The following is a 46,257-nucleotide window of genomic DNA, read 5'->3' as shown; positions in this document are numbered from 1 at the left end:
ACATGCAGCCATTCAAGACCATTGGCCTGATCGGGCGATTGGGCAATCCCAACGCGGTAGAGACGCTCAAGCGGTTGCTCCGCTTTCTCGACGCTCGCCAACTCCATGTGATCGTCGAGGAACGCACCGCCACGGTCTTGCCCGATCATGGTTATCCCGAGGCGAGCCGTCGCCAACTGGGTGAGCACTGTGACTTGGCGATCGTGGTTGGCGGTGATGGCAGTCTGTTGGGCGCCGCGCGGACGTTGTGCGACACGGGGACGCCGGTAGTGGGCATCAATCGGGGAAGGCTGGGCTTTCTCACCGATATCTCGCCGGATGAAGTCGAAGAGCGAATCGGCGAAGTGCTCGATGGGCACTTCGAGAGCGAGCGCCGCTTCCTGTTGGAGGCGGAAGTGTTTCGCGCCGGCGAACGGGTCGGCATGGCCTCGGGACTCAACGATGTCGTCATCCATCCCGGCAAGGCCGCGCGGATGATCGAATTCGAGCTGTTCATCGACGGCCAGTTCGTCTACAGCCAACGTAGCGATGGGTTGATCATCGCCACGCCGACCGGCTCCACCGCTTATGCCTTGTCGGGAGGCGGTCCGATCGTGCATCCCCGGCTCGAGGCCATCACGCTGGTGCCGATGTTTCCGCATACGTTGTCGAGCCGGCCGATCGTCATCGATGCGGCCAGCGAGATCACGGTGCATATCGGAGAAACCAACCACGCGTATCCGCATGTCAGTTGTGACGGCCAGACCCAGGTGGTGTCTAAGCCCGGTGACCGCCTGGTCGTGCGCCGCAAGCGAGAACGGCTGACGCTCCTTCATCCGCATGGGCACAACTATTTCGAGGCCTGTCGCACCAAGCTCGGCTGGAGCAGCCGGATGGGGGAGTGACATGACACTGGCTCGAAACGACCTCGATGGCTACGATTTGATCGGCGATGTGCATGGGTGTGGCGCCTCGCTGGCGGTGTTGCTGGAGAAGCTTGGCTATCGCTACCGAGAAGGCGTGTATCGTCATCCGCGTCGTCGAGTCATCTTTCTGGGCGATTTGATCGATCGCGGCCCGCGCATTCGACTGGCGCTGAATATCGCGCGTGACATGGTCGAGGCGGGCGAGGCGGATATCGTGATGGGCAATCACGAATACAATGCCCTGGCGTATAGTCGCCGGGCGCCGCTGGAATGGGCGGGAGAGTGGCTACGCGAGCATTCGCCGCGACACAATCGCGTCATCAATGAGACGCTGGCCCAGTTTCGCGATCATCCTCAGGAGTGGCAGTCACATCTGGACTGGTTCATGACGATGCCGTTGTGCCTCGAACGTGATGGACTACGGGCCGTGCATGCCTGCTGGGACCGCGACCTCATCACGCCATTTCTGGCGCAGTGTCCCGATGGTCGCATGAGCGAGGATTTCTTTTACGATTCGGCGTGCCCGGGAACATTCGCCTTTCGCGTCATGGATCGGCTGACGCGAGGCCCCTCACTGCCGCTTCCGGCGGGCTTGCGAATCCATTCCGGCGATGGTTTCACGCGCACCACCTTCCGTGCTCATTTCTGGGCACGTGAGCCGTTGACCTATGGCGATGTGGTCTTCCAGCCCGATAACCTTCCCGACGATCTCGAGAACCAGCCCTTGAGCGCTGAGGAGCGACAGCGACTGCCGTATTACGGACCGGAGGAGTCGCCGCTATTCATTGGCCACTATTGGTGCGAGGGGGTTCCGGCGCTACCGGCGCCGAACATTGCCTGTCTCGATTACAGCGCCGTGAAATACGGGCGTCTGGTGGCCTATCGCTGGGAAGGTGAGCAGCGCCTGGATGCCAATCGCTTCGTGTGGGTCGATGTGGCGCGTGAGGGGTCGGCTCCTCCGGCGCCCGATGACATCGCGCTGGCATGAGGGGCAAAAAAAGTTGAAAAAAATTTCGTTGCACCGGGAACTCATCGCGGTGGGGCGTCGTCAGAGTAAGTGTTCCCTTGAATGATCCCTTGCTCTTGTCCGGCGGCCCCCTCCGCCGGACTTTTTCTTTTGTGCGCTCGTCTGCGGTACTGAAAGGGACCCCGCCCATGTACAAACTGCTGGAATTGCCTCGTCAACAGGATATCGTCGCACTGCGTCGAGCGTTGTGGGCGCATCGTATCGGCCATCAGGTGACCGAGGAGGAGACGATTCAGGTGCTGTGGCTGGCCGATCCGCGTCAGCGTGATGAGGCGGCACACTTGATCGAGCAATGGCATCGTGGCGAGTTGGTCGAGCGTCCCTCTCAGGCCACGAAAAGCCGATCGCCCGGCATGCTTGGCAGTGCCTTTACTCAGGCACCGCTGGCGGCTGTCTTGATGGCATTGTGTGTGGTGGTCTTCGCCTTGATGGCATTGTTCGGTGACCGTGTGGTCGCTGCACTGACCTTCGTGCCCGTCGATGCCGTGTCCGGAAGCCTGACGGTCAGCACCCTGGGCGATTCCCTGGCAAGCGGTCAGGTATGGCGCTTGCTGTCGCCGGCGTTGATGCATTTCGGCTGGATGCATCTGGTCTTCAACATGCTGTGGTTATGGTATTTCGGGCGCCAGGTCGAAGCCCTGCAAGGCCCCGTACGCCTTATCATGCTCGCCGTCGTGGCGGCACTCGTCTCCAACCTGGCGCAATACGCCACGGGGACCGTGCTGTTCGGCGGCATGTCCGGGGTCGATTATGCCTTGCTGGGATATGTCTGGCTGATGGCCCGTCGGGCCCCGGGAAGCGGATTTTTCGTGCCCCAAATGCTGGTGGTGTTCATGCTTGCCTGGATGGTCTTCACCATGACCGACATGGCGAGCTTGTTTGGATTCGGCAACGTCGCCAATGAGGCGCACCTGGGCGGTCTGTTGGTCGGGCTGGTCGGTGGATGGTGGGCCGGTGGACGTGCCGCAAGAGGAGAGCGTTAGTGAGTGACATGACCTTCGACAAGATGGTGGCGCAGATGACACCCGCCATGTACGACAGCTTCAAGCAGGCGGTCGCACTGCGTAAATGGCCGGATGGACAGCGCCTGAGCGAAGAGCAGACCGAGCTGTGTCTCGAGGCGGTGATGAAATACGAAGTCGCCCACGATATCCCCGAGAACGAGCGTGTGGGCTATATCGAGCGCGGCGGTGGCGGCACTGACGATGGAGCCGGCGAGTCCGATACCATCAAGTGGATGAGCCGATGAGCGATCTGTTCAGCGTGGCGGATGTCAGTGCCGCGCGCGGCCCCCTGCGCAAGATGGAGATTGCGCCCAGCGATGCGCAGACACCGGCGCAATACACCCTGCGGGCCGGCGAGCAGCGCGTTGGTCTCAATGCGCATCTGGGCGCCTCGTTGCGACTCGTGCATACCGGCGCCATCCACTGCGTGCATTGTGGACGCGCCACGCGCAAGAGTTTTGCCCAAGGCTATTGCTACCCTTGTTTCAAGTCGCTTGCCCAGTGTGACACCTGCATCGTCAAGCCGGAAACCTGCCACTATCATGCGGGTACGTGTCGCGAACCGGCATGGGGCGAGCAGCATTGTTTTCAGCCGCACGTGGTCTACCTGGCCAATTCGTCGGGGCTCAAGGTCGGCATCACGCGCAAGACGCAATTGCCTACACGCTGGCTCGATCAAGGGGCGATGCAGGCGCTGCCGATTCTCGAGGTCGACAACCGTTTGCAGTCGGGGTTGGTCGAAACCTTGTTCAAGCAGGTGGTGGGCGATCGCACCAATTGGCGTGCAATGCTGAAAGGTGACGTGGCGCCGCTAGACTTGCTCGCCGAACGAGACCGCCTCCTGGAAGTGCTCGATCAGGAGCTGGCGGCACTCAAACAACGCGTTGGCGAGCAGGCGATTGGCACGCTGGCGGCGACCCCGGTCGAGTTGTACTATCCCGTCCTGGAATTTCCCGGCAAGGTAGTGTCGCACAATTTCGATAAGTCCCCTGAGGTCAGCGGCCGTTTGATGGGACTCAAGGGGCAGTACCTGATCTTCGATACCGGTGTCATCAATCTGCGCAAGTTTGGTGGCTATGAGGTAGAGGTGGCGATCGAGTAGGGCACTTGGTGCGGCGACGTCTTGAAGTCCGCCTGGATGTCTCCACGTCATGGGTATCGACATGAACGTCGCTTACCCAAGGAGGTTCGCATGAAGATTCTGATGGTGCTGACGTCGCACGATCGCATGGGCGATACCGGCCATGCCACCGGCTTCTGGCTCGAAGAGTTCGTCGCGCCGTACTACGTGTTCAAGGATGCGGGTGTCGAGGTGACGCTGGCCTCGCCGCAGGGTGGTCAGCCGCCCATTGATCCCACCTCCACGCAGCCCGATGCGCTGACCGAGGAAACGCGCCGCTTCGAGGCGGATAGCGAGGCCAAGGCGCAGTTGGCTAATACGCGTAAGCTGGCCGAGGTGCGCGCCGATGACTACGATGCTGTTTTCTACCCCGGGGGCCATGGCCCGCTGTGGGATTTGACGCAAGATCGCCATTCCCAGCAGTTGATCCACGACTTCCTCGTGGCCCATAAGCCTGTCAGCGCAGTCTGCCATGCACCCGCCGTGTTGGTGCATGCACAAAGTCCCGATGGCCAGTCTGTGGTCAAGGGTCATCGTGTCACTGGGTTCTCGAACAGCGAAGAAGATGCCGTGGGGCTGACCGATGTCGTGCCGTTGCTAGTGGAAGACGCTTTGAAGGCAAAGGGTGGCCACTATGAGCGCGCCGACGCGGATTTCGACGCTTTCCAACTGCGCGATGGCCTGTTGATCACCGGTCAGAATCCGGCCTCCAGCGCGCCAACGGCTAAATTGCTGCTGGAGGCACTGACAGGCTGACACGACCCTCGAGCCTTGCACACTTCTCTTATAATGGCTCGCCTTGGCGAGCCATTATTTCTTTTTGGTTAATGATGCCTTTCCTCGATACGTCCTGGCGTGATGCGCGATAGCCATTATGCTGAAGGCATGATGGGTGGAGAGAAACGCATGTGGCGTAATTCGGTACACGGCTGGGGGGTGCCCAGCATTCTCCTGCATTGGCTGAGTGCCGTGCTGGTCGTGTCACTCTTCGTACTTGGCTGGTGGATGACCGGTCTTGGTTATTATGATCGCTGGTATCAATTGGGGCCATGGTGGCACAAGTCACTGGGCCTGACGCTACTGGGTTTGACGCTGCTGCGGTTGGCATGGCGCTTGATGCAGCCCACGCCCGAGGCACATGGCGTGTCTTGGGAGCGGGTGTTGGCGCATGCCGGCCATGGGCTCCTCTACGTCTTGCTGTTGACGGTGATGGTCAGTGGCTACTTGATCTCCACTGCCGAAGGCCAAGGTATCAGTGTGTTCGGTGCCTTCGAAGTGCCGGCACTGCTCAGCGATTTGCCCCGACAGGCGACCCTGGCGGGGGAGGTGCACTGGTACGCAGCTTGGGCACTGGTCGTGCTGGCCGTGGGCCACACGCTGGCTGCGCTCAAGCATCATATTCTCGATCGCCGGGACACGTTGCGTCGCATGTGGTGGCCCGGAGGCTCTCGACGCCAATGAGTTTTACATCCGTGGCGATTTGCCGCCACTTAAGTACTTAAATCCTTCATCCTAGGAGATGACGATGTTCTCGAAATCGCTACTCAAGACCGCTACCAGTGCTGCTCTCGGCGCTGCCGTACTGTTGCCCATGGCCCAGGCCAACGCTGCCGATTACAAGATCGATAGCGAAGGGCAGCATGCCTTCATTGAGTTCAAGATCAGCCATTTGGGCTATTCCTATGTGCTGGGCACCTTCGATGATTTCACGGGGACGTTCAGTTATGACCCCGACGCCCCAGAAGCTTCCAGCGCCAATGTCGAGGTAGACGTGAGCAGTCTCCATACGGCGCATGCCGAACGCGACAAGCACATCTTGAGCGACGACTTCCTCAACGCCTCGGAGTATCCCACCGCGACGTTCGAGTCCACGGGATTCGAATCGACCGGTGACGGTGAGGGCGAACTGTCCGGCAACCTGACGCTGCATGGCGAAACGCAGCCGATTACCATCGAGGTCGACCATATCGGCGGTGGTGACGATCCCTGGGGCGGATATCGCAATGGTTTCGAAGGGGAAACGACGTTGACGTTGTCTGACTTCGGTATCGATACCAGCAAGTTGGGTCCGACGGCTTCCACCGTTGACATGCACCTGGTGGTTGAAGGTATCCGCCAGTAATTCGTCACGCATGCTCGGACAGCCTGAATCGCCCCGCCTCGTGCGGGGCGATTCACGTTGAGTCGAGGTTGGTAATAAGGGGAGGCAATGGCCAATCTCAACGGCGATCTAGCGTGAGGAAGGTGTTGAAAGTCAATTTAACGGTCCCCAACTCATGCAGGAGTATGACAGATTGCCTGGCACCATGTTTCATCTTGTAACTAGGTCTTTGCTGTCTTTTGCCATCTGACAAGGAGTCACCATGCTGAACCAACGCACGTTGCCCCGCATTGGTCTGGGCACCTTTCGTCTCAAGGACCAAGACGTTATCGACTCGGTCATGTCAGCGCTGTCACTCGGTTACCGGCATATCGATACCGCTCAGTTCTACGATAACGAACGCGCCGTGGGCGAGGCGCTCAAGCAAAGCGATGTTCCCCGCGACGAGATCTTCCTGACCACCAAGGTGTGGTGGGATCGATTGCAGCCGCAGGCATTGCTGGAAAGCTTCGAAGAGAGTTGCCGGAAGCTCGGCGTTGAATACGTCGACCTGGCTTTGGTGCATTGGCCGTCGCCCGACGACGAGGTCCCGATGGCCGATTATATCGGCGCCTTGAACCAGGCGCGCGAGAAAGGCCTTACGCGTGAGATTGGCGTCTCCAACTTCACGGTGGCGCAGCTCGACCTGGCGCTCTCGGTGCCCGGAGGCGAGCACCTGATCACCAACCAGATCGAAGTGCATCCCTTCCTGGCCAACCGCACCGTGGTTGCGTATTGCCAGGCGCAGGGCTTGCAGGTTACCGGTTATATGCCGCTAGCGGTGGGTAAGGTGATGGACGAGCCCGTGCTCAAGGAAATTGCCGAGGCGCACGGGGTGAGTCCGGCGCAGATCGCGCTGGCGTGGGTGGTGGCGCGCGACATCGTGGTGATCCCGTCGTCCACGAAGCCCGGGCACCAGCAATCGAACCTCGACGCCATGCAGATCACACTGAGTGCCGACGAGATGGCGCGTATCGATGCGCTCGATCGCGGCGAACGTATCGCCAATCCGGATTTTGCTCCCCAGTGGGACGCCTGAAGCGTCATCACCCATGAAGGCGCTTTCTGCTAATCTAGTCGCCCTCGGTATCGACCGATGCCGGGGGCGCCCTATTTGATATCTTGATCGTTGATTCGCAATGAGGTTTCCGTGACGGAATCCATGTCCTCGCTACGTCGCCAACTGTGGCAGCAGACCTGGCCCATGGCTATCGGCGTGCTCTCGCTGCTGGGCTTCCAGCTCGTCGATAGTGCTTTCATCGCCCGTTTGGGCACTCAGCCGCTCGCGGCACAATCCTTCACCTTCCCACTGTCGTTTCTGATCATCGGCGTGCAGGTAGGTCTGGGGATTGCCATCGCGGCGCTGATTTCACGCACTCTAGGCGCTGGCGATACAGCGCGTGCCAGGCGTATGGGCAGCCTTGTGCTGGTCGGTGGAAGCGCATTGATGGCCCTGCTGATGCTGATCATGTGGGCCGCGCAGACGCCGATCTTCACGCTGCTGGGGGCTGATGCCCCCACGCGTGAGCTGATTCGCGCCTACTGGGGGCCGCAGTTGGTGGCCAACTGGCTGGGGGCGGTGCTGTATTTCGGCTATAGCCTGTTCCGGGCACATGGCGACACGCGCTTGCCCGGAAAACTCATGGTACTGACCAGCCTGATCAATCTGGTCCTCGATCCGCTGTTGATTTTTGGCATCGGCGACTGGTCGGGCTGGGGGCTGCCTGGTGCGGCCTGGGCGACAGCGTTGGCGTTTGCCATCGGCATCTGGTTCCTGGTGACACGTCTACGTGCCCACGACTGGCTGGCGCGGCATGGGTTGCGCGTCGAAATGCGTGCCTCGGCCGTGCCGTTCATGACGATCGCCGGGCCTGCGATGATCAGTCAGTTGATGCCGCCACTCTCGGCGATGCTGGCGACCTCGATCGTGGCCGATCTGGGGGAGACGGCTGTCGCGGCCTGGGGATTGGCGAGTCGCCTGGAAACGCTTTCGTTGATGGTGGTGCTGGCGCTGACTATGTCACTGCCGCCCTGGCTGGGGCGTTGTTACGGCGCCGGCGATTGGTTGCGCATCGATGCCTTGATGAAGCTGGCGGCGCGTACGGCGGTGGTCTGGCAACTGGGGCTGGGGTGTGTCATGGCACTGGCGGCACCCTGGGTTGCGGTCGCTCTGTCGGGCAATCCGGAAATACGCGATGAACTCGCGACCTTGATACGCTGGCTGCTACCCAGCTATAGCTTGCTGGGCCTTTGCATGCTGGTGGTATCCGCCTCCAATGCCCTTGGCTGGCCGGTACGCGCCATGCTGCTGTCCTTCATGCGCTTGTTCGTGTGTTACTTGCCATGCCTGGCGGTGGGGGCCTGGCTGTCGGGCATTTTTGGTGTCGCCTGGGGAGCCGCGTTGGGCAACGTGCTGGCAGGCGGTCTTGCCTGGGGCATTTTCCGGCGTTCCCTGACGCAGCGCATGGCGGTCAATGGCAATTGATGCGTGATATCTTGCCGGAAGGTGGCGGTATGGCCAAGGCTGAGTTCTGGGCTGGCTGTCGCCCGGAAAACGATACCCAGGGGTTGGGTGTGGCGCGTTACGCTGAGTGATCCCAAGTAGGTAGGGAATCCCCGCGTGCATCGCTTGTCCAATGCTCGCATCAGACCCGGTCCGCCGCGGGCGGCGGGTGCCCTGGAATGTAATGAGAGCCATTGAGGAGACAGCGATGACGATTCGCGCTGGCTGGCGTGTCGGGAGCGCCGGCATGTTGGCGTTGTTATTGAGCGGTTCTGTGCTAGTGAGTGGGTCGGTACTCGCCCAGGACGAGGCTGCGCCGCCCGAGGACCAGAAAGGCCAAGCGACCGAGGCGGGCGAGGTCAGTGAGAAGGCAACAGGCGTCAGCGATGAGGATGCCAGCTTTGGTCAGGGAGGTGCGCAAACGCCGCTCGATCAGCGCCGTAACGCGGTGACCTTCGATCAGTTGGATGTCGATGAGGATGGCATGCTCAGTGAAGAAGAGGCACGTCAGGCCGACCGACTCGAGCTCTTTCAACGACTCGAGAGCGATGAGGGCGAGGTGACGCGGGAGGCATTCCGCGATGAAGTCGGCTCGGACACGCTACCCGACGCTCAGGATTAGTGAGCGTAAAGAAGTAAGCGCAAAATAAAACGCCCGTCATGCGTGAGCATGGCGGGCGTTTATGCGTTGTGCGTGTCAGGGCTTTTTATCAGCCGACGACGGTGGCGATGGCCTTGGCCACGTAGGGCAGATTTTCCTGCGCCAGACCGGCAACGTTGGCCCGACCGGAGCGCACCATGTAGATGCCGAACTCGTCGCGCAGACGGTCAACCTGTGCCGGATTCAGTCCAGTATAGGAGAACATGCCACGCTGCTCGGCGATGAAGGCGAACCGCTCGTCCAGTCCATAAGGCTCGAGCGCCTCCACGAAATCTTGCCGTAGCCCGTTGATGCGGTCACGCATCTCGGTGAGTTCCTCACGCCACATGTTGGCAAGTGCCTCGTCGTTGAGAATCTCGGCGACCACTGCGCCGCCATGGGCCGGCGGGTTGGAGTAGTTTTCGCGGGCGACGATGGCCATCTGCGAGCGGACGTTTTCCATCTGCTCGCCATCGCGGGCGATCATGATCATGCAGCCGGTACGTTCGCGATAGACCCCGAAGTTCTTGGAGCAGGAACTGGTGATCATCACTTCATCGAGGTTTTCGGCCAGCAGGCGCGGGCCGTAGGCGTCGGCATCGAGGCCATCGCCGAAGCCTTGATAGGCAAAGTCGACCAGTGGCAGTAGACGCCGCTCGCGCACGACTTCCAGCACGCGTTGCCATTGCTCGCGTGATAGATCGAAGCCCGAGGGATTGTGACAGCAGGCATGCAGCAGTACCACATCGCCTTCGGGAATCTGCTGCAGGGCGCCCAGCATACCGTCGAAATCGAGACGGTTATCGGCGTCCACGTACGGATACTTCTTCAGCTCGACGCCTGCCGCGTGAAAGATGCCCAGGTGGTTGGGCCATGTCGGATCGGAGACCCAGATGCTCTTGCCGGGCAGTTGCGACTTGATGAAGTCCGCCGCCAGGCGCAATGCCCCCGTGCCGCCGGGAGACTGCGTGGCACTGGCGCGGTTAGCGGCCAGTACCGGTGAATCTGTCCCCAGGACCAGTTCGAGTACCGCCTGGCCGTAACGCGGATCGCCGTGCGAGCCGATATAGCTCTTGGTCGTCTCGTTGTTCAGCAGCCGCTCCTCGGCCTCCTTGACGGCCCGCATGACGGGCGTATTGCCGTGCGCGTCACGGTAAACGCCGACCCCCAGGTCGACTTTCTGGGGGTTGGGATCCTTCTTGAAGGCTTCAATAAGTCCGAGGATGGCATCCCCGGGTACGCGTTCAATCTGCTCGAACATTGGACTGCGCTACCTCGTCGGTTCTGGCGGCCATGATGAAATCGTTTTGGTGCAAGCCCTTGATCTTGTGCGACCACCAGGTAACGGTGACCTTGCCCCATTCGGTGGTCAGCGCCGGGTGATGACCTTCTGCCTCGGCGATATCGCCCACCTGATTGGTGAACGCCAGGGCCTGCTTGAAGTTGCGGAACGTGAACTCACGTTCCAATTGCATGATGCCATCGCGCTCCACGATCCGCCACTCGGGAATCTCGGCGCCGAGACTATGCATTTCCCCTTCGCTGACGGTGGGGGCGTCGGCACTGCAGGCTTCGCATTTCAGTTCGGCAAGCTCGCTCATGGTGTTCTTCGCCTCCTTCGAGTGATTTCTATCAGTGTAGAAGCCAGCGCCGGGGCAGGCCTACCGCAACGGCGCGTGATTTACGCTTCGCTCGAAGATATAGCCTTCACGGCCGCGTGGATCTCCGGGTAGGGCCAGTCTTCCAGCGCTGCGAACCCTTCGAGCTGGCGTGCCTTGAGTCGCGTCAGCACGGGATTGGTGAGCCCCGCGAGAAAGCGTGTGAATAGCGCGTCGCTGGGCGGCGGTGCATCGGATAAGGCGGTCAGTCGTTCATGCAAAGGCGCACATAGCGCGGCCACCTGGTGCGGCTCGAGCGGTGCACGTGGCGTCTCCGTGGGCCACTGCGCGATATGGCCGCGACACACCGAGCAATGACCGCAGTGCTCGGGCGCATTGGCGTCACCGAAATAGTCGGCCAGGCGCCGGCTGAGACAGGTCGTCGACTCGAATAGCGCCAGCATGGCCTGCAGGCGCTCGATCTCGGCGCGCTCCTTGCGTTGGAAGTACGTCGTAAGCCGCTCGGCCAGCGCGGCAATATCGATCTCGGGGACGAGCACGGCGTAGACCTCGGTCATCTGCTTGCTTTCGAGCTGAATGAACCCTTGGTCGTTGAAATACTCCAGCGCACTGATGACGCGGCTTCGCGAGGTATCGAGTCCGCGCTCGGCGCCGAGAGTCGCCAGTGCATTTTGATCCAGCTCGCACCAGGTCCGCGCGCGCGGTGAGGCGTCAATCAACGCGGCGACGAAGTCGCGACGCTCGCCGCTGAAACGCTCGATCAGCGCCGACGGATCGAGCAGATACTTGAAACGGTACTCGGCGAAATAGGCATAGCGCGGCGCGATGATGCCTTCGAGTTCGAGCTGCACCAATAGCGTCTTGAGTGGTAGTGGCCGAATGTTGCTGTGCTGCGAGAGTGCGTTTAAACGGACTTCCCACTGACCGTGGGGCGCGGCGTCATTGATGTCGCGCAGCACTCGTTCGATACCGTCGCGTTCCGGCGTATCGCCGTAGACGAAATTTTCCAGCGCCCCGAGGGCGTCGCGTCCGCCGAGCATCAGGCACTGGGACGGTTGGTTATCGCGCCCGGCGCGGCCGATCTCCTGGCTGTAGTTCTCGATCGACTTGGGCAAGTCGAAATGCACTACGTTGCGGATATCGGCCTTGTCGATGCCCATGCCGAAGGCGATGGTGGCGACGATGCAATTTATCTCGCCGCGCATGAAGGCCTGTTGCAGCGTATCGCGGGTCTCGCTGTCGAGGCCGGCGTGATACGCCCGCGCGTCGATGCCCGCCTTGCCGAGATAAGCGGCCAGTCGCTCGGCGGTCTTCTGCAAAGTGACATACACGATGCTTGGTTGTGCCGGTGTCTGCGCCAGGCGCGGGCCGAGCCACTCGGCCAGGGTGCGAGAACGTTGATCGGCGGCGGTGGGCTGCACCTGCAAGTCGAGATTAGGACGATAGAATCCGGTGGCGGCGACGTCATCAGTGGCGATGGCGAAGTTCTCACGCATATCTTCGATGACGCGGGGCGTTGCCGTAGCAGTGAGCAGCAGCGCCTGAGGAATGGCGAATTCGCGCTGATAGGCGGGCAGCTTGAGGTAATCGGAGCGAAAGTTGTGGCCCCATTCGGAGAGACAGTGCGCCTCGTCGACGACCAGCAGCGACACCGGCACCTGGCGCAGGAAGTGACGAAAACGTTCGTTCTTGAGTCGCTCCACCGAGACCATGAGGATGCGGATCTCGCCCTGCTTGACGCCACGCATCACGGCGGAGGCTTCCTCACGGCTCTGGCGTGAATCAAGACTTGCGGCGGCGATGCCATGACGCGCCAGGAAGTCGAGCTGATCCTGCATCAGCGCGAGCAGCGGTGAGACCACCAGCGTCAGGTGAGGCAGATGCAGGGCTGGCAATTGATAGCACAGCGATTTGCCGGACCCGGTGGGAAAGATTGCCGCCGCCGAGCGTCCCTGGGTCACGGCCTCGACCACCTGGCGTTGGCCGGGGCGAAAGTCGGCGTAGCCGAAGACGCGTTGCAGGGTGTCGTCGATGTCGGCCATGCGGTGCTCCTTGCCACGATCTGAGGGCGATATCTTACACCCTGTGGCCATCGAGGTGCTGGATTAGCTTCACTGCATGGTGTGTTCTTTGCAATGGATGGCATGGATGAGGTGCCAACTTGGTTGTGCATGCCGGCGGTGGGTAGAATGGTTTTTTGAAAAAAAGCGCAAACTACCAAGGACGCGGCATGGCCCATTTGTTACGTATCGTGATGATTCACGGTCATCTGGAAGGCGTCGTCGAACTGGATGTCGATGGCCATACCAATATTTGCGGCACCAACGCCTCGGGCAAGACCACGCTGCAGCGACTGGTGCCGGTCTTCTATGGCGAACTGCCCAACAAGGTCGTCCCCAAGACACGGATGAAGTTCGATGCTTTCTACCTGCCGCATCGCAACAGCTATCTGATCTACGAATACCGTCGTGAAGCCGGTAATGTCTGCCAGGCCGTGCTGACACGCAAGAAAGAGGGCGGACTGGAATATCGTTTCGTCGCTGCGCCGTACCAACCCGAGGATTATCTGGTGGAAAGCCAGGAAGGTGTCGTGGCGCTGGAGTACGGCGACTGGCTGGCTGGGTTGCGCCGTGCTGGCATCGACTTCTCGGCCAAGTATGGGGCGACCTCCGAATACCGCGCGGTGATCCAGAATGATTTCACCCAGCAGCAGGGTAATCGGCGCGAAGCGTTGAAGCTGCGCCAGACCGCCGCGAAGTTCAGTCTGGTCAAGCCCGAGCGACGCATTCGTCACATGGAAAAACTGATTTCGGCGGTGCATGCCAAAGAGGGCAAGATGGATACCCTCAAGACCATGCTGGCGGCGATCTTCGAAGAAGACGGCGTCGAACTGCCGGTCACCCGTATCCGCAACACCAAAGCGCGTGACTGGATCGCGCAGATGCGCCAGTCGATGCGTCTGGAACCGCTGCAAAAGTCGCTGGCGGAACTGGCCGACGTCGATCGCGATATCGTCGATCTTGAATCGACACTCTGGCAGCTCAAGCCACAGTTGGATGCCGACCGCCATCGGGCAGAGCGTGTGCTGGCCGATACCGAGGCCGAGCTGAACACACAGCAGGAAGCCTTTCAGGCGCGCGAGCAGGAATACGAGCAGGCCCGCGACACGTTCAACGACCGCATCAGTGAGCTTGCCAGTGAACTGGACCGTACCCAGCGCAGCCTGAACGATCTGCAGCAGCAATACGAGCAGTATGCCGAGGCCGATATGCCCGCCCTGGAGCGGGATCTGGCCGAACTGCCGCAATGGCGTGAACAGGCCCAGCAGTTGCAGGAGCATCTGGCGGTGATGCAGGAGGCCTCTGCGGCCAACCGCTCACGCCTTGACGGGCGCCTGCGCGAGCTGGCCGATAACCTCTCGCGGCGCACCGATGAGATTCAGGCGCTCATCAATGAACTGGGCGACGAGAAGTCGGCGCGCCAGGAGCAGCAGTGGGCCTCCGAGCGTGAACTGGAAGCCCAGTACCACACGCAGCGTAGCGAACTGGATGGCGCCTACCAGACACGGCTTGAGCAAGGCATCGAACGCTTGGCCGATCTCAAGGCGCAACTCGCCTCGACCGGCCAGGTGCCCGAAGAGGTTCAGGAAGCGGAGCTCGCCCAGTCCAGGGTCGATCAGGCCCAGAGCGATCGCAACGCTGCCGCCAGTCGTCTCGAAGGTTTGCGCCGTGAGCACGAAACCCTGCGCCGTGAGCGCGACACGGCAGAGCAGCAGCGAGAAAGTGCCAAGCAACAACTCAATCGGGCGAACCAGCGCTCTCAGGAACTCCAGCATCAGCGCGATCCCGCCGAGGGCAGTCTGCGCTATTTCATGCGTTATCACCGTCCTGGCTGGGAGCATCACCTGGGCAAGGTCATTGCGCCCGAACTGCTCGAGCGTCGCGACCTTTCACCACAGCTTGGTGACAACGAGCACGACGACCTGTTCGGCGTGGCGCTCGACCTTGCCGCCATCGAGCTGCCCGATCATGCCCGCGACGAGGCGAGTCTCAATGCCGCTATCGACGCCGCCGAAGCCGAACAAGCGCGCGCCGACACCGATCTTCAGGCCGCAGAGAAGCAACTCAAAGCTTGCCATGACAGAGTGCAGGGTGCCGAGGAACCTCTCAGCCAGGCGCGGCTCGCCCTCAAGCATGCCGATGACGAAGTCGAATATGCCCTGGATGCTCGACATCAACTTCAGGAGCGCCACGCTCGGCAGCAGAAAGAGCGCCGCCAGGCCGCCGAAGAAGCGCTGGCCAGCCAGCAGGCTGCCGACAAGGCGCTACGCGATGAAAAGCGCGAGGCTCTGAGCACGCTCGATGAGACCCATCAAGCGCAACTCCTGGAACTCAAGGCCGATGGCCAGAGCCAGTTGGCCAGCTTCGACACGCGTATCGATCAGTACAAGCAACAACTCGAAGACCTCAAAACCGAGCACCAGCGTCAACGCCAGGAATTGGAAGCTGCTTTCGATCAGGAGCTTCAGGACCAGGGCGGTGATCCCGAAACCCTGCGCTCGACGCGCCAGCGTATCAGTGATCTGCAGGAGCGCATTCGCGTCACCGAAAGTCGCCGCGAAGAACTCGATGCTTACACGCGCTTCATGCGTGTTGAATGGGGCGAGCGCAAGCCGCAACTGGTTGACCGCGAAGCGACGCTGACACGTGACAAGCAGGCCGCCGAGCACCAACGCGATCAATGCCGTAATGATTTTCAGGCCGCCAAGGTTGCGCACCAGCAAGCTGACAAGACGCTCAAGGCAAGCTGCAATGGCGAACGCGAGGTCATCGACGCCCTCAAGCCATTGCTCGGTCAGGTCGACGGACTAGGGCTTGCGTCAACGTCGAGTGCCGCCGGCGAGTCGCCTCGAGAAGCGCCAGGCGATGTGCATGAGCGCATCGAGCGCACGCGCCAGGCGCTGAGTAACCGGAGCAGGGAAGTGGAAACCCTGCGCAAGGGCTGCGAGCAGGTCGAGAGTGAGCTGATCAAGGGCGCCAGTCAGGGCTTCGTCGAGACCTTGGAAGCCGAGCGCGCCAAGCTGTTCAGTGGCTCGGGCAGCGGGACAGGCGAGCAGGGTATCGATCCGCGTCGTCAGCTACCGCTTCTGCGGGGCATGCTGCAATTGCTCGAAGATCAGCAGCAGCAATTGATCCAGCAGGGGCGCAACCTGGGCGCCGATCTGGACAAGTTCTTCACCGTCTTCCGTGACCTCAATCGACGCATCAGCGCCCAGAGCCGCCGCTTGTCCGAAGAGGTGGCCGATGACCTGCGCCTCGAGGGTATCAACAAGGCGGAGGTACGCATTCAGTCGACCATCGACGAGCTGGGCTTCTGGGAGCCACTCAAGCGCTTCGCTCAGCTTTATCGTGACTGGGAGAGCTCCAGCCAGACGCTCCCCAGTGATGATTATCTGGATGCGCTGGCCGATGTCGTCGACTTGCTGCGCCACGACCAGCAATACAGTTTCGAAAGCTTGCTGCGCCTCGAGTTGCACTTGAACGAGGGCGGCACCGACCTGGTGATCAAAAGCGATCGCCAGTTGCTCGAGTCCTCGAGCCACGGCATGGCTTACTTGATCCTGTGCAAGTTCCTGCTCGCCTTCACGCGACTGTTGCGCGGCTCTTCGGAGATCGCCATTCACTGGCCCATCGATGAGATCGGCACGCTGGCCTATCACAACGTCGAGACGTTGTTCGATGCCTGCGATAGCAATCGTATTCATATCGTCGGGGCGTTTCCCAATCCCGAGTCCGACGTCTTGCTGTTATTCCGTAATCGCTATCTGATCGACCGTGATGCCGAACAATCGAGTCGCCGCCGCCTGAAGCGCATCGAACCGCGTCTGAGCCGCTTGGCCGAGCGCCTGCAGGAACGCACCACCGAGGAGGTCTCGTCATGATCGAACATGGTCCGTTGCTGGAGCGTTTGCTGGCCGGCGAGTTCGTCTGCGCCGTGAGCGATGACAGGGCCTTCCGCCGCCTCGAGGATGAGGAGGTGCGCGAGCAGATCGACACCTACCTGCGACCGCTCAATCGCCGTCTGGCCACCAACGCCGAGGGCAGTGTCTATTTCCTGGCCTGGCGACAGCTCAACGACGAGGCCCGGGAGCAGTTATCGCGGCAGCTCGGCGAGGTGCTGCATAGCCTGATGCCGATGCTCGAATGGCTGCAACTGATGCAGGAAGCGATGGGCCATGACGCCCTGGTGGCACCGGGCGATGTGCTCAAGCCCGCCGAGCTCAGCGCCCGCTGCGAGGACAATCAGAGCCTGCGTGAGCAGCTCGAACGCCTCGCCGGTGACAGCTTCTTCGGCTCCCAGAGCGAGCAGCTCGACGCCCAGATGAAGCAGGTCTTCAAGCGCCTCAAGGAGCACGGTTATCTGCTACAGCCGCATGCCGACCGCCAGGTCTATCTGGTGACCGGCAAGATCGATTACCTCGTCGATCTGGTACGGCTCATCCGTGACGAAGAAAACCTGCCCGTCGACGATGAGAGCCCGCAGGCGCAGGAAAGCTTGTTATGAAGGAGCTTGCTGTGAGCGACGAACATGAGCTGGAAAGTCGCCTGATCGGCACCGGCGTGGAGCGTCTGGCGCTGCTCGGCAAGCACGCCGACGCCCTGATGCAGGGCTACAGTCGCGATGAAGTGCCGCTGGAGGCCTTGAGCGATAGCGCATTGCGGCGGCTGTTGGCCGCGCGTATCGTCTGGCGGCCCGACGATCAGGGGGGCGTCAAGCTGGCGCCCCGGGTGCGCGAGTTGATCGCCGAGATGCTGGCCGACGAAACCCGCCGCCAGGTCAATGCCGATGTGGGCGAAACCCTGGAACTGGTGCGCACGTTGGTGCAGAGCTACCGCGAGGCTCAGAACCAGAGTGAATACTGGCACCAGGAGCAGCAGTTGCTGCGCCTGCGCCAGGCCGTCGATGATCTCAATGGGCGTTTTGCCGACGCCATCGATAGTCTCTGGCAGCGCCTCAACAGCGACTTCGGTTTCGTGAGCCGCCTGAACGACAAGATCCGCGAAAACGATCGTGCCCAGAAGCAGATCGTGCGCCTGCTGGATGGCCTGCAACTGATCGACTTCGATGAGCTGATCGAACTGGTGGGTAGCGACGGCACCCTGCGCAAGCTGCTGATCAGTCAATTGCAGCGCCAGGTCAGTCAGCATTACACCAGCCTGCGTGAAGTTCAGAGCCGTCTGACCGAACTGATGGCCCGGTTTCGCCAGCAGCAATCGCGTAGCCGGCTGATTAGCGGCATGGCGGCGTTTCTACGCGAGCACCCCAACTTCGTTCCTGGTAACTATGCGCGGCGCAGCGAAGTGCCTGACCTGATCAACCAAGCCAGTCCTTTGATCGCCGCAGCCGCGCCGGCCCTGGATCATGAGCCGGACATTCGCGTGCTGACCGACCTCGTGTTCCAGCTACCGACGCCGGTGCACAAGCCGCAGGCCGTTGCCGCCGCACGGCCTGCCGAGGCCGAGGAGCAGAGCCTGGTGGCGGCGAGCCAACAGGCGCTCAAGCAGGACGTGGAAAATTTCTACCTGACGGTGATCGACCATCCCGATCCCATGGGCATCAGTGCACTGGCCTACCTGCAGGACAGTGACATGGAATGGGGCGACGAGATCTGGCTCTTCCAGGTGATCGCCGAATACCAGGGCCTACCGCGTAGTGAGCAGCGCGCTTTTCACCTGCACCAAGCGGAGAGCCGTGCCAGCGACTTCAACGACCTTCGCCTGATTCACGACGTCACCCTGCAACTGGCGCATTTGGCATGAACGACAGGAACGGGTCCACTCAATTGTTTTTTTGTCACCGCCGCTGAGAGCGGCGGTGCGTTTCATGATGTCCCATCGGCTTGGGCGTCGAGTTCGGCGCGCCAGGCCTGCATCTGCTTGAAGCGTTTCTCCTGCCCGTATTCGGTGGGGGCGAAGAAGGCGGTTGCGGGGAGCTCCGCGGGCCAGCAGTCATGCGCGCGGCCGGCAGGGTAACCGTTGGGTTCGTTGTGCGCGTATCGGTAGCCTTCGCCATGCCCGAGGGATTCCATCAGCTTGGTGGGGGCGTTGCGCAAGTAGGTGGGCACCTCGAAGTCGGGATTCGCGGCGACGAATTGCTTGGCGGCGTTCCAGGCCTGATCGATGGCGTTGCTTTTGGGGGCGATGGCGAGATGCAGCGCGGCATGAGCGATGGCGCGTTGGCCTTCGTAGTCGCCCAGACGCAGGTAGGCGTCCCAGGCGGCCATCACCAGTGGCAGGGCACGGGGCTCGGCATTGCCGACGTCCTCCGAGGCGATGGCGGCGAGGCGGCGCACTACATCGAGCGGGTCACCGCCGCCTTGTACGAATTGTGCGATGTACAAAAGCGCGGCATCGCTGCGTGACGAGCGTATCGATTTATGGATCGCCGAGAGCAGGTCGTAATAATGATCGCCCTGCTTGTCGAAGGCGCTGGCCTGGTGCCCCAGGACTTCATGCAGCGCCTGCAGGGTCAGGCGCTCGCCGTTCTCGGTGGGCTCGGCGAAGTCGCAGGCCGTTTCCAGCAGGCCCAGTGCGCGTCGCGCATCACCCGAGGCCGAGCGTGCGAGCGTTTCCAGCACGTCCTCGTCGGCCTCGATATGGCGCTCTCCCAGGCCGCGCTGGGTATCCGTCAGGGCCTGATGCAGCACACGCAGCAGATCGTCCACCTCCAGCTTGCGCAGCACATAGACGCGCGCCCGCGAGAGCAGCGCCGAATTGACCTCGAATGACGGATTCTCGGTGGTGGCGCCGATCAGCGTCAGCAGTCCGGATTCGACGTGCGGCAGCAAGGCATCCTGTTGGCTCTTGTTGAGACGATGAATCTCATCGAGGAACAAGAGCGTCGGCTGTCCGCGCACCTGCCCTTCGCGGGCGCGTTCCACGGCGGCACGGATGTCCTTGACGCCGGCCATCACCGCCGATAGGCGTTCGAGCATGGCGCCTGAAGCATCGGCGAGAATATCGGCCAAGGTGGTCTTGCCCACGCCCGGTGGCCCCCACAGGATCATCGAGCGTATCGCGCCACTTTCCGCCATGCGACTCAGTGGTTTGCCGGGGCCGACCAATGCCTCCTGGCCGACGTAGTCGTCCAGGCGGCGAGGCCGCATGCGATAGGCCAGCGGTGTGTTATCGGATTGGGATGAAGCGAACAGGTCCATGTGTATGCCACCGTGGGTGAGAGGGTGTTTACAAAAGGGCTGCACTCGACAATCCAGCGTTAAAATCGGCCTCAAACTACTCATTTACCCCATGTAAACTCCGCGTTTTCGGCCAATTTTGCCTTGTCTTGCCTTCGTTCGCCTGTTTTGTAAAGACCCTCTGAGTCGAGTCGCCGAAAACCGTTTCTAGACTTTCGGCCAACAGGCGTAATCCTGTCATACACGCTAGGGTAAAACATTCGAGTCCCGGTAGGGTGTTTCCCTCGGGAGAGTGGGAGTCAATGAAGACTCTCGCCTAAACTGGAAAATAAGGCTGCCGGATACCCCGCGCTGCCACGCGCCGACTGCAAAGGAGGCTTTTACATGCCCATGCTGACCCAATTGCGCCAAGACCATGCCAACATGGCGCGTCTGCTGCACGTGCTGCAGCTCAAGCAGAAAACTCTGGCGGAAGGCGAGCGCCCCGACTTCCAGCTGATGCGCGAGGTCGTGGATTACATTCTCGATTATATGAGTGGCTTCACCGCTCCGCTCGAACGGATGTGCACCGAACAGTTGAACACACGGGCGCCGGAGGCCAACGCGCTGTGCCAGCGTTTGTCTGAGGATTATCGGGCACTCAATGCCCGTCTGGCCCGGCTTTCCCAGAATCTCGACATGATCCTGATGGACGCGGTGGTGCCGATGGATCAGTTCAGCGAGGACCTCAAGGCCTATCTGGAGTCGCATCGTGCCTATCTGCGCGGCGAGCGCGAGGAGTTGTTTCCGCTGATTCGCGAACATTTCGACGAGGACGACCTGGATCAGCTGGCAAAGGCCCTGCCCGAAGGCGCGGAAGCTGAGCTGGCTCGTCTGCAGGAAGCTTACCCGGTGCTTTACGCCGAGTTCCGTGAGGCACCTTCGCCGTTGAGTTGAGTTATATCGGCACGTGCACGTCATAATGATTACCGGGCGCGGGCGCGCGGCAGTTCATCCCAGCGCGTGGTGTAGCACGCCGAGCGATAGGCGCTATTCATTTGCCAGGGCGCATCGGCGGGCTGCGGGCCCAGGGTCAGTGCCTGGCGCCCGTAGCGGGCACGGATCGCGTCCCAGGCCTCCATCAATGCCTCTCGCCGGGCGGGTTCGGCGCCCTCGAAGAGCGTCGTCTGGCTTTGCTGGCGGGGCGTCAGTTCGGCGAGCATTATCCCGAGCTTCTGATAAGCCGCAGGTTGCCAGATCTGGTCGAGCAGACGCTGTGCCGCGCGGGTGAGTTGCTGCGTGTCGGCACTGGGAAATGGCAATGCGGTCCACTCGCAGGCATGGCGAAACGTGCCGGCGTGGTACGGGTTGGTACGCAGATATACACCGATCGCCGAGGCCTGCATGGCGTCGCGTCGCAGCTTTTCGCCGGCGCGTTGGCAGTGATGACGTAAAGCGCCGGCGAGGGCGGCATGGTCGCGTAGGGGACGCCCGAAAGAGCGCGAACAGAGAATGCTACGGCGCGGGGTTTCCAGGTCGTTCATCGACAGGCAGGGATGGCCGTTGAGTTCGCTGGCGGTGCGCGCCAGTACCACGCTGAAACGACGTCGTAACTCGCTGTCGGGTGTCTCGCGCAGTGCGGCGGCGGTGAGCACGCCCATGCCGGCCAGGCGTGCGTGGAGTCGTTCGCCCACACCCCACACATCGCGCGGCGATAGCCGATTCAGATGAGTACTCAATTCGGGCGCGTCGGCATGCGCCCAGACACACACCTGAGGGCGCGTCGACTGCGCCTTGGCCTGGCGGTTGGCGAGCTTGGCCAGGGTGCGCGTCGGGGCGATGCCGATGGATACCGGCAACCCTACTTCTCGCACCACGCTATGCACCAGGCGAGCGCCCAGGGCGTGCCAGTCTTCCTGCAAGCCGCGTAGATCGAGGAAACACTCGTCGATGGAATAGGGCTCCAGCGTCGGTACTTGGCGCGCCAGAACCTGTTGCACGCGTGCCGAGAGGTCTCCATAAAGCGTGTAATTGGACGACTTCAGCACCACACGACGCCGCAGTGCCGGGTCGATCTTGTGGGTGGGGATGCCCATGGGAATGTCGAGTGCCTTGAATTCCTCGGAACGCGCGATGACACAGCCGTCGTTGTTGGACAGCACGCCCACCGGAACGCCCTCCAGACGCGGTTCGAAAAGACGCTCGCAGGCGGCATAGAAGTTGTTGCAGTCGATCAGCGCGAACATGACGGTATGGCCGGTTCCTCGCCCGTGGCGGGCAAGGCATGAATGGCGTAGCAGATGACGCCCCACAGGCGGTCATCGTTGTCCTCGAAGGGCAGCGTCGCCAGGCCGGGGCGTGACGGCGCGAGGTATAGCTGTGGCCCGCGGCGTTCGAGGCGCAACACGCTCAGCTCTCCGTCGATGACTGCGACCAGCCAATGCCCGGGGCGCGGTGAAATGGCGCGGTCGATCACCAGCAAGTCGCCGTGATACAGGCCGGCGTGGTGGTGGTCATCGCCCTCCAGGCGCATGAAGAACGTCGAGGCCGGGCGACGCACCAGATGGTGATGTAGATCCAGCGGGGCTTCTCGGTAATCGTCGGCCGGGGAGGGGAAGCCGCTGGCGCCGCGTGGCAGAGTGTCGCTCGATGCGGGCGCCGAGGTCGACGCGGCGAGAGCGATAGGCGTCATGGACATAGCGGAACCTCGAAAACGAAATGACGAATACTGTAAAAATAAACAGTATTTTGCCTCGAGGCAAGTCGAACCATCTCATCCCTTGGGCGGGTAAGGTAGAATGAGCGCACGTGTTTTCGAGGAAGTCGTTGCGAGGGAGTCGTATGGACCGCCTGCAGGCGATGCACATCTTTCGCGCCGTGGTCGAGGCCGGCAGTTTCGCTGGCGGTGCGCGCAAGCTGGAACTCTCCAATGCCATGGTCAGCAAGCAGATCGCCAAGCTGGAGACCAGTCTGGGGGTACGGTTGTTGACGCGCACCACGCGGCGCTTGCAGCTGACCGCCGAAGGCGAACGCTATCTCAATGGGGCGAGTCGCTTGCTCGATGAGTTGCAGGAGCTGGAGACCGGGCTCGGCGAACAACGTGGCGAGGTGCGCGGTCGTCTACGGCTTTCCGCGCCGCTGGATTTCGGCGTACGTGCACTGATACCCGCCTTGCAGGCGTTTGAGCAGCGACATCCGGCGGTGATGCTCGATGTCGTGCTCGAGGATCGCCGTGTCGACCTGGTGGCTGAGGACTTCGATCTAGTGGTGCGTATCGGCGAGCTGGAAGACTCCAGTTTGATCGCGCGACCGTTGATGGACATGCCGCGCCACGTTTATGCCGCGCCGGAGTATCTGGCGCGACACGGAACGCCCACGCATCCCGCCGAGCTGCGTAGGCATCGTTGTCTGCACTATAGCCTGGCGCGCGAAGGTCACTATTGGCACTTCCAGGTCGATGGAGCGCCTCACCGGGTGCGCATCCGTCCGGTCATGGCCTGCAACAATGGACGCGCCCTAACCGAGGCGGCGATACGCGGCATGGGACTGGTCTACAAGCCGGCGTTCCTGGGTGAACCGGAAGTCGAGGCCGGGCGGCTGGTCCGCGTGCTGGACGAGTTCAGCGTGGCGCCGATCAGTGTTCACCTGTTGTATGCCGAGCGTGAATTCATTCCCGCGCGCCTGCGGGCCTTAGTGGATACGCTGCTGGCACACTTCGCGGAGACCCGCGCATGACGGCGCCGATTCTGATCTTCGATTCCGGTGTGGGCGGGCTCTCGGTGGTGGGCGCCTTGCGCACGCGCCTGCCCGGCGCACCGCTGGCGTATGTGTGTGACAACGCCGCGTTGCCGTACGGCACCAAGCCCGATGACTGGCTGGTCGCGCGAATCGTCGCGGTGTGTCGCGCGGCGGTGGCGGCGAGTGGCGCGCGGGCCTTGGTGGTGGCCTGCAATACGGCCAGCACGTTGGCGCTAAAGGCCTTACGCGAGAACCTGAGTATTCCGGTGATCGGTACCGTGCCGGCGATCAAGCCGGCGGCCCATGCCTCACGCAGCGGCGTGTTCGGGCTGCTGGCGACCTCGGCGACGGTGTCGCGCCCTTATACGCAGCGTTTGATCGCTGAGTTCGCGCCGGATTGCACGGTGGTGAGACTGGCCGCCGATCGTTTGGTCGCGCAGGCCGAACGCGTCCTGACCGGGATGCCTTGGGACGATGCGGTCATCACTGCGAGCCTGGCGCCGTTATGGGAAGCGTCGCGTCTCGATACCGTGGTGCTGGGATGCACGCACTTTCCGCTGCTGCGCGAGGCGCTCGTGCGACATGCACCGCGCGACATCGTGTGGGTCGATTCCGGTGACGCCATTGCGCGGCGCGTGGCGCAGGTTGTTTTCCCGGCCTGGCATGATACGTCGGAGAGTGATGCGAGCTGGGCCAGCGCGGCGCAACAAGCGGGCCTGGCACGCACTCTGGCAGGCTATGGCTTCAGTGCACCGTACTCTTTGGCATTGCCTGCCACTGTTTCAACCTTCTGATTTCCATGAGACGGTGTCGTTACGACGGCATCGTGAGTTTTTGCTGAAAGGAGTTTTCGTGGCCGTACCCGTCGTCGACCCCGAGCGTTACGAGTCTCAGCTCGATGCCAAGCGCGAGCGTATCAACGCGCAATTCGCGCGCTTCTCTCCGCCGCCGCTGGAGGTGTTTCCCTCGCCGCCGAGCCATTACCGGCAGCGCTGCGAGTTTCGTATCTGGCATGACGGTGACGATCTGTTCTACGCCATGTTCGAGGTCGATCCTGCCGACCCCAAACGTAAGGAGGTCGTGCGTCTAGATGAATACCCGGTGGCAGGAGAGCGCATCAACGCGCTAATGCCCGCCTTGCGTGACGCGTTGTTGGCAAGCGATACCCTGCGTCGCAAGTTGTTCCAGGTCGAGTTCTTGACCACGCTGAGTGGCGAGGCGTTAGTGACCTTGATCTATCATCGCCAACTCGACGAAGCTTGGGAGCAGGAAGCACGGGCGTTACAGGAAGCCCTGAACGTATCGATCATCGGCCGGGCGCGTAAGCAGCGTCTCGTCCTCGAGCGCGATCATGTCTGGGAGCGACTGAATGTCGAAGGCCGTGAACTCGTCTATCAGCAGGTGGAGAACAGCTTTACCCAGCCCAATGCGGCGATTTGTCAGTCGATGCTGGGGTGGGCGCGGGACGTAACTCGCGAGAGCTGCGACGGCGACCTGGTGGAGTTCTATTGCGGCAATGGCAACTTCACGATTGCGCTGGCCGAGAACTTTCGCCGTGTCGTGGCCACTGAGATCTCGCGGACCTCGGTAGCTTCGGCCAACGTCAATCTAGAGGCCAATGGCGTGACCAACGTCGTGGTGGCGCGGATGTCCGCCGAGGAATTCAGCGAAGCCCTGTCCGGCGAGAAAAGCGGGCGGCGCGTGGCGGCGCTGGCGCTCGATGAGCATGCCTTTACCACGGCGCTGGTCGATCCGCCGCGGGCTGGGCTCGATACGCATAGCTGCGAGCAACTCAAGGCCTATTCGCGAATTGTCTATATTTCCTGTAACCCGGACACGCTCGAGGCGAATCTCGAGACATTGAGCGAAACCCATGTCGTAACCCGTTTCGCATTGTTCGATCAGTTTCCGTATACCGACCACTGCGAATGTGGCGTGCTGCTGGAACGCCGGGAGGCGCCAGCGAGCGCATGACAAGGCCCATGCACAACCGGCATACGCCATGAGGGTGCGTCACATTGGTGGGGCTTGACGCACGATAGGCGTAAGCTCGTGCCATCATGGTGGTGCATGCGACACGCGTGCGTGCCGCCGAAGAATCATTCATCGGTCGCCATGAAGGGTGGCCGGTCGTAGCCGAGGTGCTTGATGCAACACGTCGCGATCGAGGGCAAGGAAGATTTTCTTGCCCAGCTCAAGGAACAACTGGCCAAGCGGCTTCCCCAGGAAAAAGTGGAGCGGATCGCTGCCTTCGCCGAGGATTTGTATGCCTCGGCACCGTTCGAAGAAGCCGCCGAGCGCGGCCTGGATGATATCTACGGCGCCACGTTGTCGGCGTGGCACTTCATGCAGACGCATGACCCCAGCGAGGCCAAGGTGCGTGTCTTCAACGCCGACTTCGAGGAACATGGCTGGCAGTCGCCGCATACCGTCGTGGCCGTGCTGCACGAAGACATGCCGTTTCTCGTCGACTCGGTGCGTATCGAGCTCAATCGCCGCGGGCTGACCGTGCATGCGATCCATAACGCCGTTCTGGCGGTAGAGCGCGATGCCAAGCATCATCTCAAGCGTGCGACCTCGACCGAGGCCAAGAACGCGCCGACATCGCGCGAGTCGATCATTCTGGTCGAGGTCGACCGCCATTCCGACACGGCGACCCTGGACGACCTTCACGACAGTCTCGAGGAAATACTGCGCGACGTACGTGCGGCGGTGGAAGATTTCGACCCCATGCGTGAGCAGGTGCGCCAGTCGATCAAGGAACTCAAGGCGCAGCGCCCGAAGCAGATCAAGGCCGACGATCATAAAGAAGCCATCTCCTTCCTCGAGTGGCTGCTCGACGATCATTTCACTTTCCTGGGCTATGACGAGTACGAGGTCTTGCAGGAAGACAACCAGGACCGCCTGCGTCAGATACCCAAGAGCGAGTTGGGCGTTTTCAAGCTCGACGAGCCGCGTTACCGCGAGCGCATCAGTACCGACGAGGGCGTCGAAGACGATCAGTATGTGCTGGTGCCGGAACTTCTGTCCTTTGCCAAGAGCGCCTATCACGCGCGCGTGCATCGCCCCGCCTACCCGGATTATATCTCCATCGATCGTTATGACGAAGACGGTCGCGTCATCGGCGAGCGGCGCTTCCTGGGGCTCTATACCTCGACGGTCTACAACGAATCGCCGCGCAATGTGCCGGTGCTGCGCAAGAAGATCGAAGCCGTCATCAAGGCCGCGGGCGTCAATCCCAAGGGGCATAACGGCAAACAGCTGACACAGATCCTCGAGGTCTATCCGCGTGACGATCTGTTCCAGATCGATACCGACGAGTTGGCGCAAACCGCCTTCGGTATTCTCAATATTCGCGAACGGCGCAAGGTGCGGCTGTTCATTCGCGAGGACCGTTTCGGCCAGTTCTATTCGTGCCTGGCGTTCGTGCCGCGCGATGTGTTCTCCACCGAATTGCGCGTGCGCATCCAGAACCTGCTCTGCGAAGAGCTCGATGCTACCTTCGGCGATTTCAATACCTATCTGTCCGAGTCGGTGCTGGCGCGGATCCAGTTCATTTTGCGTTTCAATGGCGAGCGCCCGGCCGAATACGATATACGACGCCTGGAGAAGAAGATTACGGCGCTCTCGCGTAGCTGGCGGGACGATCTGCAGGCAGCCATGGTCGAGGGCTACGGTGAGGAACAGGCCAACCGCCTGATGCAAGACTATCGCGAGGCGTTTCCCAGCAGCTATCGCGAAGACTTTTCGGCCCGTACTGCCGTCTACGATATTCACCATCTCGGGGAGTTGGGCGGGAATGCGCCGATCAGCTTGAGTCTTTATCGGTTGGTCGAGGAAAACATCGACGGGGTCAACCTCAAGCTTTTCCATGCCGATCAACCGATCCCGCTCTCCGATGTGCTACCGGTGCTCGAGAACCTGGGACTCCGCGTGATCAGCGAACGTCCCTACGAAGTTGAGTGCCCTGATCAGACCTACTGGATTCATGACTTTACTCTCGAGCATCGTGGCGACGGGGTCGTCAATCTTCAGGAAATGCGCGATGTCTTCATCGAGGCGTTCACGCGCATCTGGACCGGCGATGCCGAAAGCGATGCCTTCAATCGACTCGTCATTGGCGCTAATCTGGCATGGCGCGAAGTGGCGGTTCTGCGTGCCTATGCACGTTATCTCAAGCAGTTGCGCTTCGGGCTCTCGCAGGACTATATCGCCAATACGCTTGCCAGCCATCCGGAGATCACGCGTGAGCTGGTGACGCTGTTCGAACTGCGCTTCGATCCCGATGACACCGCCGGCGACAGTGAGATCGAGGAATGCGTGGCGCGTATCGAAGGTCTGCTCGATGAGGTCGCCAGCCTCAATGACGATCTATTGCTGCGTCGCTACATGGCGCTGATTCAGGCGACATTGCGGACCAACTATTATCAACGGCGTGAAGATGGCGAGACTAAGGATTATATCGCCCTCAAGCTCGAGCCGACGCAAGTGCCGGACATGCCCAAGCCGCGGCCGATGTTCGAGATATTCGTCTACTCGCCGCGTGTCGAGGGTGTTCATCTGCGCAGCGGCAAGGTCGCGCGCGGCGGGCTGCGCTGGTCCGATCGTCACGAGGACTTCCGCACCGAGATCCTGGGGCTGGCCAAGGCGCAGCAGGTCAAGAACGCCGTCATCGTTCCGGTAGGCGCCAAGGGCGGCTTCATCTGCAAGCGCATGCCCGGCGGTGCCGACCGCGACACGGTGCAGAAGGAAGGCATTGCCTGCTATCAGATATTCATCCGCGCACTGCTCGACGTGACGGACAACCTGGAAGGTGGCGAGGCCGTACCGCCCGAGCGCGTGGTGCGTCACGACGAGGCCGACCCCTACCTGGTGGTGGCCGCCGACAAGGGCACCGCGACTTTCTCGGACATCGCCAACGCCATTTCGCTGGAATACGGCCATTGGCTGGGCGATGCCTTCGCTTCCGGTGGCGAGCACGGCTATGACCACAAGAAGATGGGCATTACCGCCAAGGGTGCCTGGGAATCGGTCAAGCGTCACTTCCGCGAAATGGGTCTCAATACCCAGGAGACGCCGTTCAGCGTGGTAGGGATCGGCGACATGGCGGGCGACGTGTTCGGCAACGGCATGCTGTTGTCCGACAAGATTCGTCTCGTCGCGGCCTTCAACCACCGGTATATCTTCGTCGATCCCGACCCAGATACTTCGGCTTCGTTCAAGGAACGCAAGCGCATGTTCGAGTTGGTGCGCTCGAGCTGGGAGGATTACGACACCGCCTTGATCTCCGAGGGTGGGGGCGTGTTCTCGCGCGATGCCAAGTCCATCAACATCACGCCGCAGATGAAAAAGGCCTTCGACATCAAGGCGGGCAAATTGTCGCCTAACGAGTTGATTCGCGCGATTCTCGTGGCGCGTTATGACCTGCTCTGGAACGGTGGCATCGGTACCTACGTCAAGGCCGCCGATGAAACCCATGCCGATGTGGGCGACAAGACCAACGATGCCTTGCGTGTCGATGGTGGCGAGCTGCGCTGCCGCGTGGTCGGCGAGGGTGGCAACCTGGGCCTGACACAACTGGGTCGCATGGAAGCCGCAGAGCAAGGCGTGCGGGTCAATACCGACTTCATCGACAACGCCGGTGGGGTCAATTGCTCCGACCATGAAGTCAATATCAAGATCTTGCTCGACGATATCGTCAAAGCCGGCGACATGACCGACAAGCAGCGCAATGAGTTGCTGGCGAGCATGACCGAGGAAGTGGGTGAACTGGTACTGCGCGATAACTATCGTCAGACTCAGGCACTTTCCTTGTCGGAGATTCTCAGTCAGCAGGGTATAGGGCCGTATCGGCGCTTCGTCAATGAACTGGAAGCCGCTGGAGGACTGGATCGCGAACTGGAATTCCTGCCCTCCGACGAAACGTTGGCCGAACGCGCCAATATGGAAAAAGGTCTGACGCTGCCCGAGTTGTCGGTGCTGATCTCGTACGCCAAGAGTGCGCTGAAAACCGACATGATCGCTTCTGATTTGCCGGACAATCCGCATGTCCAGCGGCACATGGTGCGGGCCTTCCCGCAGACGCTGGTCGAGCGCTTCCCGGACGAGATGTATCAGCATCGCTTGAAGCGCGAGATTACCGCGACGCAGATCGCCAACGACTTGGTCGATCACATGGGGGTCACCTTCGTGCGGCGTCTGCGTGACTCCACCGGTGCCACGCGAGCGGAAGTGACGCGCGCTTACCTCATCGCGCGCGATTGCTTCAACCTCGAAGGCCTCTGGGAACAGATCGAGGCACTCGATCATCAAGTCGACAGCCGCGTGCAGTACAGCATGATGCTCGACCTGATGCGGTTGCTGCGCCGGGCCACACGCTGGTTCCTGCGTCATCGCACCCATCAGAGCATTCAGGAAGCAGTGGAGTATTTCGCACCGCGTATCACCCAATTGCAGGAGAGTGTCGGCAAGCGCCTGCGCGGAGAGGATCACGAAACGTGGGACGCGCGTCGTGACGAGTTGGAGAAGGCTGGCGTGCCGACCTCCCTGGCGAGTATCGTTGCGGCAGCCAATAGCCTGTATGCGGGGCTCGGCATCATCGAGGCGGCGCGTGTCACCGACGAGAAGATCCAACGTGTCGCCGAGGTCTACTACGATATCGGCCATCGTCTGGAGCTGCCGTGGATGAACAGCCAGATCAACGCGCTGAAAGTGCGCGATAGCTGGCAGGCGCAGGCGCGCGAGACGTTCCGCGACGACCTCGATCGCCAGCAACTGGCACTGACCGTCAGCGTGCTCAAGATGGAGGGGGCGCCACGTGGCGTGGAGCCTCGTGTCGAGCAGTGGCTGGATCGCCACGCTGGCTTGGTCGAACGTTGGAGTGGCCTGCTCAATGAAGTGCGCTTGGGCACTCAGGGCGGCTTCCCGCTATTCGCGGTGGCCATTCGCGAACTGGTCGATCTCGCCGAGAGCAATGGCGAGGGATAAGTTCGCACGTAATGCTCCGAGCCTCGTGCTCGGGGCATTGTCGATTTTCCTTCCTCTTCGAACTTTCAGGTGAAGCATTGGCGCTTATGTCTCTGATATGCTGTGTCCGACTCAGGTTCGAAGCCAAGTAGAGAAGCCCCATGAATCATCGCGTGATTACCACAATGCTCGTGGCCCTGGGACTGGCCGGCTCGTCATCGCTGGCCATGGCTCAGAGTGCTGCACAGCAGAAGGCGCACGAAGCGGCGGCTAAAGTCGATCTTACCGATTTCTTGCAGTCGAGCTCCGATGCACGTAGCCAGAGTTTTTTCTTCGGCGGGACGCAGACGCATCCCTTTACCGTCGAAAAAGCAGGACGCTATCAATTCCAGAGCTCGACCTTGCCGGGCGATTCCGACGATTACCGAATCGAAGCGACCTTGCTCGACGCTCAAGGCAATAAAATCGCCTCGGCGTCGGGGTTGGGCCAGAACGATGGCTTGACCATGGAACAGCGCCTGGAGTCCGGCGATTACGTGTTGCGTGTCTCCGGTCAGAAGTTCGGTACCACCAAGACGGGCGGCAATAGCTTCGTTGTCTCCGTCAATGAGTTGGATGCCCAGGGCAATCGCCTTTCGAGTGAGGAGAGCGGTGTCGACGCCGGTGGGGGCATCATGTTCGGTGGGCCGGGTAAAGACGGTCGTACCACAGCTTTTGTCGATGATGACGATTCGGTAGCGGCCATCGCTGCGCCGCGCCCCGACGCCACCGAGTCGGCGTCTGCAGTGGCTTCGGGTACCGCCGCAACGTCGTCGGTAGCGAGCGATGCGTCGTCGGACTCCACGTCAAGCAGCGGCGCTTCTTCAGCCACGCAGGATGATGAAGACGCCTTGCCGGATGCGTTCGACGAAATCGTGACCGACCTGGCCATTCGCGAGCAGGGCAAGGTATTGAGTTTCGATGTGGTGGAAGCGGGTACCGTGTCGGTGACCAGCTCGACCTTCCCCGGCAATGAGGGCACCTATAGCCTCGAAGCGCGGATCCTCGACGAGAGCGGTGATGTCGTGGCCAGTGACAAAGGTGAAGGTTTCGAGAGTGATTTCGACATCGAAACGACGCTGCAACCGGGGCGTTACACCGTCTGGGTGAAGGGCCGGAAGTTTGGCAGTGCGATGAGCGGCGTCAATAATTACACGCTACGCGTGCAGCAGCTCGACACCCAGCCGTAAGGCCTGGTGCATTGTCGGGGCTGACGGCCCTGATGCGAGCCCCGCTTCGCCATGCGCGAATGCGGGGCTCTGCGCTTTTGGGCGTGGCTGCGCTATACTGCGCGCCCACTTCATGTTTTGCCGCTCATTATATTGTCCGAGGATCCATGTACGCCCTGGCCCGTTCGCTGCTTTTTCGACTCGACCCTGAAACCGCCCACGGCGTTGCATTGACGTCACTCGAGGCCGGCCATCGCCTGGGGCTGGGCAGATGGATGGGCACGCATGTCGAGGCGCCCGTCACGTTGATGGGACTGACGTTCCCCAATCGCGTGGGGTTGGCGGCGGGGCTCGACAAGAATGCCGAGCACCTCGATGCACTCGGGGCGCTTGGCTTCGGCTTCGTCGAAGTGGGAACGGTGACGCCCAAGCCTCAGCCGGGTAACTCCAGGCCGCGGCTGTTCAGGCTGCCGGCGAAAGGGGCGATCATCAATCGCATGGGGTTCAACAATGCCGGTGTCGACGCGCTGGTCGCCAATGTACGCAAGAGTCGCTACCACGGCGTGATTGGCATCAACATCGGCAAGAATCTGAGTACGCCAGTCGAGCACGCGGTGGATGATTACCTGACGTGTCTGCGTAAGGTGCATGCGCATGCGCATTACGTCACGGTGAATCTGTCGTCTCCAAACACACCGGGACTTCGCAACTTACAGTTCGGCGAGCATCTGGAGGCGTTACTGGGCACGCTAGTCGAGGAAAAGCATCGCCTCGACAACGCCAGTGGCCGGAACGTGCCTCTGGCGGTAAAGATCGCCCCTGACATGAGTGACGACGAAGTCGCGCTCGTTGCACAGGCGTTGGCGACCAACGGTATCGATGCGGTGATTGCTACCAATACCACGGTGTCACGCGAGGCGGTGGCGGGGCTCGTGCATGCCGAGGAGCAGGGCGGGCTTTCCGGACGCCCGGTGTTCGAGTCTTCCAATCGAGTGATTCACGAGTTGCGCCACCATCTACCGACGCTGCCGATCGTCGGCGTTGGCGGTATCGATAGCGGGCATGCGGCGCGTGCCAAGGGCGATGCGGGGGCCGACCTCGTGCAGCTGTATACTGGCTTCATCTATCGGGGGCCGGCGCTGGTCGGCGAATGCGCTGGGGCTCTGGCGTAGTGTACGTTTACATAAGCAGCGTGCTTTGACATAAGTAGGTTGCTTTGACGTAAAAAGGCCCGCGATGCGGGCCTTGTCATGGACCTGTCAATGGGGTGTCGATCCAGGTGCCATTAAGGGGTCTATCATCACAGTACCATGGGGTTTCGATGGATGCCGGAAATCCCCGTCATGCCGGCCCATTGGTCCCCACGACCTTCACGCCAACCGCTCATCCAGTACTCACGGAGGTTGATGTCCTGGCTGGGGCAATCATCGCGAGAGCGCCCCGTCATGCCGGCTTTGTATCCGTGGACATATGCACGCTGAAAGCGATCACGTTTCTGTCGTTTCATCGGATGGCCTCTTATCAAGAACCGATTGTTGAGATCTGACAGTACATGCCGACAATGGGGCAACCACCGTCGCCATGAACCGGAACGTCCGGACACGAAACGCATGCGTTTTCAGTAGCTACTACTTTTAATGTTTAGTGCTTTGAAGCGGATTTGTCGACCAGCGATTTGGCATAAGCCAAACGTTCCATGTAAACCACAGGAATATGACCGGTGCGTGGCGCCGGGATGACGACTTTATGACCGATGTGCAATCCTCATCTTTGACGCTCTTCGTCACCTGCCCCAAGGGCCTCGAGGGCTTGCTGGCCGACGAACTCGCGGGCTTCGGCACAGAGGTGACCGGGACGACCGTGGCGGGTGTCCACGTTCAGGCCGATATCACGATGGCCTACCGCATCTGCCTGTGGTCGCGCCTGGCGAATCGCGTGGTGCTCTGCCTTCTGCGCGAGCAGGATATCGAACGACCCGAGTCGCTGGTCGAGGCCGCCCGCCGGGTCGACTGGCATGCACATCTGCGTACCGGAAGCAGTCTGGCCGTGGATTTCCATGGCCAATCCGAGCATATTCGCCATACGCGCTTCGGGGCCCAGAGCGTCAAGGATGGCATCGTCGACTCGATGCGGGCGGCCGGCCACGAACGTCCGGTGATCGAGCTCAAAAGCCCCGATACTCGCATTTATGCACACCTGCATCGCGGGCGCTTGCTGTTAGGGCTCGACCTGGTCGGCGGTAGCCTGCATCAGCGTGGCTATCGCCGCGATGCCGGCCACGCGCCGCTCAAGGAGAATCTCGCCGCCGCCTTGCTGATGCGTGCCGATTGGCCGGCGCGGGCACGGCGTGGGGAACCCTTGCTCGACCCTATGTGCGGGGCAGGTACGCTGCTCATCGAGGCGGCCTTGATGGCGGCGGACATCGCCCCCCAGTTGGCCCGGCACTATTTCACCTTCGAGGCCTGGGCGGAGCATGACCCCGGCGTATGGCAGGAGCTCAAGCGTGAGGCGGAAGCTCGTGCCAGCGTGGGGCGTCGCCGTGTGAAGTCAAAGCTGTTCGGTCGCGACCAGAGCCCGCCGGCCATCGCCGCCGCCAAGGCCAACGCCATGCGTGCGGGGATTCCCGCCTTGATCGAGCTGGAAGGTGCCGAGGTGGCACAACTGACGCGCCCTGAAGGCATCGACGGGCCGGGGCTGGTCATCACCAATCCGCCATATGGCGAACGCCTGGGCGAATTGCCCGAGGTGGTGCCCATCTATACCGCTCTCGGTGAGCGTCTACGCGCCGAGTTCGAGGGCTGGCAACTGGCGCTGTTCACCGGCAACCCCGACTTGGGCCACCGCACCGGGCTGCGGGCCACCAAGCAGTATGCGTTCAAGAATGGGCCGCTGGATTGCAAGTTGCTGCTGATTCCGGTCGTGGTAGAGAGTACCTCGCGCAGGGCTTCTGGCAAGGACTCGGACGAGAGCGACTCAGCAGGCGGGCAGGGCGCTCAGGAGGCGCCGGGTGCGCCTCGCAATGAGAGCGCGCAGATGTTCGCCAACCGGCTGCAGAAGAACCGCAAGCGGCTGAAGAAGTGGCTCAAGCAAACCGGCGAGCGTTGCTATCGGCTTTACGATGCGGATATGCCGGAATACGCCCTGGCGGTGGATGTCTACGGTGACCATGTACACGTGCAGGAATACGCGCCGCCGCGCTCGGTAGACCTGCGTCAGGCGCAGCGGCGTTTGTTCGATGCTCTGGAGGTCATCCCCCAGGTGCTCGGCGTACGCCCAGAGGATGTGCACTACAAGCAGCGCACGCGACAATCGGGTAAGGCGCAATACACCAGGCAAGAGGCCAGCGGCGAACGTTTCGAGGTCAGCGAAGGGCCGGCGCGGTTGTGGGTCAACCTGCGCGACTACCTGGATACCGGCTTGTTTCTGGATCATCGCCCCGTACGCCGAATGTTGCGCGACATGGCCGACGGCAAGCGCTTTCTCAATCTTTTCTGCTATACGGGAACGGCGACGGTTCAGGCGGCACTGGGGGGCGCGCGCGACAGCGTCAGCGTCGATCTTTCCAATACCTACCTGACCTGGGCACGCGATAACTTCGCGCTCAACCGCCTCGACCCCAGCCGGCATCGGGTGATCCGTGATGACTGCCTGCGTTGGCTGGAAACCGCAGGTAGCGAGTTCGACTTGATTTTCATGGACCCGCCGACGTTCTCCAATTCCAAGAAGATGGATGACGTACTCGACGTGCAGCGCGATCATGCGCGGCTCATCGAATTGGCGATGGCACGCCTTTCAGCGGACGGTACTTTGGTGTTCTCCAACAATCAGCGGCGCTTCACGCTCGACGCCGCCATTGGCGAGCGTTTCGCGGTGGAAGACATTTCGGCGCGGACGTTCGATCCGGACTTCGCGCGGCGCCCGGATCTGCATCATTGCTTCCTGATCCGTCATCGCTGAGGTCGGCAGGCGCGGGTGGGATTAGACGCCATCGAGCAGCGATAGCTGGCGCATCGCCTTCTGAGCCTCGGGGCTGGTGTCATCGCTGGCCTCGAAGACCTTGGCGAAGCCGCGCGAGGATTGGATATGCGCGACATCCTCGAGCCATGTCATGGCCTGCGCATAGCTGTCGGCCAGTTGATGCTTGAGGCCGCCGAACTGGGTGCCGATCTGGCCCCAGGCGCGGCTGAATATCCAGTCACCGAACATATCTTGGTGGACATGCACGAGAACGTAGTCGTGTTCACTTTCCCAGCGGACGATCACGAGAACTCCTGGTGGCGCCGTTTGGTTGGCAATGGGCTTGTGACGTGTCTTTCGCGGGCCTACTATCGACATTCCCGGCGGGTATCGAATCCCGGCGAACGCCGTCTCCGGCGAGGTCGTGGATAGACAAGTGCGCCCCATGCGTATTGTAACCGGCCGCCGGACGTGAACAAGGGAGAAAAGAGAAGGTCATGCGCATCCTGGTCGATGAAAACATTCCTCTGGCCGACGAGTTCTTCGGCGAGCTGGGCGATATCACCCGCTTGCCCGGGCGCGACATCGATGCGGCGGCGGTCCGCGATCAGGATCTGCTGGTCGTGCGTTCGATCACGCCGGTGAACGCGGCGCTGCTCGATGGCTCCCGCGTGCGCTTCGTGGGCACCTGTACCATTGGTACCGACCATGTCGACCTCGAGTACCTGCGAGAAGCAGGCATCGGGTTCGCCAACGCCCCAGGCTGCAATGCTGATTCGGTGGTCGACTACGTGCTCTCGAGCCTGCTATTGCTGGCCGAGGAGGATGGCTTTCATCTCGCCGGCAAGACCATCGGCATCGTCGGGGCCGGCAACGTGGGTAGCCGTCTGGTGGAGCGTCTGGACGATCTCGACGTGACGTGTCTGATCTGCGATCCGCCACGTGCCGAGGCGGAAGGCCGCGAAGATTTCCTGGCGCTGGATAGCCTGCTCGAGCGTGCCGATATCGTCTGCTTGCATACGCCACTGGTGTCGGACGGGGAACACGCGACCCGGCATCTGCTGGATGCCGCGCGTATGGAGGCCCTGGCGCCGGGCACCGTGCTCATCAACGCCGGACGTGGCGCCTGTCTCGACAATCAGGCCCTGCGCGAGCGCCTCGAACGCGTCAATGACCTACGCGTGGTGCTCGACGTGTGGGAAAACGAGCCGGGCATCGATCATGGCCTCTACAATCTCGTCGATATCGCCACGCCACATATCGCCGGGCACAGCATCGACGGAAAGATGCGCGGTACCGAGCTGGTCTATCAGGCGGCGATGCGCCATTTTGGCTTGCCGGCGCGCAAGAAGCTCGGTCAGCTAAAGCCGGACCCCTGGCTACGCAAGATCGTCTTGACGCCGTGGTCGCCGCCCCTGGAGGCGCTGTCGCTATGTACGCGGGCCTGCTACGACGTGCGCCGCGACATGCTGGCGTTCGATCGCTACCGTCGGCGCATGGGGATGGCGGCGGGCTTCGATGCCTTCCGCGCCGAATATCCGTTGCGCCGTGAGTTCTCCACCCTGCGTGTCGAGCTCAAACAGAACAAGGGCGGCTTGCGCGATGCGCTCGAAGGCTTCGGTTTCAAGGTCAAGCTTTCCAACAAGTAGTTTGGTTTCCAATAAAGTAGCTTGGCGCTTTGGCCCGTGCCGAGACGAAAACACCCACCGACCTGTTGATGGATCCAGAGCCGGTGGGTGTTTTGCGTTGCACCGTCGGGTGCCGCGATCATTCGCGGTAAGCGCTTTCCTTGAGGGCGCGGATGCGATCGTCCAGCGGCGGGTGGCTGGAAAACAGGCGTTCCATGAGTTTGCGTGTCTGGCCGGAGGTGATGGCGAAGGCCGTCAGCGTATCCGGCATCTGATCCTGCATCTGCGTTTCGGCCTTGAGACGCCCCAGGGCATTGATCATCGCACCGTTGCCGGCGAGCTTGGCACCGGCGGCGTCGGCGCGATATTCACGGAAGCGCGAGAACCAGGCGACGACGACCGAGGCCACCAGGCCGAAGACGATCTCGGCGACGACGACCACCGCCATGTAACCGAAGAAGCCCAGGCCACCGCCGTCATCGTCGCGGCGCAGGAAGCTATCCACCAGTTGCGCGACGATGCGCGCGAAGAACATCACGAAGGTGTTGAGCACGCCCTGGATGAGCGTCAACGTCACCATGTCGCCATTGGCAACATGGCCGATCTCGTGCGCCAGCACTGCGCGCGTTTCCTCGGGGCGCATGCGCTCGAGCAGACCGGCGGATACCGCGACCAAGGCATCGTTCCGGTTCCAGCCCGTAGCGAACGCGTTGGACTGCTGCGCGGGAAAGATCGCCACCTCGGGCATCTTGATGCCCGCATCACGGGCCAGCTCGCCGACGGTGTCGAGTAGCCATTGCTCGGTCGCGTTGCTGGGCTGCTCGATCACCTTGGCCTGGGTACTCCTCTTCGCCATCCACTTGGAGATGAACAGCGATACCAACGACCCGGCCATGCCGATCACGAAACAGAAGATCAACAGGCTGTTCATGTTGAGCCCGTTGGCGTTGAGGTAGGGCTCCACCCCGAGTATTCGCAGAGTGATGCTGGCCACGATCACCACGGCCAGGTTGGTCGCCAGAAACAGCAGGATTCGCATCATCGATGAGTTCCCTCAGTCAGTGAGACAGCAATAAACATGTCGATTCTTGTTAGGCATTAGATACGACGTCTTGTCTTGGGTTTCAAGACAAATGTCGAGAATCGTTGAAAGTGCGATGATTCCCGCCCGAGCCGGGCACGGCTCGGGCGAGGAGTGGGTCATTGGCGGTAGCGTGTCATTGCCGGTAGCGTGACAAGAAGTTGGCGAAGCGGTCGAGGGCATCGTCGAGCTGATCGGCCCAGGGCAGGGTGACGATGCGCACATGATCGGGGGTCGGCCAGTTGAAGGCCGTGCCCTGGACCAGCAGGATTTTTTCCTGCAAGAGCAAATCGAGCACTAGCTTCTGGTCGTCCTGAATGTTGAAGACCTCGGGGTCGAGGCGCGGGAAAGCGTACAGCGCCCCCTTGGGCTTGACGCAACTGACGCCGGGAATGGCGTTGAGCTTGTCATAGGTGATGTCGCGCTGGGCGAGCAGACGCCCACCGGGCAGAACCAGATCGTTGATTGACTGATAGCCGCCGAGCGCCGTCTGGATGGCGTGCTGGGCGGGCACGTTTGCGCACAGGCGCATCGAGGCCAGCATGTTGAGCCCCTGAATGAAGTCATCGGCGCGCTGCTTGCCGCGATTCCCGGAGAGAATCATCCAGCCGCTGCGAAATCCGGCGCAGCGATAGCTCTTGGACAGTCCATTGAGCGTCACCACGAGCTGGTCGTCGTCGGCCAGTGCGCCGGTGGAAACATGCTCGACGTCGTCGTAGAGGATCTTGTCGTAGATTTCGTCGGAGAATACTACCAGGCCGTTACGCCGTGCGATGGCCAGCAACTCCTTGACCACTTCCGGCGGATAGACGGCGCCGGTGGGGTTGTTGGGGTTGATAATGACGATCGCTTTGGTGCGCGCGGTGATCTTGTCGCGTACATCGTTCAAGTCCGGCGCCCAGTCGGCCTGCTCGTCACATAAGTAGTGAACCGGTTTCCCGCCGGATAGGTTGGCCGATGCCGTCCACAGTGGATAGTCGGGCGCGGGAATCAACACCTCGTCACCGTCATCGAGCAGCGCTTGCATGGCCATGGCGATCAATTCGGAGACGCCGTTACCGACGAACACATCTTCGACGCTGACGTCGGGAATGCTCTTGCGCTGACATTCCTGCATGATCGCCTTGCGCGCCGAATAAAGCCCCTTGGAATCGCAGTAGCCTTGGGCCGTCGGCAGGTTGCGCATTACATCCTGAAGAATCTCTTCGGGGGCTTCGAAACCGAAGGATGCGGGGTTGCCGATGTTGAGCTTGAGGATGCGCTGACCTTCGTCTTCGAGCCGCTTGGCGTGGTCGAGTACCGGGCCGCGAATGTCGTAACAGACGTTGTCGAGCTTGTGCGATTTCCGAATGGGCGTGTCGGTATCCATGGGGCTTCCGTTTGCTGCGCAGCCGGTGGGGTGGAGGCGGTGTTTCCGTACCGGTCGGGGCGGGCTGCCGCGCCGCTGCCTAGCATACCGTGGCGCGCGAGCCACGCAAATGGCCCGCATCGGAATAGGCGATTGAAGTAGAAGAGTAAAAGCCTGGTTGTTTAGGCCGTGGAGGGTGACTCGTCCAGTGAGGGATCGCTTTCCTCGTGCGCAGGGATGTCGTCCGGCGTCTCCAGCGTCAGGCGCCCGAGCTTGCCATCGCGTAGCTCGTGCAGCAGCACTTCGGCGCCGCGGTGCATGTCGACGACGCCGCCGGCGCGTAAGCCGCCCCGCTTGCCGGCGATGGCCTCAACGATGGCTTGACCATCGAAACCGGTGAGAGCGAGCAGGTCGCGGTGCGGTGGTCCATCGGCCTCAACGCTATCAGCTTCCGGGTTGGGCGTGTAAGCGGGCAACGTTTTGAGCTTGTAGCGTGCCTTGAGCGCCTCCGGATAGCGTTTGGCCAGTTCGGCGGCGGCAACGATGGCGACATCGCTGTACTCCATCGCGGTATCGCGGATCGCGCCGCTGGCTGCCAGGCGATAGGCACTGGCCTGATCCTCGATCTTCGGCCATAGAACACCAGGCGTATCGATCAGCGCGACGCCCCCCTCCAGGCGAATTTTTTGCTGGCGCTTGGTGACCGCCGGTTCGTTACCGGTCTTGGCGAGCTTCTTGCCGGCCAGGCCGTTGATCAGCGTTGACTTGCCGACATTGGGAATGCCCATCACCATCACCCGCACGTCGCGGTCGGTGCGCACATGGCCGGCGAGCTCGTGGCACAGCGCGGAGATGCGCTTCAATTCACGCGATTGGGTCGTGGTCACCGCCAGCGCGCGGATATCGGGCTGGGCGTTGAAGTGTTCCACCCAGCGCTCGGTCTGCTCGGGGTCGGCGAGATCGGCACGCGAGAGCACCTTGAGCACCGGTTTGTGCTCGGTCAACTCGGCCAGCATGGGATTGGCGCTGGAGTAGGGCAGGCGGGCATCGAGGACTTCGAGTACCACGTCTATTTCCGGTAGCGCCTCCGTGATCTGACGGCGGGCTTTGTGCATGTGTCCGGGATACCAACCCAGCATCGTCTTTACTCCAGCTCGAACAAACGGCCGCTTATGGTAGCAGAGCGAAGACCCTTAGCAGAGCGGCGGCCGTGACGAATCTCTTTTCAGATGAAGGGTGACCTGGATAAAAGGCTCTCCAGATGAATTACTCGCCGGGGTGAAAGTCGAGCGATACCGAATTGATGCAATAACGCTGCCCGGTGGTCTCCTGCGGGCCGTCGGGGAACACATGCCCCAGGTGTGCGTCGCAGCGTCGGCACGTGACCTCGACGCGACGCATGCCGTGGGATGTGTCCAAGTGTTCTTCTACGCCGGCATCCGCGAGCGGACGGTCGAAGCTCGGCCAGCCGCATCCGGAATCGAACTTGTGCTCATTCTCGAAGAGTGGAGCGCCGCAACAGATGCAGTGATAAATGCCTTGTACGGATGAGACCTGATGATCGCCGGTGAAAGGACGCTCGGTGCCTTTCTCGCGCGTCACGCGATACTGCTCGGACGTTAACTGCTGCCGCCACTCTTGCTCGCTTTTGTGCGTTTTCTCGCTCATTGTCGCCTCCTGCGTTGCGGGTGCTGTGATACGCCATGCCAAGGCCCTTGAATGATGCGAAAGACGGTGTGAGCCATGTCGGCAGCGGGCGCTACTTAGTCAATAATATGGGGGTAAAGTGACCATGAGAAAAGGGCGTCATGACAGAGGGTTGACACCTTTGGGGGTGCCCAGTAATATACGCCGCACCTCGACGAGGCGAGTGATGACACGTCCCATTCGTCTAGTGGCCTAGGACACTGCCCTTTCACGGCAGTAACAGGGGTTCGAACCCCCTATGGGACGCCAACTCACCTCGTGTGGCTGGAAATGCGGAAATAGCTCAGCGGTAGAGCATCGCCTTGCCAAGGCGAGGGTCGGGAGTTCGAATCTCCTTTTCCGCTCCAAATTTTGGTAGTAGCTAAATGGTAAGCGAGGGTCGGGAGCTGGTGTGCCAGCCCAGTCGAATCTCCTTCCGCTCCAAAATGCGTCCCATTCGTCTAGTGGTCCAGGACACTGCCCTTTCACGGCAGTAACAGGGGTTCAAACCCCCTATGGGACGCCACTTCCAGCTTGTGGTTGTAGCATCAGTAGTGTTTGTGATGCGGGAATAGCTCAGCGGTAGAGCATCGCCTTGCCAAGGCGAGGGTCGGGAGTTCGAATCTCCTTTCCCGCTCCAAATTTTGGTAGCCAAGCATCACTCCTCCTATCTCGATACGTCCCATTCGTCTAGTGGTCCAGGACACTGCCCTTTCACGGCAGTAACAGGGGTTCAAACCCCCTATGGGACACCACTTCGTGTTTTTATAATCTGCCTTGCCACTCAGTGCATCGTTCGAGACATTGATTTTTCTCGATGTGCCCGCATTGTCTGCTGTCTTTGCAAGGTTTTTTCGAATATCAAGAATTTGGGTGCGCCAGATGGCAGAACCAGCACTGTCCATCCGCGGGCTGACCAAGGTCTACGGTAATGGCTTCCATGCCCTCAAGGGCATCGATCTCGATGTCGCCGAAGGCGACTTTTTTGCCTTGCTTGGCCCTAACGGGGCGGGCAAGTCCTCCACGCTAGGGGTCGTGTCGTCCCTGGTGCAGAAGACCGGTGGTAGCGTGCGCGTGTTCGGTATCGATATCGACCGCGACTTCGCCAAGGCCAAGTATCACCTCGGCGTAGTGCCGCAGGAATTCAACTTCAATCAGTTCGAGAAGGTCGAGGACATCGTCCTGACCCAGGCGGGTTATTACGGCATGCCGATGCGCGAGGCCAAGCCCCGTGCCGAGCAGTTGCTGCGTGATCTTGGCCTGTGGGACAAGCGCAAGGGCAGCGCGCGCATGCTTTCTGGCGGCATGAAGCGCCGTCTGATGATCGCGCGCGCGTTGATTCATCGCCCTCGGCTGCTAATTCTCGATGAGCCGACCGCCGGAGTGGATATCGAGCTGCGTCGCAGCATGTGGGAATTCATGAAGCGCATCAATCGTGAAGGCACCACCATCATCCTCACCACGCACTATCTGGAAGAGGCCGAGAGCCTGTGCCGTAACATCGCCATCATCAATCATGGCGATATCGTCCAGAACACCAGCGTGCGTGACCTGCTGGCCCAGCTCAATACCGAGACCTTCCTGCTCGATCTGGCGCATCCGGTCGAGACTGCGCCGACGCTTGAAGGCTTCAGCGTGGAGCGTGTCGATGCCACGCAACTGGCGCTTTCCGTCGCGCGTGGGCAGCGGCTCAACGACGCCTTCGCGCAACTCTCCGCGCAGGGCTTCGAAATCGTCTCGATGCGCAACCGTGCCAACCGTCTGGAGGAGATGTTCGTGTCGATGGTCGAACATGCCAATGCCGAAAGCGGCCGATCCACCGACAAGGTGGAGGTGCGCTCATGAATGCCTGGCAGACATGGATCGCCTTGTGGACGCTGGTGACCAAGGAAGTGCGCCGCTACATGCGTATCTGGCCGCAGACGCTGCTGCCGCCGTCGATCACCATGACCATGTACTTCATCATCTTCGGCAACCTGATCGGCTCGCGCATCGGGCCCATGGACGATATCGACTACATCGATTACATCGTCCCCGGGCTGATCATGATGGCGGTGATCACCAACAGCTATTCCAACGTGGCCTCGAGCTTCTTCTCCAACAAGTTCCAGCGCAGTGTCGAGGAGATGATGGTCTCGCCGATGCCCAACTGGGTGATCCTCTCCGGTTTCGTGGTCGGCGGGGCTTCGCGCGGTCTAGCGGTGGGCTTGATCGTCACCGTGGTGTCAATGTTCTTCACCGACCTCTCGATCCACCATCCCCTAGTGACGATCGCCGTGGTGATCATGACGGCGTTGCTGTTCTCCATCGGCGGCTTCATCAATGCGCTGGTGGCAAACAAGTTCGACGACATATCGATCGTGCCGATCTTCGTGCTGACGCCGCTGACGTATCTGGGCGGGGTGTTCTATTCGATCCACATGCTGCCGAATTTCTGGCAAGGCGTGTCGATGATCAACCCCATCCTGTACATGGTGAACGCCTTCCGTTACGGCATTCTCGGTGTCTCGGACATTCCGGTTGGCGGGGCGCTGGTGGCCATCGCCGTGTTCATCGTCGTGTTTTTCATGGCGGGTCTATGGATGCTCGATCGCGGCAAGGGGATTCGTAGCTGACATGAGCGAATGCGCCGATACTCTCGAGCATGCACCGCTGGGGCGTGAGTCCGCGTATCCCGAGCACTACGATGCCGGCTTTCTGTTTCCGATTCCCCGGCAGGCTAATCGTACGCCGCTGGGGCTCGATGATGCCGCGCTGCCGTTCGAGGGCGCGGATGAATGGCACGCCTTCGAGCTGTCCTGGTTGGATGCAAAGGGCAAGCCGCATGTCGCCGTGGCCCGGTTTCGACTGCCCGCCGATTCGCCCTCGCTGATCGAATCGAAGTCCTGGAAGCTGTATCTCAACAGCTTCAACCAGACACGTTTTGACAGTCGCGCGGCGGTGGCCGACACGCTCGAGCGTGACCTGGCGCAGGCGGCGGGCGCGCCGGTCTCGGTGGCCTTGTTCGGCGTCGAAGACGAGGCGCTGATCCCGCGTGCGCTGCCCGGCGAGTGCCTGGACGATCTCGACGTGAGCATCGAGCACTACACGCCGACGCCTGATCTGATCGAAGCGGGCGAAGAGATCGTCGAAGAAACGCTGCACTCGCATTTGCTCAAGTCCAACTGCCCGGTGACGGGCCAGCCCGACTGGGGAAGCGTGCTGATTCGGTATCGTGGCCCCAGGCTGGAGCGCCAGGCCTTGCTCAAGTATTTGATCTCCTATCGACAGCATCAGGACTTTCACGAGCACTGCGTCGAGCACCTGTTCGTCGATCTGATGGCGCGGGCCAACCCGGAACGACTGCTGGTCATGGCGCGCTACGTGAGGCGCGGTGGGCTGGATATCAGCCCCTGGCGGGGTACGCCCGGCGAGCGGCCGCCCTTGCCACTCCGACTGGCTCGTCAGTGAGCATGCAACCCGACGCCATGCATTGAACACAGGCGGCTTCGACCGCACATTATTACCCTATTCAGACGGCCAAGGAGATGCTCATGGATGCCATGACCTTACTGCACGAGCGCAGCTCGATGGGAAAACTGGCCGCGCCTGCCCCTGATCGCGATCAACTGGACGCACTGTATCGCGCCGCCTTGCGAGCGCCCGACCATGACACCTTGACGCCTTGGCGGTTCATCGAATTCTCCGGTGAAGGACTCGACCGGCTGGGCGAGCTTTACGCCAAGGCCGAGCAGCGTCTCAATCCGCACATCGACGACGGACATCTCGACGCCGCGCGCAAGAAGCCCAAACGTGCGCCGTTGTTGATCGCGGTGATCGCCAAGGTCATGCCCGATCACCCCAAGGTGCCGCGTATCGAACAGGTGCTTTCCGCAGGCTGTGCGGCGTATGGCATCCTGCTTGCCGCGCAGGCGCAAGGCCTGGGCGCCATGTGGCGCACCGGCCACTACGCCTTCGATCCCACCGTACGTGAAGGCCTCGGTCTCGCCGATGACGACGAACTGGTCGGCTTTCTGTACCTCGGCCAGATGGGTGGACGCCACAAGCCACTGCCCGAGCGCGATCCCGAAGAGTTCGTCGAGCGTTGGTCGTGAGCGAGACAGTGCGTCAGCCGGGGGTAATGCATCCCCGCTTGCCGTTGCCTGAGGCAAGCGACGGGGAAGACCTCGAAACTTTTTTCGCCTGGTTGCGCGAGGCGATTCCCCAAGTCGCGCATTACGGCATCCAACAGCCCGCCTGGAATGATTCAACACTCAGTTGGCGGGTAGCGCTGGCTGACAACCTCAACGATAAAGGCACCGGCTTCGGCGGCGCGCTTGCCGGCGAAACCACCTTGCTTGGCTGGTGCTGGACCACACTATGGCTACGTACCCGGGGCAGGGTGCAAGACGTGGTGATCGCCGAAGGCCAGCAACGATTTCTCGCCCCCGTGACGACTGACTACTATATGCAGTGCTTTCCCCTCGAAGCCGACGGCATTGCCAGGCTTGATACCGCGCTCACCGAGAAGGG

General features: G+C 61.3%; 40 protein-coding genes and 5 tRNA genes (1 of these 45 cut by a window edge). 33 read left to right on the top strand and 12 right to left on the bottom strand.

What is annotated here, in order from left to right; genetic code table 11:
* Window positions 1-2 precede the first annotated feature (2 nt).
* From OP495_RS05495 to OP495_RS05445, 11 genes are all read left to right on the top strand, one after another.
* The gene (locus OP495_RS05495) at window positions 3-884 is read left to right on the top strand and encodes an NAD(+) kinase (protein WP_280567734.1); all 882 of its coding nucleotides are present in this window, start codon (window positions 3-5) and stop codon (window positions 882-884) included.
* A 1-nt stretch (window position 885) separates the two neighbouring features.
* Window positions 886-1,893, top strand: coding sequence for a metallophosphoesterase (locus tag OP495_RS05490; RefSeq protein ID WP_280567731.1), 1,008 nt, complete (start codon window positions 886-888; stop codon window positions 1,891-1,893).
* A gap of 167 nt (window positions 1,894-2,060) precedes the next feature.
* Window positions 2,061-2,915, top strand: a complete 855-nt coding sequence (locus tag OP495_RS05485) for a rhomboid family intramembrane serine protease (protein ID WP_280567729.1) — start codon at window positions 2,061-2,063, stop codon at window positions 2,913-2,915.
* Window positions 2,915-3,181, top strand: coding sequence for a DUF1315 family protein (locus tag OP495_RS05480; protein ID WP_280567727.1), 267 nt, complete (start codon window positions 2,915-2,917; stop codon window positions 3,179-3,181). The genes OP495_RS05485 and OP495_RS05480 overlap by 1 nt, the downstream gene beginning before the upstream one ends.
* Window positions 3,178-4,038: a DUF2797 domain-containing protein gene (locus OP495_RS05475; protein ID WP_280567725.1), complete on the top strand. Its 861-nt coding sequence runs from the start codon at window positions 3,178-3,180 to the stop codon at window positions 4,036-4,038. Before OP495_RS05480 ends, OP495_RS05475 begins: the two co-directional genes overlap by 4 nt.
* A 90-nt stretch (window positions 4,039-4,128) precedes the next feature.
* The gene (locus OP495_RS05470; RefSeq protein WP_280567723.1) at window positions 4,129-4,812 is read left to right on the top strand and encodes a type 1 glutamine amidotransferase domain-containing protein; all 684 of its coding nucleotides are present in this window, start codon (window positions 4,129-4,131) and stop codon (window positions 4,810-4,812) included.
* A gap of 150 nt (window positions 4,813-4,962) precedes the next feature.
* Complete coding sequence (locus OP495_RS05465; protein WP_280567721.1) at window positions 4,963-5,517, top strand: cytochrome b; 555 nt, start codon at window positions 4,963-4,965, stop codon at window positions 5,515-5,517.
* 64 nt (window positions 5,518-5,581) lie between these two features.
* Complete coding sequence (locus OP495_RS05460) at window positions 5,582-6,178, top strand: YceI family protein (protein ID WP_280561516.1); 597 nt, start codon at window positions 5,582-5,584, stop codon at window positions 6,176-6,178.
* 241 nt (window positions 6,179-6,419) lie between these two features.
* Window positions 6,420-7,235 (top strand): 2,5-didehydrogluconate reductase DkgB, encoded by an 816-nt coding sequence (dkgB, locus tag OP495_RS05455; protein ID WP_280567719.1) that lies wholly within the window; start codon window positions 6,420-6,422, stop codon window positions 7,233-7,235.
* 123 nt (window positions 7,236-7,358) lie between these two features.
* Window positions 7,359-8,681 (top strand): MATE family efflux transporter, encoded by a 1,323-nt coding sequence (locus OP495_RS05450; protein WP_280567736.1) that lies wholly within the window; start codon window positions 7,359-7,361, stop codon window positions 8,679-8,681.
* A 226-nt stretch (window positions 8,682-8,907) separates the two neighbouring features.
* Window positions 8,908-9,321: a hypothetical protein gene (locus tag OP495_RS05445; RefSeq protein WP_280561513.1), complete on the top strand. Its 414-nt coding sequence runs from the start codon at window positions 8,908-8,910 to the stop codon at window positions 9,319-9,321.
* Window positions 9,322-9,409: 88 nt separating this feature from the next.
* Here OP495_RS05445 and OP495_RS05440 read toward each other — a convergent pair whose 3' ends face one another.
* The 3 genes from OP495_RS05440 to OP495_RS05430 all read right to left on the bottom strand — a co-directional run bounded on the left by OP495_RS05440 (window position 9,410) and on the right by OP495_RS05430 (window position 13,000).
* Window positions 9,410-10,600, bottom strand: a complete 1,191-nt coding sequence (locus OP495_RS05440) for an amino acid aminotransferase (protein ID WP_280567717.1) — start codon at window positions 10,598-10,600, stop codon at window positions 9,410-9,412.
* Window positions 10,584-10,940 (bottom strand): 4a-hydroxytetrahydrobiopterin dehydratase, encoded by a 357-nt coding sequence (locus OP495_RS05435; RefSeq protein ID WP_280567714.1) that lies wholly within the window; start codon window positions 10,938-10,940, stop codon window positions 10,584-10,586. The genes OP495_RS05440 and OP495_RS05435 overlap by 17 nt, the downstream gene beginning before the upstream one ends.
* Before the next feature lie 80 nt (window positions 10,941-11,020).
* Window positions 11,021-13,000 (bottom strand): RecQ family ATP-dependent DNA helicase, encoded by a 1,980-nt coding sequence (locus tag OP495_RS05430; protein ID WP_280567711.1) that lies wholly within the window; start codon window positions 12,998-13,000, stop codon window positions 11,021-11,023.
* 188 nt (window positions 13,001-13,188) lie between these two features.
* Between OP495_RS05430 and OP495_RS05425 the strand changes: the two genes are divergently transcribed.
* From OP495_RS05425 to OP495_RS05415, 3 genes are read left to right on the top strand one after another with little or no spacing between them, the layout of a single operon-like run.
* Entirely contained in the window at window positions 13,189-16,899 is a 3,711-nt protein-coding gene (locus tag OP495_RS05425; RefSeq protein ID WP_280567708.1) for an ATP-binding protein, read from the top strand.
* Window positions 16,896-17,522 (top strand): hypothetical protein, encoded by a 627-nt coding sequence (locus tag OP495_RS05420; RefSeq protein ID WP_280561508.1) that lies wholly within the window; start codon window positions 16,896-16,898, stop codon window positions 17,520-17,522. Before OP495_RS05425 ends, OP495_RS05420 begins: the two co-directional genes overlap by 4 nt.
* A complete protein-coding gene (locus OP495_RS05415) occupies window positions 17,519-18,778 on the top strand; it encodes a hypothetical protein (RefSeq protein ID WP_280567706.1) in 1,260 nt (419 codons plus the stop codon). Before OP495_RS05420 ends, OP495_RS05415 begins: the two co-directional genes overlap by 4 nt.
* Window positions 18,779-18,840: 62 nt before the next feature.
* Here OP495_RS05415 and OP495_RS05410 read toward each other — a convergent pair whose 3' ends face one another.
* On the bottom strand, window positions 18,841-20,175 hold the full coding sequence (locus OP495_RS05410) for a replication-associated recombination protein A (protein WP_280567704.1): 1,335 nt from the start codon (window positions 20,173-20,175) through the stop codon (window positions 18,841-18,843).
* Window positions 20,176-20,544: 369 nt separating this feature from the next.
* On the opposite strand from OP495_RS05410, the gene OP495_RS05405 reads away from it, so the two are divergent.
* Entirely contained in the window at window positions 20,545-21,090 is a 546-nt protein-coding gene (locus OP495_RS05405; protein ID WP_280561885.1) for a hemerythrin domain-containing protein, read from the top strand.
* Between the two features lie 29 nt (window positions 21,091-21,119).
* On the opposite strand, the gene OP495_RS05400 is transcribed toward OP495_RS05405, so the two are convergent.
* Together OP495_RS05400 and OP495_RS05395 are read right to left on the bottom strand one after the other, a co-directional pair.
* Window positions 21,120-22,379, bottom strand: a complete 1,260-nt coding sequence (locus tag OP495_RS05400; protein WP_280567702.1) for a Y-family DNA polymerase — start codon at window positions 22,377-22,379, stop codon at window positions 21,120-21,122.
* Window positions 22,367-22,831: a S24 family peptidase gene (locus OP495_RS05395; RefSeq protein WP_280567699.1), complete on the bottom strand. Its 465-nt coding sequence runs from the start codon at window positions 22,829-22,831 to the stop codon at window positions 22,367-22,369. Before OP495_RS05395 ends, OP495_RS05400 begins: the two co-directional genes overlap by 13 nt.
* 143 nt (window positions 22,832-22,974) lie before the next feature.
* Here OP495_RS05395 and OP495_RS05390 point away from each other — a divergent pair, with 143 nt between their 5' ends.
* The 6 genes from OP495_RS05390 (at window position 22,975) to OP495_RS05365 (ending at window position 33,217) form a co-directional block, all read left to right on the top strand.
* Window positions 22,975-23,868: a LysR family transcriptional regulator gene (locus tag OP495_RS05390; protein WP_280561502.1), complete on the top strand. Its 894-nt coding sequence runs from the start codon at window positions 22,975-22,977 to the stop codon at window positions 23,866-23,868.
* On the top strand, window positions 23,865-24,665 hold the full coding sequence (gene murI, locus OP495_RS05385; RefSeq protein ID WP_280561501.1) for a glutamate racemase: 801 nt from the start codon (window positions 23,865-23,867) through the stop codon (window positions 24,663-24,665). The genes OP495_RS05390 and murI overlap by 4 nt, the downstream gene beginning before the upstream one ends.
* 58 nt (window positions 24,666-24,723) lie before the next feature.
* Entirely contained in the window at window positions 24,724-25,845 is a 1,122-nt protein-coding gene (gene trmA, locus OP495_RS05380) for a tRNA (uridine(54)-C5)-methyltransferase TrmA (RefSeq protein ID WP_280561500.1), read from the top strand.
* A gap of 174 nt (window positions 25,846-26,019) precedes the next feature.
* Window positions 26,020-30,858: an NAD-glutamate dehydrogenase gene (locus OP495_RS05375; RefSeq protein ID WP_280567697.1), complete on the top strand. Its 4,839-nt coding sequence runs from the start codon at window positions 26,020-26,022 to the stop codon at window positions 30,856-30,858.
* Between the two features lie 140 nt (window positions 30,859-30,998).
* Window positions 30,999-32,066, top strand: a complete 1,068-nt coding sequence (locus OP495_RS05370) for a hypothetical protein (protein WP_280567695.1) — start codon at window positions 30,999-31,001, stop codon at window positions 32,064-32,066.
* A gap of 146 nt (window positions 32,067-32,212) precedes the next feature.
* A complete protein-coding gene (locus OP495_RS05365; RefSeq protein WP_280567693.1) occupies window positions 32,213-33,217 on the top strand; it encodes a quinone-dependent dihydroorotate dehydrogenase in 1,005 nt (334 codons plus the stop codon).
* A 128-nt stretch (window positions 33,218-33,345) separates the two neighbouring features.
* Here OP495_RS05365 and rmf read toward each other — a convergent pair whose 3' ends face one another.
* The gene (gene rmf, locus OP495_RS05360; RefSeq protein ID WP_040243900.1) at window positions 33,346-33,552 is read right to left on the bottom strand and encodes a ribosome modulation factor; all 207 of its coding nucleotides are present in this window, start codon (window positions 33,550-33,552) and stop codon (window positions 33,346-33,348) included.
* A 239-nt stretch (window positions 33,553-33,791) separates the two neighbouring features.
* On the opposite strand from rmf, the gene rlmKL reads away from it, so the two are divergent.
* On the top strand, window positions 33,792-36,002 hold the full coding sequence (rlmKL, locus tag OP495_RS05355) for a bifunctional 23S rRNA (guanine(2069)-N(7))-methyltransferase RlmK/23S rRNA (guanine(2445)-N(2))-methyltransferase RlmL (protein ID WP_280567690.1): 2,211 nt from the start codon (window positions 33,792-33,794) through the stop codon (window positions 36,000-36,002).
* Between the two features lie 21 nt (window positions 36,003-36,023).
* Here the strand turns inward: rlmKL and OP495_RS05350 are convergent, their stop codons facing one another.
* Window positions 36,024-36,308 (bottom strand): hypothetical protein, encoded by a 285-nt coding sequence (locus OP495_RS05350; protein WP_280561493.1) that lies wholly within the window; start codon window positions 36,306-36,308, stop codon window positions 36,024-36,026.
* A gap of 191 nt (window positions 36,309-36,499) precedes the next feature.
* Between OP495_RS05350 and pdxB the strand changes: the two genes are divergently transcribed.
* Entirely contained in the window at window positions 36,500-37,651 is a 1,152-nt protein-coding gene (pdxB, locus tag OP495_RS05345; RefSeq protein ID WP_280561492.1) for a 4-phosphoerythronate dehydrogenase PdxB, read from the top strand.
* Between the two features lie 118 nt (window positions 37,652-37,769).
* Here the strand turns inward: pdxB and htpX are convergent, their stop codons facing one another.
* The 4 genes from htpX to msrB all read right to left on the bottom strand — a co-directional run bounded on the left by htpX (window position 37,770) and on the right by msrB (window position 41,727).
* Window positions 37,770-38,672: a protease HtpX gene (gene htpX, locus OP495_RS05340; protein WP_280561491.1), complete on the bottom strand. Its 903-nt coding sequence runs from the start codon at window positions 38,670-38,672 to the stop codon at window positions 37,770-37,772.
* A gap of 175 nt (window positions 38,673-38,847) precedes the next feature.
* Complete coding sequence (locus OP495_RS05335; RefSeq protein WP_280561490.1) at window positions 38,848-40,080, bottom strand: pyridoxal phosphate-dependent aminotransferase; 1,233 nt, start codon at window positions 40,078-40,080, stop codon at window positions 38,848-38,850.
* A 161-nt stretch (window positions 40,081-40,241) separates the two neighbouring features.
* The gene (ylqF, locus tag OP495_RS05330; RefSeq protein ID WP_280561489.1) at window positions 40,242-41,198 is read right to left on the bottom strand and encodes a ribosome biogenesis GTPase YlqF; all 957 of its coding nucleotides are present in this window, start codon (window positions 41,196-41,198) and stop codon (window positions 40,242-40,244) included.
* Window positions 41,199-41,325: 127 nt separating this feature from the next.
* Window positions 41,326-41,727 carry a peptide-methionine (R)-S-oxide reductase MsrB gene (msrB, locus tag OP495_RS05325; RefSeq protein ID WP_280561488.1) on the bottom strand — a complete coding sequence of 134 codons (402 nt, stop codon included), beginning with the start codon at window positions 41,725-41,727 and terminating at the stop codon, window positions 41,326-41,328.
* 212 nt (window positions 41,728-41,939) lie between these two features.
* Between msrB and OP495_RS05320 the strand changes: the two genes are divergently transcribed.
* The 10 genes from OP495_RS05320 to OP495_RS05275 form a co-directional block, all read left to right on the top strand.
* Window positions 41,940-42,015: transfer RNA gene (locus tag OP495_RS05320), tRNA-Glu, on the top strand.
* Between the two features lie 23 nt (window positions 42,016-42,038).
* Window positions 42,039-42,113, top strand: a tRNA-Gly gene (locus tag OP495_RS05315).
* Between the two features lie 82 nt (window positions 42,114-42,195).
* A tRNA-Glu gene (locus OP495_RS05310) sits at window positions 42,196-42,271 on the top strand.
* A gap of 39 nt (window positions 42,272-42,310) precedes the next feature.
* Window positions 42,311-42,385: transfer RNA gene (locus OP495_RS05305), tRNA-Gly, on the top strand.
* A gap of 39 nt (window positions 42,386-42,424) precedes the next feature.
* Window positions 42,425-42,500: transfer RNA gene (locus OP495_RS05300), tRNA-Glu, on the top strand.
* Between the two features lie 127 nt (window positions 42,501-42,627).
* Window positions 42,628-43,590 carry an ABC transporter ATP-binding protein gene (locus OP495_RS05295; protein ID WP_280561487.1) on the top strand — a complete coding sequence of 321 codons (963 nt, stop codon included), beginning with the start codon at window positions 42,628-42,630 and terminating at the stop codon, window positions 43,588-43,590.
* Window positions 43,587-44,360, top strand: coding sequence for an ABC transporter permease (locus OP495_RS05290; protein WP_280561486.1), 774 nt, complete (start codon window positions 43,587-43,589; stop codon window positions 44,358-44,360). Before OP495_RS05295 ends, OP495_RS05290 begins: the two co-directional genes overlap by 4 nt.
* A gap of 1 nt (window position 44,361) precedes the next feature.
* Window positions 44,362-45,195: an NADPH-dependent 7-cyano-7-deazaguanine reductase QueF gene (gene queF / locus OP495_RS05285; RefSeq protein ID WP_280561485.1), complete on the top strand. Its 834-nt coding sequence runs from the start codon at window positions 44,362-44,364 to the stop codon at window positions 45,193-45,195.
* An 83-nt stretch (window positions 45,196-45,278) separates the two neighbouring features.
* Complete coding sequence (locus OP495_RS05280) at window positions 45,279-45,839, top strand: nitroreductase family protein (protein WP_280561484.1); 561 nt, start codon at window positions 45,279-45,281, stop codon at window positions 45,837-45,839.
* A gap of 26 nt (window positions 45,840-45,865) precedes the next feature.
* Window positions 45,866-46,257, top strand: partial view of a YiiD C-terminal domain-containing protein gene (locus tag OP495_RS05275; protein ID WP_280561884.1) — the 5' portion only. The gene runs 88 nt beyond the window's last position; only the first 392 of its 480 coding nucleotides appear in the window; the start codon lies at window positions 45,866-45,868; its stop codon lies off the right edge, out of view.

It is taken from the genome of Chromohalobacter sp. 296-RDG, assembly GCF_029889885.1.
Lineage (GTDB): Bacteria > Pseudomonadota > Gammaproteobacteria > Pseudomonadales > Halomonadaceae > Chromohalobacter.
Note: the sequence above shows the minus strand (reverse complement) of the source record. Positions and strands in the feature narration are given on the sequence as shown.

Coding starts and splice junctions, on each gene's coding strand:
- OP495_RS05390 (WP_280561502.1), top strand. CDS start 22,975: ATGGACCGCCTGCAGGCGATGCACATCTTTCGCGCCGTGGTCGAGGCC.
- OP495_RS05370 (WP_280567695.1), top strand. CDS start 30,999: ATGAATCATCGCGTGATTACCACAATGCTCGTGGCCCTGGGACTGGCC.
- OP495_RS05485 (WP_280567729.1), top strand. CDS start 2,061: ATGTACAAACTGCTGGAATTGCCTCGTCAACAGGATATCGTCGCACTG.
- OP495_RS05410 (WP_280567704.1), bottom strand. CDS start 20,175: ATGGACCTGTTCGCTTCATCCCAATCCGATAACACACCGCTGGCCTAT.
- OP495_RS05375 (WP_280567697.1), top strand. CDS start 26,020: ATGCAACACGTCGCGATCGAGGGCAAGGAAGATTTTCTTGCCCAGCTC.
- OP495_RS05460 (WP_280561516.1), top strand. CDS start 5,582: ATGTTCTCGAAATCGCTACTCAAGACCGCTACCAGTGCTGCTCTCGGC.
- OP495_RS05435 (WP_280567714.1), bottom strand. CDS start 10,940: ATGAGCGAGCTTGCCGAACTGAAATGCGAAGCCTGCAGTGCCGACGCC.
- rlmKL (WP_280567690.1), top strand. CDS start 33,792: ATGACCGATGTGCAATCCTCATCTTTGACGCTCTTCGTCACCTGCCCC.
- OP495_RS05490 (WP_280567731.1), top strand. CDS start 886: ATGACACTGGCTCGAAACGACCTCGATGGCTACGATTTGATCGGCGAT.
- OP495_RS05445 (WP_280561513.1), top strand. CDS start 8,908: ATGACGATTCGCGCTGGCTGGCGTGTCGGGAGCGCCGGCATGTTGGCG.
- OP495_RS05465 (WP_280567721.1), top strand. CDS start 4,963: ATGTGGCGTAATTCGGTACACGGCTGGGGGGTGCCCAGCATTCTCCTG.
- OP495_RS05440 (WP_280567717.1), bottom strand. CDS start 10,600: ATGTTCGAGCAGATTGAACGCGTACCCGGGGATGCCATCCTCGGACTT.
- OP495_RS05400 (WP_280567702.1), bottom strand. CDS start 22,379: ATGTTCGCGCTGATCGACTGCAACAACTTCTATGCCGCCTGCGAGCGT.
- murI (WP_280561501.1), top strand. CDS start 23,865: ATGACGGCGCCGATTCTGATCTTCGATTCCGGTGTGGGCGGGCTCTCG.
- ylqF (WP_280561489.1), bottom strand. CDS start 41,198: ATGCTGGGTTGGTATCCCGGACACATGCACAAAGCCCGCCGTCAGATC.
- queF (WP_280561485.1), top strand. CDS start 44,362: ATGAGCGAATGCGCCGATACTCTCGAGCATGCACCGCTGGGGCGTGAG.
- OP495_RS05290 (WP_280561486.1), top strand. CDS start 43,587: ATGAATGCCTGGCAGACATGGATCGCCTTGTGGACGCTGGTGACCAAG.
- rmf (WP_040243900.1), bottom strand. CDS start 33,552: ATGAAACGACAGAAACGTGATCGCTTTCAGCGTGCATATGTCCACGGA.
- pdxB (WP_280561492.1), top strand. CDS start 36,500: ATGCGCATCCTGGTCGATGAAAACATTCCTCTGGCCGACGAGTTCTTC.
- msrB (WP_280561488.1), bottom strand. CDS start 41,727: ATGAGCGAGAAAACGCACAAAAGCGAGCAAGAGTGGCGGCAGCAGTTA.
- OP495_RS05280 (WP_280561484.1), top strand. CDS start 45,279: ATGGATGCCATGACCTTACTGCACGAGCGCAGCTCGATGGGAAAACTG.
- OP495_RS05430 (WP_280567711.1), bottom strand. CDS start 13,000: ATGGCCGACATCGACGACACCCTGCAACGCGTCTTCGGCTACGCCGAC.
- dkgB (WP_280567719.1), top strand. CDS start 6,420: ATGCTGAACCAACGCACGTTGCCCCGCATTGGTCTGGGCACCTTTCGT.
- OP495_RS05420 (WP_280561508.1), top strand. CDS start 16,896: ATGATCGAACATGGTCCGTTGCTGGAGCGTTTGCTGGCCGGCGAGTTC.
- OP495_RS05470 (WP_280567723.1), top strand. CDS start 4,129: ATGAAGATTCTGATGGTGCTGACGTCGCACGATCGCATGGGCGATACC.
- OP495_RS05295 (WP_280561487.1), top strand. CDS start 42,628: ATGGCAGAACCAGCACTGTCCATCCGCGGGCTGACCAAGGTCTACGGT.
- htpX (WP_280561491.1), bottom strand. CDS start 38,672: ATGATGCGAATCCTGCTGTTTCTGGCGACCAACCTGGCCGTGGTGATC.
- OP495_RS05425 (WP_280567708.1), top strand. CDS start 13,189: ATGGCCCATTTGTTACGTATCGTGATGATTCACGGTCATCTGGAAGGC.
- OP495_RS05365 (WP_280567693.1), top strand. CDS start 32,213: ATGTACGCCCTGGCCCGTTCGCTGCTTTTTCGACTCGACCCTGAAACC.
- OP495_RS05450 (WP_280567736.1), top strand. CDS start 7,359: ATGTCCTCGCTACGTCGCCAACTGTGGCAGCAGACCTGGCCCATGGCT.
- OP495_RS05495 (WP_280567734.1), top strand. CDS start 3: ATGCAGCCATTCAAGACCATTGGCCTGATCGGGCGATTGGGCAATCCC.
- OP495_RS05405 (WP_280561885.1), top strand. CDS start 20,545: ATGCTGACCCAATTGCGCCAAGACCATGCCAACATGGCGCGTCTGCTG.
- OP495_RS05475 (WP_280567725.1), top strand. CDS start 3,178: ATGAGCGATCTGTTCAGCGTGGCGGATGTCAGTGCCGCGCGCGGCCCC.
- OP495_RS05395 (WP_280567699.1), bottom strand. CDS start 22,831: ATGTCCATGACGCCTATCGCTCTCGCCGCGTCGACCTCGGCGCCCGCA.
- OP495_RS05415 (WP_280567706.1), top strand. CDS start 17,519: ATGAAGGAGCTTGCTGTGAGCGACGAACATGAGCTGGAAAGTCGCCTG.
- OP495_RS05335 (WP_280561490.1), bottom strand. CDS start 40,080: ATGGATACCGACACGCCCATTCGGAAATCGCACAAGCTCGACAACGTC.